We start from the raw sequence: 56994 nt of genomic DNA, 5'->3' as shown, positions 1-56994 counted from the left end.
AATATCATCGACCTGTGCCCGGTTGGCGCGCTGACCTCCAAACCCTACGCCTTTACCGCCCGCCCCTGGGAGCTGAGCAAGACCGAAACCATTGACGTGATGGACGGGCTTGGCGCGAATATCCGCGTGGATACCAAGGGCCGCGAAGTGATGCGCATTTTGCCGCGCAACCATGATGGCGTGAACGAGGAATGGATTTCCGACAAGACCCGCTTCATCTGGGACGGGTTGCGCCGCCAGCGGCTTGATAAACCCTATGTGCGGCGCAACGGCAAGCTGCAACCCGCAAGCTGGGCCGAGGCCTTTGGCGCGATTGCTGCGCAAAAGGGCAAAAAATGGGCTGGTTTGGTGGGCGATCTGGTTTCGACCGAGGCTGCATTCGCGCTGAAGCAACTGGTTGAAGGGCAGGGCGGCAAGGTGGAATGCCGCGTCGATGGCGCAATGCTGCCGGCGGGCGACCGGTCTGGCTATGTTGGCACGGCCACGATAGCCGATATCGACAATGCCGATATGATCCAGCTAGTCGGCACCGACCCGCGCAATGAAAGCCCCGTGCTGAATGCCCGCATCCGCAAGGCATGGGCGCGTGGTGCAAACATTGGCCTTGTCGGGCAAGCTGTTGATTTGACGTATGAATATGTGCATGTCGGCACGGATCGTGCGGCGCTGCAAGAGCTTGCCAACAAGAAAATCGGTGCCGCCAAAGACATGAACACCGTGGTGATCATCGGGCAGGGCGCGTTGATGGGCGATGATGCGGCAGGCGTTATGGCCGCCGCCAAAACGCTGGTCGAGAATACGCAATCCAAATTCATGGTGCTGCACACCGCCGCTGGCCGTGTGGGCGCGCTGGATGCAGGCTGCACGACCGAGGGCGGCATGAAGGCCGCGCTTGACGGGGCCGAGGTGGTTTTCAACATGGGCGCCGATGAGATCGACATCCCCGCCGGTGCCTTCGTCATCTATCAGGGCAGCCACGGCGATCGTGGCGCGCATCGTGCCGATGTCATTCTGCCCGGCGCCGCCTATACCGAGGAAAGCGGCATTTTCGTGAATACCGAAGGCCGCCCGCAGCTTGCGCAACGCGCCGGTTTCGCCCCCGGCGATGCCCGCGAAAACTGGGCCATTCTGCGCGCGCTTTCCGCCGAGCTTGGCGCAACCCAGCCCTGGGACAGCCAGACCGCGCTTCGTGCCGCGATGTTTGAAGCGCATCCGCATCTGGCCGCGCTTGATGCCGTGCCGCAGAATGCCTGGGCCGCGCCCAGCGCCGACAAACTTGGCAAGGGCGCGTTCACCAACCCGATTGCCGATTTCTACCAGACCAACCCGATCGCACGGGCCAGTCAGGTGATGGCCGAGCTGAGCCGGATGGCGGCAGCACGCACCCAAACCCTGGCGGCGGAGTAAGCATATGGAATTCATGACCGACGTTTTCGGCTTTTACTTTGGCACCTTTCTGGTGATCCTTGGCCAGTGCCTGCTGGTTCTGGTGCTGGTTCTGGTGGCGCTGGCCTTCATTCTATATGGCGAACGCAAGGTCTGGGCAGCGGTGCATCTGCGCAAGGGGCCGAATGTGGTTGGCGCCTTCGGGCTGCTGCAAAGTTTTGCCGACTTCATCAAATACATCGTGAAAGAGGTCGTGGTGCCCGCCGGGGCCGACAAGTTTGTCTATTTCCTTGCCCCGCTGATGACCTTCGTTCTGGCCTCGGTCAGCTGGGCGGTCATTCCGTTCAATGATGGCTGGGTGATTTCAAACATCAATGTCGGCATTCTCTATATCTTCGCCGTGTCCTCGCTTGAGGTTTATGGCGTGATCATGGGCGGCTGGGCGTCAAACTCCAAATATCCGTTCCTTGGCTCGCTGCGTTCCGCCGCACAGATGATCTCGTATGAAGTTTCCATCGGGCTGATCATTGTTGGCGTGCTGATTTCCACCGGCTCGCTGAACCTGACCGCAATCGTGAATGCACAGGCCGGCGATTATGGCTTGCTCAACTGGTATTGGCTGCCGCATTTCCCGATGGTCATTCTGTTCTTCATTTCGGCGCTGGCCGAAACCAACCGCCCGCCATTCGACCTGCCCGAAGCGGAATCCGAACTGGTGGCTGGCTATCAGGTCGAATATTCCTCGACCCCGTTCCTGCTTTACATGATCGGCGAGCTGATGGCCGTGGTGGTGATGACCGCGCTGATGACCGTGCTGTTCTTCGGCGGCTGGCTGTCGCCCATTCCGGGCCTGCCCGACGGGGTTTTGTGGATGGTCGGCAAAATGCTGCTGCTGATCTTCGTCTTCTCGATGGTCAAGGTCATCGTGCCGCGCTACCGCTATGACCAGCTTATGCGCATTGGCTGGAAAGTATTTTTGCCGCTGTCGCTGGGTTGGGTTGTCATCGTGGCATTCTTTGCGCAATACGGCGTGCCGGGCTATGCCCGCTGGGCAGTAGGGGGCTGATATGAGTGAGATCGACTGGAAACGCGCCACGAAATACTTTCTGCTTTCGGATTTCATTGCCGGGTTCAGGCTGGGAATGCGGTATTTCTTCACCCCCAAGGTGACGATCAACTACCCGCATGAGAAAAGCCCGCTCTCGCCGCGCTTTCGGGGCGAACACGCGCTGCGCCGCTATCCGAATGGCGAGGAACGCTGCATCGCCTGCAAGCTGTGCGAAGCGGTGTGCCCGGCGCAGGCCATTACCATCGATGCCGAACCGCGCGAGGATGGCAGCCGCCGCACCACGCGCTATGACATCGACATGACCAAATGCATCTTCTGCGGCTTCTGTCAGGAAGCCTGCCCGGTGGATGCGATTGTTGAAGGGCCGAATTTCGAATATTCGACCGAAACCCGCGAAGAACTGTTCTATACCAAAGAAAAACTGCTGGAAAACGGCGCCCGCTGGGAAGCGGAAATTGCCCGCAATCTGGAACTGGACGCACCCTACCGCTAGGGTGAACTGAAGAGGAACATATTATGGGCATTACTGCCTTGGCCTTTTATCTGTTCGCATTCATCGCCGTGGCCGCGGGCTTCATGGTGGTGATGTCGCGCAACCCGGTGCATTCGGTGCTGTGGCTGATCCTGACATTCTTCACCGCCGCCGGGCTGTTCGTGCTGATGGGGGCGGAATTTGTCGCCATGCTGCTGGTGATCGTCTATGTCGGCGCGGTGGCGGTGCTGTTCCTGTTCGTGGTGATGATGCTCGATGTCGACTTTGTCGAGCTGAAGGGCGGGGTGGCCAAATTCCTGCCGCTTGCACTGCTCATCGGGCTTATTTTGCTGGGCGAACTTGCGCTTGTTACCGGCCATTGGATTTTTGCCGAAAACATGCCGCAACTGCGCGCCGCCGTGGCCCCCATGCCCGAAGATGTGCATAACACCGCGGCACTCGGCATGTTGATCTATACGAAATACATTTTCCTGTTCCAAATCGCCGGGCTGATCCTGCTGGTGGCAATGATCGGGGCGATCGTGCTGACCATGCGCCACCGCACCGATGTCAAGCGTCAGGATGTGTTGAGCCAAATGTATCGCGATCCGGCCAAGGCCGTGATCATGAAAGACATCAAACCGGGGCAGGGCATATGATTGGCGTTGAACATTACATTACCGTGGCGGCCATTTTGTTCGTAACGGGCATTTTCGGGATTTTCGTCAACCGCAAGAACGTCATCGTTATCCTGATGTCGATCGAGCTGATGTTGCTGGCCGTCAATATCAACCTTGTTGCCTTTTCGGTGTATCAGGGCGATCTGGTCGGCCAGGTCTTTACGCTGTTCGTGCTGACTGTTGCCGCCGCGGAAGCGGCCATCGGTCTGGCCATTCTGGTGTGCTTCTTCCGTAACCGTGGATCAATTGACGTTGAAAAAGTCAACGTTCTGAAAGGTTAGGCAAGCGTGGTGAGCGTGAGTGCATTCAGCTTTGTTGGCATTTTGGGGCTGCTTCCGGTCGCCCTGTTGCCTGCACCGATTGTGGTATTGATTGGAACCTTCGGGTTCATGGGCCTCTGAGGCAGGAAAAAGACTATGGCAACTATCATCCTTTTCGCCCCGCTCATCGGTGCGCTGCTTGCCGGGTTTGGCCATCGCGCCATTGGCGACAAGGGCGCACAGATCGTGACCACGGCGCTGCTGTTTCTGGCGGCCCTGCTAAGCTGGGTGCTGTTCTTCGGCAATTACGAAGAGGTTGAGACCGTCAGCATCATGCGCTGGGTTTCCTCGGGTGAAATGCAGGTTGAATGGGCGATCCGCCTTGACAGGCTGACGGCGATCATGCTTGTCGTCATCACCACGGTTTCGGCGCTCGTTCACCTGTATTCAATGGGCTACATGGCCCATGACGAGCAATACAAGGACGGTGAAAGCTACCGCCCGCGCTTCTTTGCCTATCTGTCCTTCTTCACTTTTACCATGCTTGTGCTGGTCACGGCCGACAACCTGCTGCAAATGTTTTTCGGTTGGGAAGGTGTGGGCGTTGCCTCTTATCTGCTGATCGGGTTCTACTACCGCAAACCCAGTGCCAATGCCGCCGCAATGAAGGCATTCATCGTCAACCGCGTGGGCGATTTTGGCTTCCTGCTGGGCATTTTCGGCATTTTCTATGTGACAGGCAGCATCAACTTTGATGTGATCTTTGCCAAAGGGCCGGAAATGGCCGCGCAGAGCTTCAACTTCATCGGCTATGAGGTTTCGGTCATCGAAACGCTGACACTGCTGCTGTTTATCGGCGCAATGGGAAAATCGGCGCAGCTTTTGCTGCACACATGGCTGCCCGACGCAATGGAAGGCCCGACGCCGGTTTCAGCCCTTATCCATGCCGCAACGATGGTGACAGCCGGCGTGTTCCTTGTGAGCCGCATGTCGCCACTGTTCGACTATGCCTCGGGCACGCTGATGATCGTTACGGCGGTTGGCGCAACCACCGCGTTTTTTGCCGCGACCGTAGGCCTTGTGCAAAACGATATCAAACGGGTGATCGCCTATTCGACCTGTTCGCAGCTTGGCTATATGTTTGTCGCGGCGGGCGTTGGTGCCTATCCGGTGGCCATGTTCCATCTGTTCACACATGCGTTTTTCAAGGCAATGCTGTTTCTTGGTGCAGGCTCGGTGATCCATTCCATGCATCACGAGCAGGATATGCGCAATTACGGCGGGCTGCGCAAAAAGATCCCGCTGACCTTCTGGGCGATGATGATCGGCACGCTGGCCATTACCGGGGTTGGCATTCCGCTGAGCGGCATCGGCTTTGCGGGCTTCCTGTCAAAGGATGCGATCGTTGAAAGCGCCTTTGCATCTGGCAGCGGCTATGCCTTCTGGATGCTGGTCATCGCCGCCTTCATGACGAGCTTTTATTCCTGGCGCCTGATGTTCATGACCTTTTACGGCACCCCGCGCGGCGATGCGCATACGCATGACCACGCGCATGAAAGCCCGAATGTCATGATCATCCCGCTTGCGGTTCTGGCGCTTGGCTCGGTCTTTGCCGGGATGCTTTGGCTCGACCCGTTCTTCGGGGAGAGCATGACCGAATGGTTCGGCCCCTCGGTTGTGTCATCAAATGGTTTCGAGACGATCTACAAGGCCCATTATGCGCCGACCTGGGTCAAGGTTTCGCCGTTCATTGCCATGCTGCTTGGCTTTGCGCTGTCCTTTACCTTTTATATCTGGCGCACCGATCTGCCCGCACGGCTGGCCAATACATTCCAGCCCGCCTATCAGTTCCTGCTCAACAAATGGTATTTTGACGAGCTATATGAGGCGATCTTCGTGCGTCCGGCCAAATGGCTTGGCACGTTCTTGTGGAAAAAGGGCGACGGGGCTGTTGTTGATGGCACCATCAACGGGCTGACCATGCGGCTTGTGCCGCTGCTCACGCGGCTTGCGGGCCGGGCGCAGTCGGGCTTTCTGTTTACCTATGCCTTTGCAATGATCCTGGGCGTTGGGGCTATTATTACCTGGTTTGTGCTGACCGGAGGGGCGCAATAATGCAAGACTACCTGCTCTCACTGGTGACATTCGTGCCGATGTTCGGCGCGGCAAGCCTGCTTTTACTGCTGCGCGGCGATGATGCGATGGCGCAGCGCAATGCCAAGGTGGTGGCGCTGGTTGTCACCATCCTGTCATTCATCATATCGCTCTTTGCGCTGGCGGCGTTTGACCCCAGCAATACCGGCTTCCAGCTTGTCGAAGACCGCACCTGGCTGGCCGGGCTGCGCTATAAAATGGGTGTCGATGGCATATCCATTCTGTTCGTTCTGCTGACGACATTCCTGATGCCCATTGTCATTGGCGCAAGCTGGCATGTGACCCACCGCGTCAAGGAATACATGATTGCCTTCCTGCTGCTTGAAACGCTGATGATCGGCGTGTTCTGCGCGCTGGATACCGTGTTGTTCTATGTGTTCTTCGAGGCGGGGCTGATCCCGATGTTCATGATCATCGGCATCTGGGGCGGCAAAGACCGGATTTATGCCGCGTTCAAGTTCTTCCTTTATACGCTGCTTGGCTCGGTCCTCATGCTGGTTGCCATCATCGCCATGTGGATGGAGGCGGGCACCACCGATATTCCAACCCTTCTGGCCTATGAATTCAGCTCCGAAACAATTTCAGTGCTGGGCTGGCAAATTGTTGGCGGGGTGCAAACGCTGATGTTCCTGGCCTTCTTTGCCAGCTTCGCGGTGAAAATTCCCATGTGGCCGGTGCATACCTGGCTGCCCGATGCCCATGTGCAGGCGCCCACGGCGGGCTCGGTTGTGCTGGCGGCGATCTTGCTGAAGATGGGCGGCTATGGCTTCCTGCGCTTCAGCCTGCCCATGTTTCCGGTGGCAACCGAGTTGCTGCAAGGCTTCATTTTCGCGCTTTCGGCCATTGCAATCATCTACACATCCTTGGTGGCGATGATGCAGGAAGATATGAAAAAGCTCATCGCTTACTCATCGGTTGCGCATATGGGTTTCGTCACCATCGGGATATTCACGCTCAACCAGCAGGGCGTTGACGGCGCGCTGTTCCAGATGATCAGCCACGGCTTCATCTCTGGTGCGCTGTTTCTGACCGTAGGCGTGATCTATGACCGGATGCACACCCGCGACATAGATGCCTATGGCGGGCTGGTCGTGCGGATGCCGGTTTTTGCGCTCATCTTCATGCTGTTCACAATGGCCAATGTCGGCTTGCCGGGCACCTCGGGCTTTGTGGGCGAGTTTCTTACACTGGTCGGCCTGTTCCAGGTTTCAACTGTGGCGGCTGTCTTTGCCACAAGCGGTGTAATCCTGTCTGCGGCCTATGCGCTATGGCTTTACCGCCGCGTTGTGTTCGGCGATCTGGTCAAGGAAAGCCTGAAGGGCATTTCCGATATGACCAGCCGCGAAAAATGGCTGTTCGCGCCGCTTGTTGCCGGCACGCTGATTTTGGGCATCTATCCTGCACTTGTGCTGGATGTGATCGGCCCCAGCGTATCGGCGCTCATTGAACCATTTGGCACACCAGACAGCAGCGTGATGATGCTGGAAGGTGCCACCGTCACCACCACCGCCCCAACCACCACCTCCGCGCATTAACGGGTAGAGACGATGATAGAACAAAACCTGATCACCATCCTGCCCGAGTTGCTTTTGGCGGTTTTTGCGATGGCCGCGCTTATGCTGGGTGCCTGGCGCAAGGGCAGCGATGTGCTGGTCCTGTGGCTTTCTGCCGGCGCTTTGGCGCTGGTCGGCCTGTGGATCGGCTATGGCTATGAAGGCACGCGCCAGGCCTTTGACGGTGCCTTTGTCGATGACCGTTTCGCGCGGTTCGCCAAGGTCACGATCCTGCTGTCGGCCGCTATTATCTTGCTGATGTCGCAAGATTATCTGCGCCGCGCCAAGCTGATGAAGTTTGAATTTCCCGTGCTGGTCGTTATGGCGACAATCGGGATGATGATCATGGTTTCGGCGAGCGACCTGATCGCGCTTTACATGGGGTTGGAACTGCAATCGCTGGCGCTTTACGTGGTTGCCGCCTTTCGCCGCGATAACCTGAAATCGACCGAGGCGGGTCTGAAATATTTCGTGCTGGGCGCGCTCAGCTCCGGGCTGCTGCTTTACGGGGCGTCGCTGGTCTATGGCTTTACCGGCACCACAACCTTTGCCGGCATCGCTTCGGTTGTCGCCTCGCAAGAGCAAATGTCGCTTGGGTTGCTGTTTGGTCTGGTGTTCCTTGTGGTTGGCATGGCTTTCAAGGTTTCCGCCGTGCCGTTTCATATGTGGACACCCGATGTCTATGAAGGCTCGCCCACGCCGGTGACCGCCTTCTTCGCAACGGCCCCCAAAGTCGCCGCAGCGGCAATGTTTGCCCGTCTGTTGTTCAGCCCCTTTGGCGATGCCATTGCCGAATGGCAGCAAATTCTGATCTTCCTGTCGGTCGCCTCGATGTTTCTGGGTGCGATTGCCGCCATCGGCCAGCGGAATATCAAGCGGCTCATGGCCTATTCCTCCATTGGGCATATGGGCTTTGCGCTTATGGGTCTGGCTGCGGGCGGGGCCGAGGGGCTTTCGGCCACGCTGCTTTATCTGGCGATTTATGTCACAACCAATGTCGGGGTCTTTGCCTTCATTCTGAACATGCGCCGTGATGATCAGGCGATTACCGATATCTATGCGCTTGGCATGTATTCCAAAACTGATCCGGGCCGCGCGCTGGCGCTGGCCGTGCTGATGTTCAGCCTTGCGGGCCTGCCACCGCTGGTTGGCTTTTTCGCCAAATTCTATGTGCTGAGCGCGGCAATTAATGCGGGGCTGGTCTGGTTTGCCATTGCCGGTGTCATCGCCTCGGTCATCTCGGCCTTTTACTACCTTCGCATCATTTACATCCTGTATTTCGGCTCGGAGGTCGAGCCGCTGACAGGGCGCATTCCCATGATGCACTGGTTGTTCCTGTGGGGGTCGGCTGCGGCGATGGTGCTGGGGGTTATCAACCTGTTCGGGGTGGATAGCATGGCAATGGCGGCAGCACGGGCGCTGATGTAGCGCATGGCCATGTGGCCCGCGCAGCTGCAGCGGCATATCTTTGCCGAGCTGGACAGCACCAATGCCGAGGCGCGCCGCCATCTGGAACAGGGCGCGCAGGCCGATGCCTGGTTCATGGCGCATAGCCAAACGGCAGCACGGGGCAGGCGGGGCCGCCCCTGGCACGCGCCGGCCGGCAATTTCATGGCCAGCCTGCTGCTGAAGCTCGATATGCCCGCAGCCGCGGCAGCACAGCGCAGCTTCGTCGCCGCACTCGCCCTGCATGACACATTGGTCGCGCTTACCGGGCGGGGCGATATTTTTGCGCTGAAATGGCCGAATGATGTGCTGGCGCGCGGCCAGAAACTGGCGGGCATTTTGCTGGAAACTGCGGGCACAGGCGCGCGGGTTGATCATCTGATCATCGGCATTGGCGTGAACCTTGCCCATGCGCCCGGCCTTGATGCGGTGGAACCGGGTGCTATGACACCCGTTTCGCTGCAACAGGCCAGCGGCATTTCCGTTGCGCCCGAAGCCTTTCTGAACAGCCTTGCCCCGAATTTTGCCCAGCGCGAAGCGCAGTTGCGCGATGCGGGTTTTGCCGCCATCCGCCAGAGCTGGCTGGAGCGCGCAGCCAATCTTGGCGCGCCAATCACCGCCAGACTGGGTGACCGGGTTGAGACCGGGATCTTTGAAACGCTCGATGAAAACGGCGCCCTGCTCTTGCGCAGCGCCGCTGGAACACAGACAATTGCCGCGGCAGATATCTATTTCTAGCCGAAATTTGCGGAGTAACACCCATGCTTTTGGCCATTGACGTTGGCAATACAAACGCCGTTTTCGCCATTCATGACGGCACGCGCCTGCTTGGCCAATGGCGCTGCGTGTCGGATTATCGCCGCACGGCAGATGAATATTATGTCTGGCTCAAGCAGCTCATGGAATATGCGGGCATTGCGGGGGCCATCCGCCGCGTGATCATCTCCTCGACAGTGCCGCGTGTTGTCTTCAACCTCCGTGTGCTTTCAGACCGCTATTTCAACTGCCGCCCGATGGTTGTCGGCAAGCCCGATGTTGACCTTGGCGTGCCTGTGCGCGTGGATGCCGATACCCGCGTTGGCCCCGACAGGCTGGTCAATACCGTGGCCGGGTTCAACCGCTTTGGCCCGGAATTGGTGATTGTCGATTTCGGCACCGCGACCACCTTTGATGTGGTTGGCCATGACGGCGCCTATGAAGGCGGGATAATCGCCCCCGGCGTGAACCTGTCGCTGGAAGCCCTGCACCAGGCCGCCGCAGCCTTGCCGCATATCGATGTGACCAAGCCCGACAGGGTTGTTGGCACGAATACAGTTGCGTGTATGCAATCGGGCATATACTGGGGCTATATCGGGCTGGTCGAAGGCCTGTGTCGCCGCATAGCCGCCGAGCGCGGGCGCGACATGAAATTCATCGGAACTGGCGGGCTTTCACCGCTTTTTGCGCAAGGCTCGGACATTTTCGATGCCATTGACACCGATCTAACAATTCACGGACTGGTGCTGATCGCCAGCCGAAATCAAGAAAGCACTTACGTATGAGCAAGAAAAACCGGCTGATTTATTTGCCGCTGGGCGGGGCCGGTGAAATCGGCATGAACATGTATGTTTATGGCTACGGGCCAGCGGGCAAGGAAGAGTATATCCTTGTCGATGCGGGCGTGACCTTCCCCGATATGGATGGCACGCCGGGGGTCGATCTGATCATGGCCGATGCGAGCTGGATTATCGAGCGCGCCGACCGTCTGGTCGCGATTTTCATCACACATGCGCATGAAGACCATGTCGGCGCGCTTGGCCTGCTCTGGCCGCAGCTTCAGGCGCCGGTTTACAGCCGCAAGTTTACCGCCGCGATTGCCAGCAATAAAATGGAACGCGCGGGCGTTGATGCCGCCAATGTCAAAACCGTGGGTCCGCTGCCGCATATGGTTGAGGCCGGGCCGTTCAGGGTTGGCTTTCTGCCGCTGTCACATTCCATTCCCGAGGCCAGCGGCCTTGTGATTGACACACCGGCAGGCCGCATTGTGCATACCGGCGATTTCAAATGCGACCCAAGCCCGCTGGTGGGCGAGCCGTTCGACCCCGAAGCAATGCGCGAAGTGGCCAAACCCGGCGTGCTGGCGCTGGTTTGTGACAGCACGAACGTGTTCTCCCCCCATGCGGGCCGGTCGGAAACCAGCCTGCGTGAGCCGATCACAGAGCTGATGGCCACGGCCTCCGGCCTTGTTGTGGCCACGACCTTTGCCTCCAACGTTGCGCGGCTCAAAACGCTGGCCGAGGGGGCTAAGGCTGCGGGCCGTTCGGTTGTCGTGCTGGGCCGCGCTATGCGCACGATGATCCAGACCGGCGTTGAAACCGGCGTGCTGAAAGATTTTCCGGCCGTGGTCGATATCGATCTGGCCAATGACATGCCACGGGGCAAGGTCATGGTGCTGGCCACCGGCAGCCAGGGCGAGCGGCGCGCCGCATCTGCCCAGCTGGCGGGCGATGGTTATATGGGCCTGAGCCTGAAGCCGGATGATACCTTCCTGTTTTCCTCCAAAACCATTCCGGGCAATGAAACCGGCGTGGCGCGCATCTGGAATGCGCTTGCAGAAAAGGGCGTGAATGTTGTGGCTGACGATGACCGCTACCACGTTTCCGGCCATGCCAACCGCCCCGATCTGCTGGAAATGCAGGCGCTGATCAACCCGCAGATTGTTGTGCCGATGCATGGCGAATATCGACACTTGCGCAAACATGCCGAATTGTCGGATGAGAATGGCCGCAAGACCATCATCGCCCCCAATGGCAGCCTGGTCGATCTGAGCGCCGAGCATCCAAAAGTGGTCGAGCATATCGAAACCGGGCGCACCTATCTCGACGGCAGCTTGCTGATCAACGCGCTAGACGGGATTGTGCGCGAACGGATGCACATGGCGCTGCGCGGTCATGTGATTGTGAATGTCATGCTGGATGATAGCGGCGAGGTGCTGGATGCACCCTGGGCCGAAACACTGGGCGTGCCGGCCCCCAAGGGCGATTTCGAGGCGCTTTCAGCCGCGATTGAGGAAGGCGTTGCCGCCGAGCTTGCCCGCGCCAAGAACCGTGACCTTGACAAGGATAGCAAGGTTGAAGAGCTGGTGAAACGTGCGGTGAACAAGGTCTGCAAGGCCGAAGCCGGCAAAAAGCCGGTCTGCACCGTGCTGATCAACCGTATGGAATACGAATAGGGTCTAGGCGCGCGCCGTCCCGGGCTTGACCCGGGACCTCACCCTTGTGCCAGAGGTCCCGGGTCAAGCCCGGGACGGCGCAGCCCCTAACGCACCAGCCGCGAATATTTCGCACCGGCCAGCGAGGCGCCAACGATCAGACCGCGATTGCCAAAGACAACGGCAATGACCGGGCGGTTGGATGTGGTCGATGACAGGCCGATCGCGCCGCCTTCTTCTTCCACCACCACTTCGGCATCAACGCCAACCTGCCAGCCATCGGATGTGCGGAAATCACGCAGGGCTTCGGGGGTCATGAAAAACAGCACATGGCTGAATTGCTGCCCGCCGATCTGCCAGCCAAGCGACGCCGAGGCGACCGAGAAGTAATCGACCGTGGCATTGCCGATGCGCAGCGCGCCTTCGCCATAAGAGCCACCGATAAACAACCCGGCCTTGGTGACCGAGGGCATGACCAGCAGCGCAGCCGCATCTTGCGCCGCCTCGCGCGAGCCGGGAATGCTGGAATACATGCGTTGCAGCGCGTCATCGACATTGGCATCTATCTGCGCGGCGGAGCCGGTCACAGCACCATTGGCGCAACCGGCCAGCGTGGCGGCGCCGGCCACAACGAAACCACGGCGTGTTAACGTATTCATTTGCTCGCTCTCCATATATCTGGGCCGGTCTGTGCCGGATTGCCCTAAATCTAGCATGACTTTTGCATTTCAGCCAGAAAATGCGCAGCCTGTGGCGGCTTGCCGCCGATTCATGCCTGAAGCCACTTGGCGATACGCGGCGCAAAATAGGTCAGCACGCCGTCACAACCGGCGCGTTTGAAGGCCAGCAGCGATTCCACCATCGCACGGTCGCCATCCAGCCAGCCGTTTTGCGCGGCCGCCATGATCATCGCATATTCGCCCGATACCTGATAGGCGAAGGTCGGCACGCCGAACTGGCGCTTCACGCGGCTGCATATATCGAGATAGGGCATTCCCGGCTTGACCATCACCATGTCGGCCCCTTCGGCAATATCGCGGGCCACCTCGCGCAGGGCCTCATCGGAATTGGCCGGGTCCATCTGGTAGGTTTTCTTGTCACCCTTCAGCAGCGCGCCAGCCCCGACCGCATCGCGGAACGGGCCGTAAAAGGCGCTGGCATATTTGGCGGCATAAGACATGATCGCCACATCCTGCCGCCCCTCAGCCTCCAGCGCGCGGCGGATAGCACCGATACGGCCATCCATCATATCGGATGGGCCAAGAATGTCGGCGCCCGCCTCGGCCTGCACCAGCGCCTGTTTTACAAGACAATCGAGCGTTTCATCGTTCACGACCACGCCATTGCGCATAATCCCGTCATGCCCGTCGCTGTTATAGGGGTCGAGTGCGACATCGAGCATGATGCCCATATCCGGCACGGCGGACTTAATAGCAGCGGTGGCGCGGTTCACAAGGTTGTCGGGGTTCCAAGCCTCCTCGGCCCCCGGTGTTTTCAGCGCAACATCGGTGTAAGGAAACAGCGCCATGCAGCGGATGCCAAGCCCCGCCGCCTGCCGGGCCGCTGCCACCGCACGATCGAGCGACATGCGCGCCACGCCGGGCATGGCGGCAATCGGTTCTTCAACCCCGTCGCCAGCGCGCACAAAGATCGGCCAGATCAGATCGGCCACGTGCAGCCGGTTTTCGGCAACCATATCGCGCAGCCAGGGGGTGCGGCGCAGGCGGCGCGAACGGGCAAGCGGGTAGGGGGCGACGGTCGGGGTCATCACATTCTCCTCTTTCAGCCTGAATGCCATGCGAAAGCCGCCTCGCCAAGCGGTTTTGCAATTGAATAGCCGGCCAGAAACCTTAGATTTGGCCAGCCGGTAGGAGAGATGCGTGCCCAATTTTGAAATACTAGACCTCAACAGTTTCTGGAGCCTTTGGTATTGGATTCTGACGGTCGTTGCCTGGTCGATGAATTCGCATTTCACAATGGGCGTGCCGCATGATTGTGTGCAGCGCGCCGAACGGCTTGGCGGGGCCTGGGAAGAACATGTCGATGCGCTTGCCGTCGTCTATTCCACGCGCTTGCGCTATTTCATGGAGCGGGGTGGCGTGTTCATGGCCGGGTTTGTTGCCTTCATTCTGGCCGTGCTTGTCACGCTCGGCTTTGGCTTTGGCTCGGAAATTGCGCAGGCGCTGACCATGCTGGTCGCGCCGCTGATCTTTGCCAATGTCTTTACGGTGCGCCTGGCGTTGCGGGTAAGTCGTGACGGGCTGAAAGGTGCGCCGCTGCGGCTTGCGCTTTCGCGGCGGCGGCTTTGGAACCAGGTTATCGGGCTATGCGCGATACTGGCGCAAACCGGCGTGGCCACATGGTATTTTCTGAAAGTCATGAACGCCCCGCATTAGGCTTGCCAATGGCTTTCGCAGTTGCTAGGCGGCGCGCATGACCCAGCCGAACCTGCCCCTTGGCCGCACTCTTGTTGGCGGCGCCCCAGAAGGGTTTGACGCCCGCGTTATCGCGCGCGATCTGGCGCGCGCCAGGGCCCCGATGCTGGTCGTGCTGCGCGACGATGCGCGCCTTGCCGCCTTGCGCGAGGCGCTGGCCCTGCTGGCGGCCGATGTGCCGGTCTTCGATTTTCCGGCGTGGGATTGTCTGGCCTATGACCGGATTTCACCGAATGGTGAAATTGTCGCGCGCCGCATGGCCACGCTGGCGCTGCTGGCACAGGGGTTTGAGCGGCCCGCTTTGGTGCTGACCACGCTCAATGCCGCCATCCAGCGCGTGCCGGCCCGCAAGCATATTCTGGGCGCAAGTTTTGTGGCCGAGGTCGGGCGCAGCGTAAACCTTGAGGCGCTTAAAGCCTACCTTGTGCGCATGGGTTACACCAATGTTTCAACCGTTACCGAGCCGGGTGAATACGCGCAGCGCGGCGGGATCATCGACATTTTTCCGCCGGGTGCCGAAAACCCCGTGCGGCTGGATCTGTTTGGCGATGTGCTGGACGGGGCGCGCCGCTTTGATGCGCAAAGCCAGCGCACGGTTGAAAAGATCTCGGTCATCGAACTGGCGCCGGCCAGCGAAATCGCGCTGGATGAGGCGGCGATTGAGCGGTTCCGCACCAAATACCGTGCCAATTTCGGCGCGGCAGGCACCGATGATCCGCTTTACGAGGCGGTATCGGCAGGGCGCAAACATCAGGGGATGGAGCATTGGGCGGCGTTTTTTCATGACAAGATGGAAACGCTGTTTGATTATCTGCCCGCGGCACCCGTGGTTTTCGATCATGGGTTGGATGCCCTGCACGATGCGCGTTGGACCCAGATTGCAGACCAGTATGACACACGGCGCGAGGCGCTGAACAACCGCGCGCGCATGGGCAGCGTCTATAAGCCCGTGCCGCCCGAACAAACCTATCTGGACCCGGCCGCACTGGCCGCCGCATTGCAAAACCGCGCCGTGCGCCAGTTATCGCCCCTGCCGCAGCCACCGGGGCCGGGCTGTGTTGATGCGGGCGGGCGCGCGGGGCGCAGCTTTGCACCCGAACGCCAGCAGGAGAATGTATCGCTTTTCGGGGCGCTGGCCACGCATATTGCCGAGAAACGCAAGGCCGGGCATGTGGTGCTGGCCTGCTATTCGGCAGGTTCGCGCGACCGGTTCCAGCATATGCTGGATGATGCCGATATTGCCGACCACCAGTTGTTGGAGCATTGGGAGGACCGCCCCAAAGGCAGCCTTTCGCTGGTCATCTGGGCGCTGGAGGCGGGGTTTGAGGCCGACGGGCTGACGGTAATTGCCGAGCAGGATATTCTGGGTGACCGGCTTATCCGTGCGCCCAAACGCCGCAAGAAGGCCGAGAATTACCTGACCGAGGCGCAAAGCCTGACACCGGGTGATCTGATTGTGCATGTCGATCATGGCGTCGGGCGCTATCTGGGGCTGGAAACCATTACCGCCGCTGGCGCGCCGCATGACTGTATTGCGCTTGAATATGCCGAAGCGGCCAAGCTTTACCTGCCGGTTGAAAACATCGAGCTTCTTAGCCGTTTCGGCCATGAGGAAGGCCTGCTCGACCGGCTTGGCGGTGGCGCGTGGCAGGCCCGCAAGGCACGGCTGAAGGAACGCATCCGCGATATTGCCGAAAAGCTGATCCGGCTGGCCGCCGAGCGTGCCTTGCGCCAGGGCCGCGTGCTGACCCCGCCCGAGGGCATGTGGGACGAGTTCTGCGCCCGCTTCCCCTATCAGGAAACCGACGATCAGTTGGCCGCGATTGCGGATGTGCTGGCCGATCTGGAATCGGGCCAGCCGATGGACAGGCTCATTTGCGGCGATGTCGGCTTTGGCAAAACCGAGGTGGCGATGCGCGCCGCCTTTATTGCCGCAATGAATGGAATGCAGGTGGCGGTGATTGCGCCCACCACGCTGCTGGCCCGCCAGCATTTCAAAAGTTTTGCCGATCGTTTTCGCGGTCTGCCGATCAACCTGCGCCCCATGTCCCGCTTTGTCTCCAGCAAGGACATGGCCGATGCGCGCGAAGGTTTGGCGCGCGGCAAGGTCGATATCGTCATCGGCACCCATGCGGTGCTGGCCAAGGATGTGCGCTTCGCCAATCTGGGCCTGATCGTGATTGATGAGGAACAGAAGTTTGGCGTGACCCATAAAGAGCGGCTCAAACAGCTGCGTTCCGAGGTGCATGTGCTGACGCTTTCGGCCACGCCCATCCCGCGCACGTTGCAAATGGCGCTGTCCGGTGTGCGCGAGCTTAGCCTGATCGGCACGCCGCCCGTCGACCGGCTGGCCATCCGCACCTATGTTTCCGAGTTCGACCCGGTGACATTGCGCGAGGCCCTGCTGCGCGAGCATTATCGCGGCGGGCAAAGCTTTTATGTGGTGCCGCGCATCGCCGATCTGCCGGATATCGAGGAATTTTTGCGTGAGCAGATGCCCGAGCTTTCTTATGTTGTCGCCCACGGCCAAATGGCGGCGGGCGAGCTGGATGACCGGATGAACGCCTTTTACGATGGCAAATACGATGTGCTTCTGGCCACGACGATCATCGAATCCGGGCTTGATATTCCGGCCGCCAATACGCTGATCGTGCATCGTGCCGATATGTATGGGCTGGCGCAGCTTTACCAGATCCGGGGCCGTGTCGGGCGCTCCAAGCTGCGCGCCTATGCCTATTTCACCACGCAGCCCCGCGCCAAGCTGACCGTTCAGGCCGAAAAAAGGCTGCGCGTGCTGGGCAGTCTGGACAGTCTGGGCGCGGGGTTTTCGCTGGCCAGCCAGGATATGGACATTCGTGGCGCCGGCAATTTGCTGGGTGAAGAACAGTCGGGCCAGGTGCGCGAAGTGGGCTATGAGCTGTATCAGGACATGCTGCAAGAGGCGATTGCCAAGATGAAATCGGGCGGGCTGGAAGGCCTGGCCGAGATGGACGAGCAATGGTCGCCCACCATCAACCTTGGCGTGCCGGTGCTGATCCCCGACAGCTATGTCGCCGATCTTGATGTGAGGCTGGGGCTTTACCGGCGGCTTTCGGCTTTGGCCAGCAAGGTGGATTTGGAAGGCTTTGCCGCTGAAATGATCGACCGTTTCGGCCCGCTGCCGCGCGAGGTGAACATGCTGATGAACATCGTGCGCATCAAGGATGCGTGTCGGCGTGCGGGCATAGCCCGGCTCGATGGCGGCCCGAAAGGGGCCACCGTGCAGTTCCACCGCGACAAATATGCCAACCCTGCCGGGCTGGTCACTTTCATTCAGGGCGAAAAGGGCCAGGCGCGGGTGAAGGATAACAAGATCATCATCACCCGCGCATGGGTATCGGAAGCCGACCGCGTGCGCGGCGCCTATTCCATAGCGCGCGATCTGGCGAAGCTGGCGAAGGCCTAGTTGGGCGCGTCGGGCTTGCCGCGCACAAGCGCGTCAATTTCGGCAATGATATTCGCCCAGGTCTCGGCAGGCTGCGCGCCCTCAACGGCATATTTATTGGCGACGATGAAGCAGGGCACACCGCCCACGCCCATTTCGCGGGCCTGTTTGTCGCGCGCCTGAATATCATCGCGGTCGGCGTCGGATTGCAAAAGCGCCAGCGTTGGCGCGCGCGCCATCCCCGCCGCCTCGGCGATATCGGCCAGAACCTCATGGTCGGAAATATCCAGCCCTTGCACGAAATTGGCATCGAACAATGCGTCAACCACGGCATTTTGCACGCCTTCCACCCCGGCCCAATGGATAAGCCGGTGTGCATCCAGCGTGTTGGGCGTGCGGGCGATCTTTTCAAGGTTCATGACCAGCCCGCTTTCTTCGGCCGCTGTGGCCACGGGGGCATAGGCGCGCACGGCCCCTTCCTTGCCGCCAAACTTGCCTTCCAGATATTCGCGCCGGTCGCGGCCTTCGGGCGGCATATCGGGGTTTAGCTGAAACGGGTGCCAGTGGATTTCAAACACACCGGCGGGCGCGTTTTGCAGCGCAGCTTCCAGCCGCGCCTTGCCGATATAGCACCAGGGGCAGATCGGGTCGGAGATGATGTCAAGCCGTGTACTCATGCGGGGTGCCTTTGGGTTTGGATATGTTGGCGGCACAATAGTCAGGTTTGGCACAGGATGCCATGCCGGATGGGGCAAAACAGATAGCGCCCTGCCGGTCTGTGCGGGGCTGCGAATGTAAAATGCACCAGCGGCGTTGCATTCGCCGCGCGGCTTGCCCTAAATAGCGCCAGATTCAGCAGCGGGCGCGTATGAGCGATTTGAACCAACCTTCCATTCTGTCCGTGGCCCGTGCAAGCGGCGCCACCGAAACGGTTGAGCATCTCGACCTTGGTCTGCGCGTGCGCGAGCTGCGCAAGGCGCGCAACTGGACACTGGAGCAGGCCGCGCAACAGGCCGGGCTGGCGCGCTCGACCCTGTCCAAAATTGAGAACGGCCAGATGTCGCCCACATTCGATGCCGTGCGCAAGCTGGCTACCGGGCTGAATATTTCGATTCCGCAGCTTTTTACCGCGCCAAAGGATGCGCGCGTGCTGGGGCGGCGCTCGGTCACACGGGCCGGGCAGGGCAAGCGGCATATCACGGCCACTTACGAGCATGAAATTCTGGCCGGAGACATTACCCAAAAGGCCATGCTGCCCTACCGCGCCACGGTGCGGGCGCGCGCAATGGACGAGTTCGATGGCTGGGTGCGCCATGATGGCGAAGAATTCATGTATGTGCTGACGGGCGCGATTGTGTTTTATACCGAGTTTTACGAGCCGGTAGACATGCGCCGTGGCGACAGTTCCTATTACGATGCCACGATGGGCCATAACGTGATTTCAACCAGCGACGAAGATGCGGTGATTTTATGGGTGACGTCCTTGGGTTAATGGGCTTGGCTAGCTGAACATCGCCCGCAAATCGACGCTGCCACGTTTGTTCAGATCATCGCTATGCGCGCTTAGAAAGCCTTCAGCGGCGTCTTGGCCTGCGGCTTTAAGCTCGGCCAGCAATGTTGGCCCGGCATAGGCCTTGGTGGCGGCCGTCAGCCGGTTCATCAGCGCATCATCGGCGACCATATGCACGAATACATCCTTCATCTTGCCGGGGTCGATATGCCCGTCGGCGATAAGGGTTTTCACAAACTGAATGGCGCGCAACTCGCGCAACAGCGACGAATTGAAGCTGATTTCGTTGATGCGGTTCTGAATATCCTGGGCCGTGCGCGGCAGGCTGTCACGCTCCAGGGGGTTGATATTCACGATCACAATGTCATTGGGCAGCTTCGGGTCGAACAAAGGAAACAGCGCCGGGTTGCCAGTATAGCCGCCATCCCAATAGGCCTCCAGCCTGCCGGTTTTCGCATCGGGGATTTCGATGGCCTGAAACAGCGTGGGCAGGCAGGCCGAGGCGAGAATGACCTTGGCCGAGATATCGGCATTGGAAAAGACCCTGATCTTGCCGCTGCGCACATTGGTCGCCGCGATATGCAGCGCCGGACCTGCGCTGTGGCACACATCGTCATAGCGAAACCGCTCGGCGATGTCTTGCAGCGGATTGGCGTAGAAAACCCCATAGTCATAGGGGCTGAACACCCGGCCAATGGCTTCGGCCACGGCTTGCGGGGCGAAGGGGCCAAGCAGGCTGTTGAAACGCTCCAGCCCGGCCTGTTGCGGCGCCATCCATTGCAACAGGCGCGGGTCGTTCACCGCGCCGACCTGGGCCCATAACCAGGCAAGGTTTTCGCGCGCGGCTTCCGCCCCGCCAGCCACCAGCCCGGATTTGAGCGCCGCGCCGTTCAACGCGCCCGCCGATGTGCCGGAAATGCCGGCAATTTCCAGCCCGGGTTCTTGCAGGAACCTGTCAAGCACGCCCCATGTAAATGCGCCATGCGCCCCGCCACCCTGCAGGGCCAGGTTTATGCGGCGCATTTTGGCCATTACAGCGCGGTCCAGCCGCCATCAAGCGAGATGGTCGTGCCGGTAATCTGGTCTGCTGCCGGGCTGCACAGAAACACCGCCGTGCCGCCGATCTGCTCGATCGTGGCGAATTCCTTGGACGGCTGGCGCTCCAGCAAGACATCACGGATGACCTGCTCGCGGGTCATATTGTATTTCTTCATCGTGTCGGGAATCTGGGAATCGATCAGCGGGGTCAGCACATAGCCGGGGCAGATGGCGTTGCAGGTGATGTTCACCTCTGCCGTTTCCAGCCCGACGGTCTTGGTCAGCCCGACAACGCCATGCTTGGCCGATACATAGGCCGATTTGAACGGGCTCGCCGTTAGCCCATGCGCCGAGGCGATATTCACAATCCGCCCCCAGCCACGCTTGCGCATTCCGGGCAGGGCGGCGGCAATGGTGTGGAACGAGGATGTCAGATTGATCGCTATGATCGCATCCCATTTCGCGGCGGGAAATTCCTCGATCGCGGCGACATGTTGAATGCCGGCATTGTTGACCAGAATATCCACATCGCCCGCCTTGGCAATCAGCTGGCGGCAGTCATCGCCCTTGGACATGTCGGCCGCGATATAGCGCACCTTGACCCCGTGGCGCTTGGCCAGATCGGCGGCAAGCGCATGGTCTTCGTCGCGGTCGGTAAAGGAATTAAGCACGATATTCGCGCCCGCCGCCGCCAGAACCTCGGCCACGCCAAGGCCAATGCCTGAATTCGAGCCGGTGATCACGGCCAGTTTGTTGCTGAGTGATGTCATGATGATCCTCCTGTAACCCTAACTTGTGGAGCGGCGGCGGATATTGCAATGCAGCATTTTGCCCATGCGCCATATTTGGCGCAAAAAAAAACGCCCTCACGAAGAGGGCGTAAGTTATTGAGGCAGGTTTCATACAGGCAAGAAACCTATCGAGCAGTGCCCCAACTATACGACTCGTGCTGCGCGAGTCCAAGTAGTTTTTGAAAATAAACCTTGAGCGGGCTAAGGTTAGCGCATGGCGTGCATGTCGCATAAGAAAAGGAATGCAGAAAATGATGAGCAGGATGGGCGGTTTTATCGCGGCGGCAGCAGCGGTGCTGGCGCTTGGCACGGGGGTTGGCGGCGTGGCGCAGGCCGAGCCGAGCTATGCAATTTCCATGTATGGCACTCCCGCTTTGGGGCCGGATTATACGAATTTGCCCTATGCCAACCCCGATGCGCCCAAGGGCGGGCAGGTGATTTATAGCGAATATGGTGGGTTTGACGCGTTCAGCCCCTATATCGTGAAGGGGCGCGCCCCTTACGGCGTGCGCGCCCATGTCTACGAATCACTCATGGGGCGCAGTTATGACGAGCCGTTCACGCTTTACTGCCTGATCTGCGAAACCATCGATACGAATGACGAACGCAGCTTTGTCGAGTTTACCTTGCGCGAGGAAGCGGCGTTTTCCAATGGCGAGCAGATCACTGTCGAAGATGTGATCTGGTCGTTTGAAACACTCGGCACGCGGGGGGTTCCGTCTTATCTCAACACCTGGAACAAGGTCGAATCTGTCACCCAGACCGGCCCGCGCTCTGTCCGATTCGAGTTCAACACCGAAGATCGCGAGCTTGTTCTGATCATCGGACTGCGCCCGATTCTGCGCAAGGCCGACTGGCCCGAGGGGCGCGATTTCGAGGAAAGCGACCTTGTCGTGCCCATCGGCTCTGGCCCCTATGTGGTGGGCGATTTCGAGCCGGGCCGCTATATCAACTTTGACCGCAACCCCGATTATTGGGGGCGTGACCTGCCCTTCAACCGCGGGCGGCACAACCTTGACCGGATCCGCTATGAGTATTTCACCGATGCCAATGCGATGTTCCAAAGCTTTACCGCCGGGCTGACAAATGTGTTCCGCGATGGCGAGCCGCGCCGCTGGGAAGAGGGCTATACCTTTCCGGCCGCTGTGAATGGCGAGATCGTGCAATCGGTCATCCAGCATCAGCGGCCATCGGGCATGTCGGGCTTTGTGCTGAACACGCGGCGCGAAATATTCGCCGATTGGCGGGTGCGCGAGGCGTTGATTCTGGCCTTCAACTTCGAGTTCATCAACCAGACGGTGAACCAGTCGCGCTATCCGCGCATTGCCTCATACTTTTCCAACACGCGCTTTGGCATGGGGCAGGGGGCACCTTCGGATGCGGTCGTGGCCCTGCTGGAACCCTTTGCCGATAGCCTGACGCCCGATGCGCTGGAGCCCTACGCGCTGCCGGTGGCATCGGGTGGCGAGCGTAATCGCACAAATTCCCGTGCGGCGCTGGCGCTGTTTGAGGCGGCGGGCTGGACCGTGCAGGACGGCGTGTTGAAAAACCAGGCGGGTGAAGCCTTTACCTTCGAGTTTACCCTTTCCACCCCCGATGAAGAGCGGCTGGCCAGCCTTTACACGCAGCAACTGGCGGCCATCGGCATTTTCCCCACCACGCAGCTTGTGGACCGCGCGCAAATGACCGAACGGCGTGACAATTATGACTATGATGTCACCACCTATTCCTGGGGCATGTCGCTGTCACCGGGCAACGAGCAGCGGCTTTACTGGGGCAGCAACGGGGTGGAGCAGCCCGGCACGCGCAACTATGCGGGCGTCAATTCGCCCGCGGTCGATGCGATGGTGGAGGCCATGCTGACATCGCGCGATGATGCGGCCTTTACCGCCGCCGCCCAGGCGCTTGACCGTGCGCTGATGACCGGGCGCTATGTGGTGCCGTTCTGGTATAACCCCGAAAGCTGGCTGGCGCATGATGCACGGCTGCGCTACCCCGACTATATCCCGATCTATGGCGACTGGGTCGGCTTTTTGCCCGATGTCTGGTGGTGGGAGGACGCTGAGTAGCCGGTTTGGCGGCGTGGCCCGCAGGGCCACGCCAGCCAATTGCGGCTTGGTTTTTACAACGGCTGCGGGATTGACCCCGATCGCGCCCTTGCCCGGCCCTGTGCCAGTTTCGCGCATCGGTGGCGTTACAAGCCCGGCCGAAATGACCAGCTTGGCGGCTTCTTCAACCGTCATGTCCAGCAGCACAACATCGGCCTTTGGCACGAACAGCAAAAAGCCCGATGTCGGGTTCGGCGTGGTGGGCAGAAAGACCGAAAGAACCGTCTGGTCGCCAGTGCGAACATTCACTTCGCCCTTGGTTTCGGTCGACACAAAGGCAATGGCCCAAATGCCCTTGCGCGGATATTCCACCAGACAGGCATGTTGAAACGAGCTGTTCGTCTGGCTCAGCACCGTTTCGGCAATCTGCTTGATGGCGTTATAGATGGAGCGGACAACCGGCATCCTGTCGACCAGACTTTCGCCGAATTTCAGCAACTGGCGGCCAAACAGCCCCTTGGTCAGCGCGCCAACCAGCCCGGTGAACAGCAAGAAAACCACAACCCCGAAACCCGGAATGTCGGTGCCCAGATAGTAGGAGGGGTTATAGATTGCCGGCACCCAGGGCACGATCAGCCCATCGACCAGCGTAATGATCCACCAGATCAGATAGATGGTCAGCAAAATGGGGGCGACAATCACCAGCCCCGTCAGGAAATTGGTGCGAAAGCGTTGCAAAATGCTCGGCTTGACGGTTTTTTGCCTTTTGGAAGCCTTGACTTTGCGCGCCATCATTACCCTCGAATTTGCCCTAATCTAGGTAGCCGTTAACCCCACGTAAAGGTGGCTTAGCCGAAATGTTGCGCAATTTCAGCCGCCAGCCGGGCGTTGTTGCGCACAAGCGCAATGTTTGTGGCCAGCGAGGCGCCGTCGGTCGCCTCGAGTATTGCACCCAGCAGGAAGGGTGTGACCGCCTTGCCGCTGATACCCTCGGCCGTGGCCCTGGCCTGGGCGGCGGCAATGATCGGGGCAAGGGCGTCGCGGCTGATCTCGCTTTCAACCGGCACGGGGTTGGCCACGAGCTGGCCGCCGGGCAGGCCAAGGGCGGTGCGCATTTTCTGTGCGGCGGCAATTTGGGCTGGTTCATCCAGCCGCAGCGGGGCAGGGATGCCGCTTTTGCGCGACCAGAAGGCCGGAAACTCGTCTTGCCCATAGGCGATGACCGGCACGCCCTGTGTTTCAAGCACTTCAAGCGTTTTGGGAATGTCGAGAATGGCTTTTGCCCCCGCCGCCACAACGGTTACGGGGGTTTGGGCCAATTCCATCAGGTCGGCCGAAATGTCAAAGCTGCTTTCCGCCCCCTGATGCACGCCGCCAATGCCGCCCGTGGCAAAGACCTGAATGCCCGCCAGATGCGCGCAAATCATTGTGCAGGCCACGGTTGTTGCCCCGGCAATGCCGGTGGCCAAGGCCACGGCCAGATCGGCGCGCGACAGTTTGGCGACGTTCTTCATTTGGGCAAGCTCGGCAAGGCGCGCATCATCAAGGCCGATATGGATGGCACCGTTCAGAATGGCGATTGTGGCCGGAACGGCCCCGCCTTTGCGAATGTCATCCTCTACCAGCTTGGCGGTTTCATAGTTTTGCGGCCAGGGCATTCCGTGGGTGATGATGGTGGATTCCAGCGCCACAACAGGCGTGCCTGCCGCGCGTGCGGCGGTAACTTCGGCGGAAAAGACAAGGGGGAGCTTCATGTTGTGGCCTTTGTAATATGGGCAGCGGCGGCATCCAGCGCGGCTGTCAGTTGTGCGGTCATCGCCGCTTCGCTATCGGGGTCGGGGCTGGCAAGGCGGGCGGCAAAATGCGCGGCCAGCACAACATCGCCCGCCCCGGTGGTGGAAATGCTGTTCACCCTTGGCGGCGTGCGACTGATGCAATGGGCGGCATTGGCAAGGCTGGCGGGGGCGGCGCTGTTGGTCACAAGGGCAAAACGCGCGCCCATTTCAACCAGGGCGCAAGCGGCGCTGGCGCTATCGGCAAAGGCAGATTCGCAAATGATCTCGGCCTCGAACCTGTTCACATAAATCGCGGCATGGCCGTGTTTGATCGGCTCGCGCAGGCGGGCGGCCTTGCCGGGCGAGGCGGGCACAAGCGACAGCCGCGCCTGTGGCAGCAGGTCGTGCAGGCGGGCAAGCACGCTGTCGGGCAGGTTGCCATCGACCACCGCTTCGCCACTGAACGGCGCCAGCGCGCCGCTGATGGCGGGGGCAAGCACGGCGGTATCGGCCTGCTCCAGGCCCGCGCAATCGGCAATCGCGCCAAAAATGTCCCCACCGGGGGATTCGATGACCAGATAGCTGTCGGTCGGCGCGGCCGTGCGCAAGACATGGCGGCAATCAACGCCCTGGGCTTCAAGCAGCGCGACCAGCGTGTCGCCATCGGTATCCGCGCCAATCGTGGCCAGCAGCCCGGGCGGAACGCCATGCGCGGCCAGCGCCACGGCCACGTTCAGCGCCACGCCGCCGGGGCGGCGGATGATCGTGCCGGGAATATCATCGCCGATCTTCATGCTGCGGCTGGCCGCGGCAAGCACATCCCACAGGGCTGCGCCAATGCACAGAACCGGCGGCAAACTCATTCAGCAGCGCGCGGCAGGTTCAACTCGGCCGGCAAGGCGTCGCCATCGGGGGAATGGGCCAGCGCCATTGTTATTTCGTATAGTTTGCGGGTCATTTCCGGCATTTTCAGCCCCATGCCCTGAAAGGCGGTATGCGGAATCGGCTGGCCGACAATGGGGCGCATCGTGGTGCCGAAGCTGCGGGCGATTTCATGCATCAGCAGACCCTGGCGCGCCGTGTCGGAAAACTGCGCTGCCATCTGGAACCAGCGGCTGTTCTGCGTGCTGAAATACATGGGCAGCGCCTGTGCATGGCCGCGCAGAATGAGCCGCGCCATGAAGGGCGTCCACTCCATCTCCTCGGCATCGCCCCACCAGCTTTTGGCGCGGGCCACGGCCCCGGCGGGAAACAGGATGAGACAGCCACCGCCACGCACATGGGCAATGGCGTCTTTATGCATCTGGATATTTTTCTCAATCGCATCGGGCTCGTGGTTATAGGCCACGGGCATCATATGCGGGTTGATCTCTTCAAGCTTGGTCAGAAACGGGCGGGTCAGGATTTTGAAATCGGAGCGCACGCGCGCGATATTGTTGCACAGCACCATCCCGTCAACCAAACCATGCGGGTGGTTGGCGAACACCACCAGCGGGCCGGTTTTGGGAATGCGGGCAAGGGCGGCGTCGGATACTTCGTTATCCACCCGCATCCGGGTCAGCGCCTGTTTCCAGAAATTGCCGGGCAAGGCAGGCTCGGTGGCATGTTTATGCGCCAGGCGCAGCACCTTGATGCGCCCCGTCAGGTTCTCGATCAGCCGAATGGTGCCCGATTGCAACCCGCGCGGCAGCGACTGGTTGAACGAAATATATTTCGGGTCAATATGGGCACCGGTTTTCATCAGGCATGGCCTTTAATAGCTGCGCGTGCAAGTCCTGCGCTTTTCTTGCGGGATACAGGCATATTTGCACATTGTCACCGGATAATGTGGGGATTCTGCGCGCAATGCGCGAGTTTGTTCCAATTGTCACAAAGCCCCTCTTGCGTATTTCCGCCGAAGGGGGTAATCTGCGCTCACTAAATCCACAGGCAGAGACGGGTTTGGGGACAGACATCCCCCCAGATCCACCGGTTGGGGCTTCCCTGATTCTCTGCCAAGGCGAAACCGGAAAGGAAACGACAATGGCTCTACCCGAGTTCACATTGCGCCAGCTCTTGGAAGCAGGCGTTCACTTTGGCCACCAGACACATCGCTGGAACCCGCTGATGGGCCCGTATATCTACGGCGACCGTAACGGCATCCACATCATGGACCTGACACAGACCGTGCCGCTGCTCGATGCAGCCCTGCAGGCTGTTGCTGCTACCGTTGCCAAGGGCGGGCGCATTCTGTTCGTTGGCACCAAGCGTCAGGCTTCAAAGGCGATTGCAGAAGCCGCCGAGCGTTCGGCACAGTATTACATGAACCACCGCTGGCTGGGCGGCACGCTGACCAACTGGAAAACCGTGTCCAACTCGATCGCGCGGCTCAAGCATATCGACGAGGCGCTTGAAGGCGGGGCCGCCGGCCTGACCAAGAAAGAGCGTTTGAACATGGAACGCGAGCAGGCCAAATTGCAGGCATCGCTTGGCGGTATCCGCTCGATGGGTGGCGTGCCTGATCTGATCTTCGTGATCGACACCAACAAAGAAGCGCTGGCCATTACCGAAGCCAGAAAACTCGGCATTCCGGTGATTGCGGTGCTTGACACCAACTCCGATCCGCGCGGCATCGACTTCCCGATCCCCGGCAATGACGATGCCGGCCGCGCCATCGCGCTTTACACCGACCTGATCGCGCGTGCCGCGCTTGACGGTATGGCCCAGCAGATGGGCGCACGTGGTGTTGACGTTGGCGCAATGGAAGAAGCCCCGAGCGAAGAGGCGATTGCCGCCGAAGGCGCTGCTGAATAATCCGGCCCAACCCGGCTGATGCGGGGGGCGGCGTGCCCCCCGTTGTTGTTTCAAACCCAGAATTCTTAAAGGAGAGCGACAATGTCGATCACCGCAAGCATGGTAAAAGAACTGCGCGATTCCACCGGCGTAGGCATGATGGACGCGAAAAAAGCCCTTGTTGAAAACAATGGCGATATGGAAGCCTCGGTTGACTGGCTGCGCACCAAAGGCCTGGCCAAGGCCGCCAAAAAGGCTGGCCGCGTGGCTGCGGAAGGTCTGGTCGGCGCTATGGTGTCGGGCAATTCCGGCGTTGTTGTCGAGGTGAACTCGGAAACCGACTTTGTCGCCCAGAACGCCGAGTTTCAGGCGCTGGTTGGTGACATCACCAATGTCGCCATTACCGTTGAGGATTTCGACGCGCTGCTGGCTGCCCCGCTGAAAGGCAAAACCGTTGCCGAGGTTGTAACCGACAAGATCGTGACGATTGGCGAGAATATGAGCGTGCGCCGCATGGCCCGGCTGAGCGGCGACTCCGTGGCGATGTATGTGCATAACGCGGTCGCCGATGGCAAAGGCAAAATCGGCGTGCTGGTTGCACTGAAAGGCACCGACAACGGAATTGGCAAGCAGATTGCCATGCATATCGCCGCCACCAACCCCGCCTCGCTTTCCGAGGCTGATTTGTCGGCTGAACTGGTTGAGCGCGAGAAAACCGTGTTGACCGAGCAGGCCCGCGAATCCGGCAAGCCCGAAGCGATCATCGAAAACATGATCAAGGGCCGTATGCAGAAATTCTTCCAGGAAGTGACCCTGCTGAACCAGGCTTTCGTGATCAACCCCGACCTGACGGTTGGCGCGGCCGCCAAGGAAGCTGGCGTTGAAATCACCGGTTTCGTGCGCATGGGCGTTGGCGAAGGTATTGAAAAAGAAGAAGAGGATTTTGCAGCCGAGGTTGCAAAAACCCGCGGCGCATAAGCTGCAATCTTCTGCTAAGCTCAAGCCCGGTTGTGCAAGCAACCGGGCTTTTTGCACGCCAAAGGGGGGATTATGAACGAAAACTACCGCAAAATGCTGGCCGGTGAGCCGCATAACGGTGGCGATGCCTATCTGCTCGACCTTCAGGCGCAGGCATCAACGCGCAAGGCCGCGCTCGACGCGATTTCATCGCATGACATTGAAGGGCGCATCGGCGCGATGCAGGCCTTGCTTGGCAAAATGGACGGGCCGTGCATGATCCGCCCGCCATTCACGGTGGAATACGGCATCCATTTGCATTTCGGTGCCTTTGTGTTCATCAATGCCGGCGCGACATTTCTGGATAGCAACATCATTGCCATCGGTTCGCAAACGATGGTTGGCCCCAATGCGCAGTTCATCACGGCAACGCATCCCATCCGCCCCGAAGACCGTTTCGGCCCGCCGGTAGGCGACCGCCCGATACCGTTTTCGGTGGTGAATATCTCAAAGCCCATTACCATTGGCGAAAAATGCTGGATCGGGGCAGGGGCCATCATCATGCCCGGCGTAACGATTGGCGATGGCACGGTGGTGGGCGCCGGTGCGGTTGTGACCAAATCACTGCCCGCCCGCGTTGTGGCCGTGGGCAGCCCGGCGCGCATCATCAAATCGGTCGATGACGCCTAGGCTTTGGCGGCCCTTCGCCACCTCATTTGGTGATTGCGCCATTTGGCATTGAACCGAAGGCAATTTTACACCATTTTACGCGCCAAACCCAAACAGGAGATTCCATGACCCCGGACGCCACAACGCCGCCGCTCAACTATAAACGGGTCATGCTCAAAATCTCGGGCGAGGCACTGATGGGCCCGGGGCAATACGGGCTGCACCCGCCCACAGTGGAGCGCATCGCCGCCGAGATCAAATCGGTCGTCGATCTGGGTGTTGAAGTGTGTGTGGTGATCGGCGGGGGCAATATTTTCCGCGGGCTGCAAGGCTCGGCCCAGGGGATGGAGCGCACGACCGCCGACTATATGGGCATGTTGGCCACGGTCATGAACGCGCTGGCCATGCAATCGGCGCTGGAGGCGATGGACACCTTCACCCGCGTCATCTCCGCCATTCCGATGGACCAGATCTGCGAACCTTACATCCGCCGCCGCGCCGTGCGCCATCTTGAAAAGGGCCGCGTTGTGATATTTGCGGCAGGCACCGGCAACCCCTATTTCACCACCGACACCGCCGCCACGCTGCGCGCCACCGAAATGGGCTGCGAGGCGATTTTCAAGGGCACCTCGGTTGACGGGATCTATGACAGCGACCCCAAGAAAAACCCAGATGCCAAGCGGTTTGAGCGGATTACCTATGACGATGTGCTGCAAAAGCACCTCAAGGTCATGGATGCCTCGGCCATTGCATTGGCGCGCGACAATAAACTGCCAATCGTGGTATTCAGTCTGGCAGATTCGGGTGGCTTTGTGTCTATCCTGCAAGGCAAGGGCCGCTTTACCGTGGTCGAGCAAAAATAAAGAGGCGCGTATGTCGGACGAGTTGGATATTGATATTGATGACATCAACAAGCGGATGGATGGTGCCATAACCGCGTTAAAGCACGACTTTGCCTCGTTGCGCACCGGCCGCGCCAGTGCCAGTATGCTGGATGCGGTGATGGTCGAAGCCTATGGCAGCCCGACGCCCATCAACCAGGTGGCCACGATCAACGTGCCCGAGCCGCGCATGGTCACGGTCAATGTCTGGGACAAGGCAATGGTGAACGCCGTGGACAAGGCCATTCGCAATGCCGGCATCGGCATCAACCCTGTGATGGATGGTGCAACCCTGCGCCTGCCCATCCCCGAATTGAACGAAGAGCGCCGCCGCGAATTGGCCAAACTGGCCGGCACCTATGCCGAAAACGCCCGCATTGCCGTGCGCAACGTGCGCCGCGACGGTATGGACAAGTTGAAAAAGGCCAAGGCCGATGGCATGTCGGAAGATGACCAGAAGCTGTGGGCCGATGAAATTCAGGACGCGACCGACAGGCATATCAGCATGGTCGACAAGGTGCTTGAGGGCAAGCAGGCGGAAATCATGCAGGTATAGCCTGCATCAGGAGCAGATATGGCGAATTCACGCGCTAAACGGAATGTGACGCAAGCGCGCCATGTTGCCATGATCATGGATGGGAATGGCCGCTGGGCAACCGCGCGCGGCCTGCCGCGGCTGTTCGGGCACAAACGCGGCGTTGAAACCGTGCGCGATACGGTCAAGGCCTGCCCCGACCTAGGGGTGACGCATCTTACGCTTTATGCGTTTTCCACCGAGAACTGGAAGCGTTCGGCGGACGAGGTTTCCGGCCTGATGCGCCTTTTGCGCCGTTACATCCAGAAAGAAGTGGCAAGCCTTGTGGAACACGGCGTTCGCCTGCGCTTCATCGGGCGGCGCGACCGGTTTACCAAAAGCCTGCGCGCGCTGATGGATATGGCCGAAAACCGCACCGCGCGCGGCACAAAGCTGAACCTGACGATTGCGGTCGATTACGGTGGCCGTGACGAGATGATACGTGCCGTGCAGACCATCGCCCGCCGCGTGGCCAGCGGAGAGCTTAGCCCCGAGCAGGTGGATGAAGACCTGATCACCGCGCATCTGGATACCGCCGATCTGCCCGAGCCCGATCTGGTTATCCGCACATCCGGTGAATGCCGCACCTCGAATTTCCTGCTTTGGCAGGCGGCCTATTCGGAATATGATTTTCTCAACATCAATTGGCCCGACTTTGACCGGGCTGCATTTCAGGCGTCGATAGACGGGTTCATGACCCGTGATCGCCGCTTCGGGGCGGTCAGCAAATGAGCGATGACGACCAGCTGGAAGATATCGACACGATCGAGGTTGCGCCCGAAACGGCGGATGACCCGTTCGCCTTCAAGCCCGGCGATGCGCCCAGGCCGGGCGGTTTTGCCGATTTGCGGATGCGCATCATCTCTGGCCTGGCCCTGGCGGTTATGGCGCTGGTCTTCTTTTACCTTGGTGGCATCTGGACATCGGGGATGCTTGCCGTTGGTGGCGCGCTGATAATGTGGGAATATCGCGGGCTGATCACCGGCCAATACGGGGTGAACAACATTTCATTGCTGGTCATGGCGGCGGGCGCGATTGGCTCGGCCCTTGTCGGGCAGATATTCGGCCTTGTCTGGGCGATGATTCCGCTTGGTCTGGCCGTGGTCGCCATTGTCGCGGCGCGCAAGAAATCCTGGCTGTGGCTGGCGCTTGGCGTGGTGTATTTCGGCCTTCCGGTGGCGGCGCTGGCGCATTATCGCGGCGACACCACGGCCGGGTTGCTGCTGGTTTACTGGCTGATCCTGCTGGTCGTGGCCACCGATATTGGCGGCTATTTCGTGGGCCGCACCGTGGGCGGGCCCAAGCTATGGCCAGCCATCAGCCCCGGCAAGACATGGTCGGGCACGCTGGGCGGCTGGGGGCTGGCGGCCATTGTGGGGCTAGGTTTCGGGCTGTTCGCCCCCGGTTGGGCGCTGTGGCCCACGGTCACAACCAGCCTGCTGCTGGCCCTTGCCGCGCAAATCGGCGACCTTGGCGAAAGCTGGCTCAAGCGGCGCAAGGGCGTCAAGGACAGCTCTGCGCTCATTCCCGGCCACGGCGGCATTCTCGACCGGCTCGATGGGCTGGTCGCCGCCGTCAACATCTATGTGTTGACGCTGGTCTTTTAGGCAATGCGCCGGATCAGCATATTCGGGGCGACCGGCTCGGTCGGCGTCAACACCGTTGATCTGATCAATCGTGGCGGCGGACGTGCGGCTTTTGATGTCGTGGCGCTGTCGGGCGGGGCGAATATTGCCCTGCTGGCCGAACAGGCGCGCAACCTTGGTGCGCGCATCGCCGTTACCGCCTATCCGCAACATCTGGACGAGCTGCGCCGCGCGCTTGAAGGCAGCGGCGTTGAAGCCGCCGCCGGGCCGGATGCCCTGACCGAGGCTGCCAGCCGCCCCACCGATTGGGCCATGTCGGCGATTGTCGGCGTGGCGGGCCTGCGCCCCACGCTGGAACTGGCGGCAAGCACGCGGGTGCTGGCGCTGGCCAACAAGGAATCGCTTGTCTGTGCCGGGGCTTTGCTGCGCGCGCGCTGTGCTGCCCATAAAACCCGTCTGCTTCCGGTAGATAGCGAGCATTCCGCGCTGTGGCAGGCCATGAATGGCGAAGATGCCGCCAAGGTGCGCCGCTTGATCCTGACAGCCACCGGCGGCCCGTTCCGCACATGGAGCCTGGCGCAAATGGCGAATGCCACCCCCGCACAGGCCGTGGCCCACCCAACATGGGATATGGGCCAGCGCATTTCGGTGGATAGTGCCAGCATGTTCAACAAGGCGCTGGAGGTGATCGAGGCGGCCAATCTTTATGACATGCCCGCCGCGGCGATCGAGGTGATCGTGCATCCGCAAGCCATTGTGCATTCGATGGTCGAGTTTTGCGACGGGGCCATTCTTGCGCATTTGGGCACGCCCGACATGCGCGCCCCCATCGGCTATGCGCTGAACTGGCCCGACCGTGCGCCATTGCCCGTGCCCCCGCTCAACCTTGAAACCCTGCGCCAGCTTGATTTCGAACCGCCCGACCCTCTGCGCTTTCCCGCCTTGCGGCTGGCGCGACAGGTTCTTGCGGCCGGGGGCGGGCACGGTGCCGCCTTCAACGCCGCCAAGGAAGCGGCGCTCGATGCGTTTCTGGCCGGCCAGATCGGGTTTCTGGACATGGCGCGTCTGGTTGAAGATGTGCTAGATCAACCCTACGTGAGAGCGGTAATTACGCAAATACCTCGCGATCTAAATACTGTATTAACAATTGATACCGTTGCGCGTAATGCTGCAGAAGACTGGATTGCCAAGAATAAGGGGCTTGTAAGTGATTGATTTCGCGCAAAATATTATTGATGTCGCGCTCACCTTGGGCAGTTTTATTGTCATTATCAGCATTGTGGTTTTCGTGCATGAAATGGGCCATTACCTTGTGGGCCGCTGGTGTGGCATCCATGCCGAGGTGTTCTCGCTTGGCTTTGGCAAGATCATCTGGTCGCGCACCGATAAACGCGGGATGCGCTGGCAATTGGCAGCCGTGCCGCTGGGCGGCTATGTCAGGTTTCTGGGCGATGCCGATGCCGCCAGCGCCACGCAGGACAAGGCGGCAACGCTTGGCCCCGATGCCGCGCGCAGCTTTCCCGCCGCCTCGACATGGCGGCGCGCGCTCACCATTGCAGCTGGCCCCGCTGCAAATATGGTGCTTGCCGTGGCCATTTATACCGGCGTGATCATGGTGCAGGGCGTGGCGGTGGACGAGCCGCGCGTGGGCGAGGTTCTGGCCATGCCCTACGAGACCGGCCTACAGGTTGACGATGTGTTCACGTCTGTTGAAGGCACGCCCGTTTCCAGTTTTGCCGAGGTGTTTGATGTGGTCAGCGACCAGGAGCTGACCGGCATGATCAACGTGACCGTGCTGCGCGATGGCCGCGCGCGCGAGCTTGAAATCCCGCCGCTTGTGCCTGCTATGGTGGCTTTCGTGCATCCTGAAAGCCCGGCAAAAGAGGCGGGGCTGGAACCCGGCGATGTGGTGCTGGCCGTGAACGGCACGCCGGTGAACAGCTTTACGGCAATGAAGGATCTGATCGTTGCCAGCGGCTCCACGCCCATCACACTCAACATCTGGCGCAATGGCGCGGATGTGACGACCACGCTTACCGCCCGCCCGGTGGAACAGTTGCGCGCCGATGGCACCGTCACCAATGACGTTGTGATCGGTATCAGCATGGTCGGGTCGTATTTTGATGTGGCCAGCCGCACACCCGGAATTTTCGAGGCGTTGGGGATAGGCGCAACGACCGTCAAGAACCAGATCAGCTTCACCATTACCGCCATTCGCGCCATAATCCGCGGCGCACTCAGCCCCAAAAACCTGTCCGGCCCGGTGGGTATTGCCCAGGCCACGGGCGATGTTGCACGGCAGGGCCTGCCCTCGCTCATCCAGTGGACAGCGGCGCTTTCGGCGGGCATTGGATTTGTAAACCTGCTGCCCATTCCCATTCTGGACGGTGGCCATCTTGTCCTGCTGGCCGTTGAAGCGGTGCGCCGCCGCAAACCCAGCGAGCGCGCGCAGCAGATTGTCATGTCGATCGGGCTTTTCTTCGTGCTGTTCATGTTCATCTTTGTTACCTATAACGACATCATGCGACTCCTTTAGGGTTGCGTTCAACGACCGGTAATAGCCGGCGTGACATAACAAGGCGGATGCGAGATGATGAAATTGGGATTCAAAGGCCGGTTTTTAACCAGTTGTTTTACATTGACTTTATCGGCATTTGCGGTGACTGCGCCGCTCGTGACCCTGCCGCAAACTGCAATCGCCCAATCCCAGATCAGCTTTTCATCTGTCGTTGTAACGGGGAATCAGGCGATTCCCGCTGACACGGTTATTGCGCTTTCCGGCCTTGTGCCGGGCGTCGCTGTCAGCCCGGCAGCTATAAACGAGGCGCTTCGCCGCCTTTATGCCGCCGGCCTGTTCGAATTTGCCGATATCCGCCCGGCTGCGGGGCGCATGGTCATCGAGGTGCGCGAAAACCCTGTCATTGGCATTGTGAATTTCGAGGGCAATTCCACGATAAGCGATTCCGAGCTTGCCGCGATAACCGAATCTGCCGCGCGCGGCCCGATGAACCGCGCCACGGTCGAGGCCGATGCCCGCCGAATTGCGCAATATTACACCGAAAAAAGCCGCTTTGATGCCGAGGTGCGCCCGGTCATCATTCAGCGCGAGGATGGCCGCGTAAACCTTGTATTCGAGGTGAGCGAGGGGCGCGTTGCCTCGGTTGACGGGGTGAATTTTACCGGCAACAGCCGCTTTACCGATGCCCGCCTGCGCCGTGCTGTGCGTTCGGGCGAGGGGGGTGCGCTGGCCAATATCCGCACGCGTGATAATTTCGCAATGGCCAATTCTTCGGCCGACGCGGCTGCATTGGTCAATTTCTACCGCGAGCGTGGCTATATCGATGCGCGGGTCGAGGCAAGCGTGGGCGAATTCGCGCTGAACCGCGATGGCGTGTTCCTGACCTATTCGGTTTACGAAGGCGCAAGCTATGATTTTGGCGCCGCCAGGGTCTCAACCCAGATCGACGGCGTTGATGCCAGCGCCTATAACCGGTTCATTCGCACGCGCGAAGGCCAGCGTTATCGTGCATCGCGGGTGCAGCAAACCGTCGAGGCGATCGAAGAAGAAGCCTCCCGTCAGGGCCGGCCCTTTCTGCGCGCCGTGCCGCGTTTCACGCGTAACGAGGCAGATGGCACGGTCGATGTAACCTTCGAGCTGGTCAATGGCGAGCGGGTCTATGTCGAGCGGATTGATATTCGCGGCAACAGCCAGACGATTGACCGCGTGATCCGCCGCGAATTCGCGCTGGTCGAAGGCGATGCGATGAATCCGCGCAAAATCCGCGAAGCGGAGGCGGCCTTGCAGGCGCTGCGCTATTTCTCCAATGTTTCGGTGCGTGTGCGCGAAGGTTCATCCCCCGATCAGGCGGTGGTCGAGGTTGATGTGCAAGACGCTTCGACCGGTTCGTTCACCTTTGGTGCCGGCTATTCCACCGATGTCGGCTTCAGTGGCAAGGTTTCGATCACCGAGCGCAACCTGCTTGGGCGTGGCCAGCAATTCGCACTCGAACTTGAATATGGCGAGCGGACGAGCATTGCCTCGATCAGTTTTACCGAACCGCGCGTGAATGACCGCGACTTTTCGCTTGGGGGCGATCTGTATTTCCGCGAGATCGACCGCACGGAATCGTCCTTCCAGACAACCGAATTCGGGTTCCGTCCGCAGGTGGGTTTCCCGCTTGGGCCGGATACGCGCATCAGCCTGAATTATGAAATTGTCAGCGAAGAAATCCGCGATACGGTGCCGGGCACCACCTCGCCGGTGATCATTGCCGATGAGGGCACACAGGTGCGCTCGGCCATCGGGTTTGCACTGACGCATGACACCCGCAACGATACGTTTGACCCGTCGACCGGCTATATCTTGCGCCTGACCGGCCAATATGCCGGGCTTGGCGGCGATGCCGATTATTTCAAGGTTACGGCGCGTGCCAAGGGCTATCTTGGCTTGTTTGACGATTCGGTAATCCTGTCGGCCGATATCGAGGGGGGCGCGCTGTTTGCAGGCAGTTCTGCCAATACCCGCGTGACCGACCGCTTTTTCCTTGGCGGCACCAGCTTCCGCGGCTTTGATGTTGGCGGGATCGGCCCGCGCGACGATGATGGCGGTTCGGTGAATGACGCGCTTGGCGGCAATTTCTATGCCATTGCCCGGCTCGATGCGAAATTCCCGATCGGCGTGCCCCGCGATCTTGGGTTCATGGGCGGCGCCTTTGTCGACCTAGGCTCTGTCTGGGGTCTGGATGGCGCGCCGGTTGGCGCATCGGGTGCGATTGATGACGCCGCCTATCTGCGTGCCACCGCCGGGCTTGCGCTTTACTGGCAAACCCCGCTTGGGCCGTTGCAGTTCAGCTGGGCCTATCCCTTGCTCGAACAGCCGGGTGATATCACGCAGGTCTTCTCGGTTTCCGTCAGCACAAGCTTTTAAGCCACAGCGGAAGGGTTCCATTGCGCTGGATTCTGGCCATATGTTTCGCGCTTGGGCTGGCTTTGCCGGTTCAGGCGCAGACCGACCCGACAGCCCCGCCCCCCGGCGCGATTCTTTTTGTCAACCAGGAACGTTTGCTGGTCGACTCGACCCTTGGCCGCGCCATACTTTCGCTGGAATCCGAAGAACGCGCCGTGCTGACGGCTGAGGGCGAGAGGATTGCCGCCGAGCTTTCCGCCGAAGAAACCGCGCTGACCGAATTGCGCAAAACCGCCACGCCGGAAGATTTTCGCGTGCGCGCCGAGGCTTTCAACCAGCGGGTAGAGCGTGTGCGTGCCGAACAGCTTGATAAGGACCGTGCCCAGACCCAGCGCAACGAAGACCGGCGCCGCGCCTTTTATGCCACAGCCGCGCAGATACTGGGCGATATCATGGTGCAAAGCCGCGCTTCAGCGATAATGGACCGCCGTTCCGTGCTGCTATACAACACCAGCCTAGATATAACCGACCTGGCCGTATCGCGGCTTGACGCGGCCTATGCCGCAGACCCGGCGCTTTTGCCAACCGACCCATAAGTCCAAAGGAGAACATATGACAGACGCAGACACCAGCGAGTTGCCGGGCGCTGACATCATGGAAATCCGGCGCCTGCTGCCGCATCGCTATCCGTTCCTGTTCATCGACAGGGTGCGCGATATGAAGATGGGTGAATCCGCCGTGGGCATCAAGAATGTTTCGGTGAACGAGCCGCATTTTCAGGGGCATTTCCCGTCCAAACCCATCATGCCGGGCGTCACGATTGTCGAGGCGATGGCCCAGACTTCCTGCGTTCTGGTCATCAAGACCCTCGGGCTGGAAGACACCGATGTGCTGGTCTATTTCATGACAATGGATAAAACCCGCTTTCGCAAGCTGGTCATGCCCGGCGATGTGCTGGAGCTGCATGTATCGGTCATCCGCAGCCGCGGCAAAATCTGGAAATTCTGGGGCGAGGCGAAGGTCGATGGCAAGATCGTGGCCGAAAGCGAGTATTCCGCCATGATCGTCATGCCGGACGAGCAATAGCCGATGGCATTGATCGACCCGACGGCCAGTATCCATGCTTCGGCCATTGTGGCGCCGGGGGCCGAAATTGGCCCGGGCTGCCAGATCGGCCCGTTTTGCGTTATCGGCGCACAGGTGCGGCTGGCAGCCAATGTCGTGCTGAAAAGCCATGTGGCACTGGCGGGCGATACAAGCCTTGGCGAAGGCACACGGGTCTGGCCCTTTGCCTCGGTCGGGCACCAGCCCCAAGACCTGAAATATGCGGGCGAAGCCACAAAGCTGGTGATTGGCGCGCGCAACATGATCCGCGAAAGCGTGTCGATCAACCCCGGCACGGCGGGCGGCGGCGGGCTTACGCAGATTGGCGATGATTGCCTGTTCATGCTTGGCACCCATGTTGGCCATGACTGCAAGGTTGGCAACCGCGTTGTCATGGCGAACCATGCTTCGCTGGCCGGGCATGTCGAAATTGGCGATCATGCCATTCTGGGCGGGCTTGCGGGCATTGTGCAGTTTTCACGCATCGGGCAGGGCGCGATTGTGGGCGCGGGCTGTGTCGTTTCGGGCGATGTCATTCCTTACGGCGCAACGATCGGCGCGCGCGCGCAGCTTGGCGGGCTGAACCTGACCGGGCTGAAACGCCGCGGGCTGGACAAGGCCGAAATTCACCGGATGCGCGCCGCCTATCGTGCGCTGTTCAGCGGCGATGGCACCTTGCGCGACCGCGCAGCACTTGTGGCGCAGAACTTTGCCGATATGCCGCTTGTGCAGGAAATCACCAGCTTCCTTCTGGCCGAATCTGGCCGTTCTTTCATTTTGCCCAATGACTAGCGGCGCAAACCTTCCCGCCGTGCTTGACCCTTTGGCCATTATTGCAGGCGAAGGTGTCTTGCCCCGCCTGGTGGCCGAGGAATGTCGCCGTATCGGGCGGCCCTGCACGATTGTGGTGTTCGAGGGCATCGCGCTGGACTGGGCAAAGGATTATCCGGTCATTCCGGCGATCTTTGAAAAGCCGGGGCGGCTGTTTCGCGCGCTCAAACGCGCAAACTGCGCCGAGGTGACAATGGCCGGCGGCATGACCCGCCCGAAACTCAGCCCGTTGCGTTTTGACATCAAGGGTTTGCGCCTGGCACCGCGCATTCTCGCCGGGCTGAAAAAGGGCGATAACGATACTTTGGCAATGGTCACGAGCATTTTCGAGGCGGAGGGGTTCAAAATTACCGGCGCACATGACCTGCTTGAAGGGCTGCTCATTCCGGCGGGCATTCCCACACGCGCGCAACCCAGCGTGGATGACCGCGCCGATGCCGCGCGCGCCGAAGAAATTGTCACCGCGCTCGGTCGGCTCGATGTGGGGCAGGGCGCGATCGTCGCCCAGGGCCTGTGCCTGGCAACCGAAAGCAGCCCCGGCACCGACCGGATGCTTGAATTCGTCGCCGAAACCGGCGCGCGCTACCGGCCAGACCCGGACGGTGCGCGCGGTGTGCTGCTAAAGGCCCCGAAACAGGGGCAGGATTGGCGTGTGGACCTGCCCGCCATCGGCCCGCGCACAATGGAAATGGCCGCCAAGGCCGGGCTGGCCGGGGTGGTCATCCAATCCGGTGGCGTGCTGGTGCTGGGGCTGGAAGATACGGTCGCCAAGGCCGATGAACTGGGCCTGTTCCTATGGGCGCGCGACCCGTCATGAGACAGGCGCCGCTGATCTACCTGATCGCCGGCGAAGCCTCGGGCGACAGGCTGGGTGCGGCACTGATGGACGGGCTGTTGCAGCTTGACCCCGATACGCGCTTTGCCGGCATTGGTGGGCCGCTGATGGCGGCGCGCGGGCTGGATTCGCTGTTCGCGATGGACGAGCTTTCGATCATGGGGCTGGTCGAGGTGTTGCCGCGTCTGCGCAGCCTGTTTGCACGCCGCGACGAGGTGGCCGCCGATATCATTGCCCGCCAGCCCGCCGCCCTTGTCACCATCGACAGCCCCGGCTTTACGCTGCGCGTGGCGGCGGCGGCGCGCAAGGGCAGTGCGGCGCCCTTCATCCATTATGTGGCGCCCTCTGTCTGGGCCTGGAAGCCCGGGCGGGCCGAAAAAATGGCGCGCAGCATCAACCATGTTCTGGCGCTTCTGCCCTTCGAGCCACCCTATATGCAAGCGGCGGGGATGAGCTGTGACTTTGTCGGCCATCCGATTGCGGCTGAGCCAAGGGCCACAGCGGGTGAGATTGCCGCGCTGCGTGCGCAACTGGGCATTGCCCCCGATGCCCGCATTCTAACCCTGCTCCCCGGTAGCCGCGGCAGTGAAGTGGCGCGGCTTGCGCCGGTTTTTGCGGCAACCGTTAAAATTCTGGCCGAAAAGCACTCCGGCTTGGTGCCACTGGTGCCCGCCGCGCGCCCCAGTCTTGTTCCCCCGCTTCAGGCGGCATTCGCGGGCACAAATACCATTATCTTGCCACCATTGGCCGATTTTGATGCCTTTGAGGCGCAGAAACGCACGGTTTTTGCCGCCTCCAGCGCCGCACTCGCCGCCTCGGGCACTGTCTCGCTGGAATTGGCAGCGGCCAATGTGCCAATGGTCATCGGCTATCAGATGAATGCGCTCACCGGCTGGCTGATGCGGCAAATGGCGCTGGTCGATACGGTGACATTGGTGAACCTGCTGTCAGACAGCCGCGCCGTGCCAGAGTTCCTGTTTTCGGCCTGCAAGCCGGAAAACCTTGTGCCCGCGCTGGATGCGCTGCTTGAAAACCCCGCAGCCGCCGCGGCGCAGCGCGCGGCTGGTGCGGTTGCGATGCGTGAAATCGGGGCCGGAGGTGAGGCACCGGGCCTGCGCGCCGCCCGTTCCGTGATGGCGCAGATCAGGCCGTAAAAGCCGCAACCGTTGCGCCAGCAACATCGCGCAAGGCCTTGGGATTGATTGCAAAATTGTGGTTCGGCGTGCCTGCGGCAGCCCAAACCACATCATATTGCAGCAGGTCTTCATCCAGAAATTTGCGCACGGGGTGGAGATGGCCAAAGGGCGAAACGCCACCAATGGCAAAGCCTGTCCAGGCGCGGATGCTGGCGGCATCGGCGCGTTCCAGTGCGCAGCCCGCAAGCGCGGCGGCCTTTGCCGGATTCACCCGGTTATCGCCCGATGTCAGAAACAGCACATGCTCATCCCGCCCCGCCACGCGAAACAGGATGGATTTTACGATTTGCCCGACCGTGCAGCCAAGCCCGTTGGCCGCGTCTTGCGCGGTCAGCGTGCCATCGGGCTTATGCACAATCTCGCATTGCAGGCCGAGTGTTTCCATCTCGGCCAGCACGCGCTTCAGGCTTTTGCTCATGCGCGGTTTTCGATATCCACGTAATCGCGCGAAGTCTCGCCGGTGTAAAGCTGGCGGGGGCGGCCGATTTTCTGCGTCGGATCCTCCATCATCTCTTTCCACTGTGCAATCCAGCCCACGGTGCGGGCAAGCGCGAAGATCGGCGTGAACATCGAGGTCGGGAATCCCATCGCATCCAGAATGATGCCGGAGTAGAAATCGACATTCGGATAGAGCTTTTTCTCAACAAAATACGGGTCTTCCAGCGCAATACGCTCCAATTCCTTGGCGACTTGCAGCGTGGGGTTGTTTTCAATCCCCAGCAGGCCAAGCACCTCGTCGGCGCTTTCCTTCATGACCTTGGCGCGCGGGTCGAAGTTTTTGTAAACCCGGTGGCCAAAGCCCATCAGGCGGAACGGGTCATCCTTGTCCTTTGCGCGGGCGATATATTCGGGGATACGGTCAACCGTGCCAATTTCGCGCAGCATTTCAAGACAGGCCTGATTGGCACCGCCATGCGCCGGGCCCCATAGGCAGGCGATACCAGCCGCAATACAGGCAAAGGGGTTGGCGCCAGACGAGCCGGCAAGCCGCACGGTCGAGGTCGAGGCGTTCTGCTCATGATCGGCATGAAGCGTGAAAATCCGGTCCATTGCGCGGCTGAGAATGGGGTTCACCACATAATCTTCGGCCGGAACGGCAAAGCACATTTGCAGGAAATTCGAGGCATAATCGAGGTCGTTGCGCGGGTAGATGAACGGCTGACCAACCGAATATTTATAGGCCCAGGCCACGATTGTCGGCATTTTGGCGATCATGCGGATGGTGGCCACCTCGCGCTGCCACGGGTCGGAAATATCAATCGAATCGTGGTAGAAGGACGACATCGCCCCCTGCACGCCGCAGATAATCGCCATCGGATGCGCATCACGGCGGAACCCGCGGTAGAAAAAGTGCATCTGCTCGTGCAGCATTGTGTGGTTGGTCACGCGTGAGACGAAGTCATCGAGCTTGGCTGTGTCCGGCAATTCGCCGTAAAGCAGAATGTAGCACACTTCCAGAAAGTGGCTTTTCTCGGCAAGTTGGTCGATAGGGTAGCCGCGATAAAGCAGCTCGCCCTTGTCACCGTCGATATAGGTGATGGCGCTTTCGCAAGCAGCCGTCGAGGTGAAGCCGGGATCATAGGTAAAAACATCGCCCAAAGCGTAAAGCTTGCGGATATCAATGACATCCGGGCCTGCCGTGGGGCTTTGCATTGGCAAATCGAGGGTTTTGTCCCCGAATGAGAGTTTCGCTGTTTTGAAAGCGTCTGTTGGCATATTCAACCTCATTCATCGGGCATTTGCCCTGCTTGATTGGCGCTGCTGCGCAAGAATCTGTCAGCCTGTGGGGGCGACATCCAAAATTCTGGCGATCGTCTCGTCGCGGCCTAGCGTGACCATCATGTCAAACACGCTTGGAGACACGCCACGCCCGCATAATGCGGCACGAAGCGGTTGGGCGACCTTGCCCAGCTTTTGCCCTTCATCTTCGGCAAAAGCGCGGATTTCGATCTCCAGATTATCTGCGCTCCAGCTAACATGCTGCAAGCGCGAAGTCAATCTGTTCAGCATACCACGGGATACTGTATCAAGCAGTTCTTGCGCTCGCTGATCCATGTCCAGCGGTCGTTCTTTCAAGAAATATCGCGCCATTTCAAGGACTTCCGGCAATGTTTTCGCGCGCTCTTTCAGCTGGTCCATCGTCTCGAAAAGCTGTGTTTCCTGTTTTTCACTCAGCGGCGGCAGGTTTTGCGATGCAACAAAAGCCAGCACCTCGCGCGCCAGATCGGTATTGTCGCTGCTGCGAATATGCTGGCCCGACAGGTTTTCGAGCTTTTTGAAATCGAACCGCGCGGGGGATTTGCCCAAAGAATCAAGGTTGAACCATTCAATGGCCTGCGCGGTGCTGAAAAACTCGTCATCGCCATGCGACCAACCAAGGCGGATGAGGTAATTCCGCATCGCGGCGGGCAAATAGCCCATATCGCGATACTCCTCGACCCCGAGCGCGCCGTGGCGCTTGGACAGTTTCTTGCCGTCTTCGCCGTGAATAAGCGGCACATGTGCAAACTCCGGCACATCCCAGCCGGCCGCCTGATAGATCAGGCTTTGGCGGGCGGCGTTTGTCAGGTGGTCATCGCCGCGAATGACATGGGTCACGCCCATATCATGGTCATCCACCACAACGGCGTGCATATAGGTCGGCACACCGTCGGAGCGCAGCAAGATCAGATCGTCGAGCGTTTCGTTTTTCCAGGTAATGCTGCCCTGCACATGGTCATTGACCACGGTTTCACCGGTTTTGGGGGCTTTCAGGCGCACGACAAAGGGCAAGTCAGGGTGGTCTGCCGGGTCGGCATCGCGCCAGGGGGAATGGAAGAGCGGCGGCTGCTTGGCCGCGCGCGCCGCTTCGCGAGCAGCCTCGATTTCCCCCTGCGTGGCAAAGCATTTATAGGCCGTGCCGCGCGCCAGCATATCGCGCGCAACTTCGGCATGGCGCGCGATGCGGGCGAACTGGCTGACCGCATCGCCATCCCAATCAAGCCCCAGCCAGCGGAGGCCGGCATAAATCGCCTCGGTCGCCTCGGGGGTAGAGCGCGCGCGGTCGGTATCTTCAATCCGCAGCAGGAATGTGCCGCCATGATGGCGGGCAAACAGCCAGTTGAACAGCGCCGTGCGCGCCCCGCCAATATGCAGATAGCCCGTTGGCGATGGCGCAAAACGGGTGATGACGGGTTTGGTGGCGGACATGGCGTTAACCTCTTGGAAACCGTGAAAAGTTATCGTTAACGCTTCTATTGTATGGCGTAAGCAAGAACAAGGCAGGTGCCGATGCGCTGGGTGCTGGGCGAGTTACAGGCGCAATCGCCCAACCTGTTTTTATGGGCACCGGTGCTGTTTGGCGGCGGCATTGCGCTGTATTTCGGGCTGAACGGCCCCCCAACCGGCGTTTTTCTGGTGCTTTGGGGTGTCGGGTTCATTGCGGCCTGCCTGTTTGCGTTGCAGCGGCGCAGCACCGTGCTGCGCCAGCTTGGTTTAGGGCTGATTTGGTTTATTTTGGGTTACCTCAATGCCAGTTTGCGGGCCGCACTGGTGGCCGCGCCCGTGCTGGGGTGGAATTATTATGGCCCGGTTGAGGGGCGTATCATCGGGCTTGATCGTTCTGCCAGCAACGCCCCGCGCATGGTGCTGGACCAAATCACACTGCCCGGCGCGCGTGATACGGCGGTGCCGGCGCGCATTCGCCTGAGTGCCGTGGGCGAGATTGCGCCCGATATTCTGCGCCCCGGCGCGCGCATCACCACAACAGCATTTTTGTCGCCGCCCGAACCCCCGGTAGAGCCGGGCGGGTTTGATTTTCGCCGCTTTGCCTGGTTCAACCAGCTTGGGGCGATTGGCTATTCGCGCAACCCGGTGCTGGCCGCCTGGCCGGGCGCTGCGCAGAACGGGCTGTCGGTTTGGCTTTTGTCGCAGCGCATGGCGTTGGCCGATTGGGTGCGCGCGGGCATTCCGGGGGTTGATGGCGCCTTTGCAGCGGCGATTGTCAGCGGCGATCGCAGCGCGATTGACCCGGCGGTGCTGAACGATCTGCGCGCGTCGAACCTAGCGCATCTGCTGGCCATTTCCGGGCTGCATATGGGCCTGCTTTCGGGGTTTGTCTTCATGCTGTTGCGGCGCGGCATGGCGCTTGTGCCGGGGCTGGCGCTGGCCCATAGCATCAAGAAATACGCCGCTTTTGGCGCGTTGCTGGCGGCGGCGGGCTACCTGCTGCTGTCGGGCGCCAATGTGGCCACGCAGCGCGCTTTCATCATGGCGGCGGTGGTTCTGGTGGCGGTCATGCTCGACCGGCCCGCGCTGACCTTGCGTTCGGTTGCGCTGGCAGCACTCATCGTGCTGATCATTGCGCCCGAAAGCCTGATGGAGGCGGGGTTTCAGATGTCGTTTTCGGCGACAACCGGGCTGATTGCCGCCTATTCTGCCTTGCGTGGGCGCTGGGTTTTCGCCCCCGGTGCCGCGCGCTGGCAGCGCATTCTGGGCTGGAGCCTTGGCGTTGTGCTGACATCCGCGGTGGGTGGTGCGGCAACGGCTCCGTTTTCGGCCTTTAATTTCAACACGATATCGCAATTCGGCTTGCTGGCCAATGTGCTGGCCGTGCCGATGATGGGGCTTGTTGTCATGCCAGCAGCCGTTGTGGCTTTGCTGCTGTCACCCTTTGGCCTGTCGGGCGCGGCGCTGGCCGTCATGGGCTGGGGCATTGCGTGGATATTGGGGGTTGCAAGCTATGTTGCCGCACTTCCCGGCGCGGTCATTCCGGTGGTTGCAGCCCCCTGGCAGGTGCTGGGCCTGATAAGCCTTGGCGGGCTGATCCTGTGTTTGCTGCGCGGCTGGCTTCGTTTGGCGGGGCTGGTTCCGGCCGCGCTCGCGCTGCTCGTCTGGTCATCAGCGACACGGCCGGCTTTGCTGATAGATGGCGACGGTCGGCTCATGGGTGTTATGGGGGCAACGGGGCGCGCGCTGAACAAGGACCGCGCCTATAGCTATGCGGCCCAAAGCTGGCTGCAAAATGACGGCGACAGCGCGGCGCAAGATGCTGCTTTTGCGCGTGACGGTTTACAGGTTTACACGGGTGGCAGCGCGGCGGTGCTGGACAACGGTTGGGAGATCATTCTGCATTGGGGCCGCGACATACCACAGCAGCCCTGCACCGCAAAGCGCCTGTTTGTGTTTTCCGGGCAGCCGCAACCGCGTATGGGGCCATGTCTTTGGGTTTCGCCCGACGATTTTGCACGGATGGGTGCGCTGGCAATCACGCCAACCGGCGAGGGGCTGGAAATTGTTACCACACTGAGCGATGCGCAGACCCATTACTGGCAGCGCTAATAGTTGCGGATAAGCCCGACAAGCCGGCCCTGAATGCGCACCTGATCATCGCGGTAGACGCGGGTTTCATATTCGGGGTTGGCGGCTTCCAGCGCGATGGCACTGCCACGGCGGCGCAGGCGTTTGAGCGTGGCTTCCTGCCCTTCGACAAGGGCAACGACAATATCGCCATTATCAGCCGTGGCCTGTTCGCGGATCACCACGATATCGCCATTGTTGATGCCAGCCCCGATCATCGAATCGCCCTTCACCTCCAGCGCGAAATGGTTGCCGCTGGCCGAGAGCATGGCGCCCGGCACAGCCACGGAATGCGAAACCTGCTGGATCGCCTCGATCGGCGTGCCCGCGGCAATGCGGCCCATCACCGGCAATTCCATCGCATCGGCCTGCACATGGCGGGCATCGGGCGGCGGGGCGGCGCGACTGCCCTCGATCACCGAGGGGCGAAAGCCAGCGGGCTCCATCGAATCCGGCAGGCGCATAATTTCAATCGCGCGGGCCTTGTTGGGCAGGCGGCGCAGAAACCCACGCTCTTCCAATGCCGTGATCAGCCTGTGGATGCCGGATTTCGAGCGCAGGTCGAGCGCGTCTTTCATTTCATCGAAACTGGGCGAGACACCGTCTTTTTGCACGCGTTTATGGATAAACTGCAAAAGATCGAGTTGTTTCTTCGTTAACATGGCCAGCCCCTTGTTGAACCTGACTTGTTCTACAAGTGTTCTTGTTTTGTGTCAACCATTTGCCGCGAGATTTAGCGTTTCAAGCCTGTCGCCCACCGCCAAGGCCGGGCCGTTGGCCGGCTGAATGGCCAGAATATCGCTTTCAGCCAGCACCGAAAGCAGCGCCGAATCCTGCCGCTTCTGGATGTGCAGGGCGCCATCAATCAGCCGGGCGCGCATGAAATGGCTGCGCGGGCCGTTGGCGGGCAGGGGGGCGGCCAGCGGATAGCGCGGCCCCGGCCCGGCCTGTGGCAGGCCAAGCATGGCGCGCAGCAGGGGCAGCAGGAACACATAGCCGCATACCATAGATGAAACCGGGTTGCCCGGAAGGCCCAGCATGGGAATGCCGTTCAGCCGCCCGGCCATAAGCGGCTTTCCCGGGCGCATGGCGATCTTGTAAAAGTCGAGCGCAAGCCCCGCCTCTTGCCCGACACTGGCCACAAGATCGTGGTCGCCCACCGAGGCGCCGCCGAGCGTGACCACAAGATCGGCCCCTGCGCACAGCGCAAGGCAGACGCGCAGCCCTTCGGGTGTATCAGGCGCAATCGGCAGCAGCCGCGCGCGCCCGCCAGCGCCCTCGATCAGCGCCTTCAGGCCAAGATTGTTGGAGGAAATGATTTGCGCATCGCTTGGTTCATCGCCCACATTCACCAGCTCGCGGCCCGTTGGCAGCAGCGCCACAACCGGTTTGCGCGCCACGGGCAGGCGCGCATGGTTCATGGCGGCAAGCAGGGCAATGTCTTGCGGGTTCAGGCGGCGGGGGGCTGCAAATTCCCATCCTTTGGCAAAATCAGCCCCGGCGGGGCGGATATGGTCGGCGCTGTCGCGCCCGGGGCCAAGGGTGATCGTGTTGCCCGAACGCTGCACATCTTCCTGGATGATCACGCAATCTGCCCCGCCTGGCAGCGGCGCGCCGGTGAAAATGCGCAAGGCTTCGCCAGCGCCAATCTGCCCCTGCCAGGCTGAGCCTGCCGCGGCTTCGCCCACAACCGTGAGCGTGGCGCCATCGGCAAGGTCGGCCTTGCGCGCCGCATAGCCATCCATCGCCGAGGCGGCAAAGGGCGGCTGGTTGCGGCTTGCGGTGAGCGGTTGCAGTAAAACGCGGCCCGCGGCTTCGGCCAAGGGGATGGTTTCAACCACGGGCTTAGGGGCGAGGTTCAGAATGCGCGCGCGCGCCTCATCGACCGAGATCATCAGCGCGCCTCGAACCTGCCGGATTTTCCGCCCTCTTTAAGAACGAGGCGTATATCGTTGATCTGCATGTGTTTATCGGCGGCCTTCAGCATGTCATAAACCGTAAGTGCCGCCACGGAAACGGCGGTCAGCGCCTCCATCTCAACACCCGTTTGGCCACTGGTCTTGACGCGCGCCTCGATCTGCACGCAGGTCTCTGCCGCGTCAGCCACCAGATCGAGCGACACTTTGCTCAGCGCAAGCGGATGGCAAAGCGGAATCAGTTCGGCTGTTTTCTTGGCCGCCATGATGCCGGCCAGCCGTGCAATGCCCAAAACATCGCCCTTGGCCGCAGTGCCCGCAATGACCAGCGCCAGTGTTTCGGCGGTCATATCCACCCGGCCACGGGCCACGGCCAGCCGCGCGGTGGCGGGTTTTTCCGAAACATCGACCATATGCGCCGCACCGCTGGCATCGAAATGGGTGAGCTTCGGCATTATGCGGCCTCGGGCGACCAGGGGGCAGAGAGCAGCGCACGGGTCGCGCCTTCCACATTTTCCTGCCGCATCAGGCTTTCGCCAATCAGGTAGCAGCGCACGCCATAGCGCGCCATCGCAGCAAGGTCGTGGCGGGTTTCCAGCCCGGATTCCGACACGAGCAGCGCCTCGGCCGGGGCGTGGGCGGCAAGGCTGCGGGTGACATCGAGGCTGGTTTCAAACGTGTGCAGGTTGCGGTTGTTGATGCCGACAAGCTTGGATTTCAGCAAATGCGCGCGGTCAATCTCGTTGCGGTCATGCACCTCGACCAGCACATCCATGCCCCAGGCAAGGGCGGCATCTTCCAACTCGGCGGCCTGTGCATCGCTCAGCACCGACAGGATCAGCAATATACAATCGGCCCCAAGCGCGCGGGCTTCGGCCACCTGATAGGTGTCGAACATGAAATCCTTGCGCAAAACCGGCAGGGTTGTGGCGGCGCGTGCTTGCTTCAGATAGTCATCAGACCCCTGAAAGCTGGGCGCATCGGTCAGCACCGACAGGCAGGTCGCGCCACCCTCGCTATAGGCTTCGGCCAGTTTGGCGGGGTCGAAATCCGCGCGGATCAAACCTTTTGAAGGGCTGGCCTTCTTGATTTCGGCAATCAGCCCGTAGCCGCCGGAGGTCGAGGCAAGGCGCAGCGCCTCGTGAAAACCGCGCACGGGGGCGGCATCCTGGGCGGCACGCTCAACCTCGCCCTGTGGGATTTTGGCTTTGCACGCGGCGATATGCTCCAGCTTGTAGGATTTGATTGTGTCGAGAATTGTCGTCATGTCATGCCCTTTGCAGCCCTATACCCGTTCTAACGCTTGGCCGGCAGAATGAAAAGCACGGTGCCATCAGCCCTGGTTGGTGATGCGCGCCAGCGTGGCCACGGCATTGCGCGCCGCGCCACTGTCGATGCTGTTGCGCGCCAGTGCAACACCATCGGCCAGGCTGCTCACTTTATCGGCCACCAGCAGGGCCGCCGCTGCATTCAGCAAAACCGCATCGCGATAGGCACCCGCAGCGCCATCAAGCAGCGCGCGCAGGGCCTGGGCATTGGCGGCAGGCGCGCCGCCCAAAATTGCCTCGAACGGGTGGGTTTTCAGGCCAGCATCATCGGGCGAAATGGTGAATTCGCGCACCGCACCAGCTTCCAGCGCCGCCACCGCGCTTGGCCCGGCAATCGAAAGCTCGTCGGTGCCATCGGCGCCATGCACAAGCCAGGCCTTGTCCGAACCAAGCTGGCGCAGGGTTTCGGCCATTGTCACCAGCAGTTTTGGCGAAAATGCCCCGGTAAGCTGGCGCTTGACGCCAGCCGGGTTGGTCAGCGGCCCAAGGATGTTGAAAATCGTGCGCGTGCCAAGCTCGCGCCGGGCGGGCATGACATGTTTCATGGCCGGGTGGTGGTTTGGCGCCATCATAAAGCCGATGCCTGCTTCGCGAATGCCACGCTCAACCACGGCGGGGCCGACCATGATGTTGATGCCAAGCTCGCTCAGCGCATCGGCGGCACCGGATTTGGAGCTGAGATTGCGGTTGCCGTGCTTGGCCACCGGCACGCCCGCCCCCGCCACCACAAAGGCCGTGGCGGTGGAAATGTTCAGCGTGCCTTTGCCATCGCCGCCCGTGCCGACAATATCCATTGCCCCATCGGGGGCCGAAACTTTCAGGCAGCGCGCGCGCATGGCGGCAGCGGCGGCGGCATATTCTTCAACCGTTTCGCCGCGCACGCGCAGCACCATCAGAAAGCCGCCAATTTGCGAAGGTGTGGCCCGGCCTTCCATGATCTCGCCAAAGGCGGCTTCGGCATCGGCGCTGCTCAGCGGCGCGTCGATCGCCTTGGCGATACAGGCCTGTAGTTTTTCGCTCATGCTGACTCCAGTGCCATATCCAGAAAGTTTTTAAGCAGCGCGTGTCCGTGTTCCGAAGCGATTGATTCCGGATGGAACTGCACGCCGTGAATGGGCAGGCTGCGGTGTTGCAGCCCCATGATCGTGCCATCTTCCACCTCGGCGGTAATTTCCAGACACTCCGGCAGGCTTTCGCGTTCAACCACCAGAGAATGGTAGCGCGTGGCTTCAAACGGGCTGGGCAGGCCCGCGAACAGCCCCTTGCCGCCATGCTTGATTGTGCCCATTTTGCCGTGCATCAGCGCATTAGCGCGCACGACCTTGCCGCCAAATGCCTGCCCAATGGCCTGGTGGCCAAGGCAGACCCCGATCAGCGGCGTGCGGGTTTCGGCGGCGGCTGCGGTCAGCGCAAGGCAAATGCCAGCCTGCGCCGGGTCACACGGGCCGGGGGAGAGCATGATGGCCGAGGGTTGCAGCGCCATCGCCTCTTGCACATTCAGCGCGTCGTTGCGGCGCACCTCGACCTTCGCGCCCAATTCCGAAAGGTAGTGGACCAGATTCCATGTGAAGCTGTCATAATTATCAATCAGCAGCAGCATTTAGCCCTCATTAATCGTCGATATTAGGCTGGCACCAGCGGGGAATACCTTATAAACGTGTAAAGCGTCTGGGGGGCATTGAAAAGCCGCACAGGCGGCATCGCAACTAATTATTCAGCATGGGGTGGCGGGTGCAAGGAATTATCGGATTTTTGACGGGGCTCGTAAAAGGGCTAGTGTTGTGTGCGATTGTTTTTGTAGGCTTGACCATCATCTTCAAACCGGCTGACCCTGCGGGCAGCCCTGCGGCGGCGGCGAATGCGCCCGCCGCGCAACCTGCAACCGTGCCTGCGCAACCCGCAGCACCACAGGTTGCGGCAACCCCGCAAGCCGCGCCCGTGGCACCTGCAACACCGGCGCCTGCAACCGCGCAGCGCCAGCTTGCGGCGTTTGAGCGTAATGCCATGCCCTTCAACCTGCCAAGCGGCTCGCGCGGGCTGGCGGTTGTGCTGGTCGCGCCTGTCGGCTTTGATCTGGCCCCGCTGGCCGGATTGCCGCTGACCGTGGCGATTGACCCGGTCACACAGGGCCAGAATATTGGCGCCTATCGCGCCTATGGCTTTGAGGTTCTCACCCTTTTGCGCCGCGACATCCGCGATTCGGTGCCCGCGATCAGCCAGGCGATTGCCACGATGAATGGCAGCGTTGGCGTGTTCGATGAGGCAACGGGCAGCAACCCGGCGGCCAATATCACCCTGCTGTCACTGCTGGGCGAATACGGGCTGGCCTATGTCGGGCAAACCGGGTTTGGCGGCATTTTGGGGCAGGTGGGCGAGGCCGGCCTGCCGGCAATGGCGATCAACAGTTCGGTCACACCCGCCATGTCCAGCAGCGATGCCCGGCTGGCGCTGGATACGGCCACGCGCAATGCGCTCGAAACCGGCAATCAGGTGGTTGTCGTGCAGATGGACAATCTTACACTGGATGTCTTGCTGTCATGGGCCAATGCACCCAAGCCGCGCGGCCTTGTGCTGGCGCCGGTTTCGGCCGTCATGCGCAAACCCTGACCTATTGGCTGGAATAGGGTTTGACAAACAGCGCCGCATCCTCGGCGGCCATGCGCAAGGCTTTGGATTTGTTGACGGTTTCTTCAAACTCGGCTTCGGGGTCGCTATCGGCGACCACGCCGCCACCGGCCTGGATATACAGAACCTCGTCCTTGATAACCGCCGTGCGCAGCGCGATGCAGATATCCATACTGCCCGCGGCTGAAAAATAACCGACACCACCGCCATAGACGCCGCGTTTCTCATGCTCCAGCTCGTCGATAATCTCCATCGCGCGCACCTTCGGCGCACCAGAGACCGTGCCGGCGGGCAGGCCGGCCAGCAGGGCTGACAACGCATCTTCGCCCGCACGCAGCCTGCCTTCGACATTGGAGACGATATGCATCACATGCGAATAGCGTTCGATGATGAATTTTTCGGTTGGGGTGACGGTGCCGAATTCGGCGACGCGGCCCACATCATTGCGCCCGAGATCGAGCAGCATCAGATGCTCGGCGCGTTCCTTGGGGTCGGCCAGCAAATCAGCCTCCAGCGCCCGGTCCTCGGCCTCGTCGATGCCGCGTTTGCGGGTGCCGGCAATCGGGCGGATTGTGACCTTGCCATCAACCACGCGCACCAGAATTTCGGGGCTTGCGCCAATCACCTGAAAGCCGCCAAAGTTGAAATAGAACATATAGGGCGAGGGATTTGTGCGCCGCAGCGCGCGGTAAAGCGCAAAGGGCGGCAGCGGGAAGGGCTGCGCCCAGCGTTGCGAGGGCACGACCTGAAAAATATCGCCTGCCGCGATATAGTCTTTGGCCTTGGCAACCATTGCAAGATAATCGTCATGGCTGGTGTTTGACACCGGCGTGCCCGGCTGCATATGCGCCAGATCGAAGCTTTCGGTCGGCACGGGGCGGTCCAGGTCGCGCAGCGCGTCGCTGACCCGTTCAGCCGCCTGGGCATAGGCGGCACGGGCCGACTGGCCGCTGGAAACCCAGGCCGGCGAAACAACGCAGATTTCGCCCTTCACCCCATCGACCACCACCACAACGCTGGGGCGCTGCAAAATGGAATCGGGCAGGTTCAGCGGGTCGGGGTTGATATTGGGCAGGTGTTCGACCAGCCGGATCATGTCATAGCCCAGAAAGCCGAACAGCCCTGCGGCCATCGGCGGCAGGCCTTCGGGCAGGTCGAGCTTGCATTCATCGATCAGCGCGCGCAACGACGCAAGGGGCGGCTGATGATCGGCCACGAATGCCGCATCGTCATAGCGCGCATTGCGGTTGATATCGGCGGCACCGTCGCGGCACCGCCAGATCAGGTCGGGCTTCATGCCCAGAATGGAATAGCGCCCGCGCACCTCGCCGCCGGTGACCGATTCCAGCAAAAAGGAATCGCGCCGCGCCTGGGTAAGTTTCAGCAAAAGCGAAACCGGCGTGTCGAGATCGGCGATAAGCCGGGTCCAGACCAGCTGGTTTTTCCCGGCCTCATAGCCGCGCGCGAAGCTTTCGAAACCGGGCAGGATTGCCATTATTGAAAGCCGTTCAACACCGCCTCGATCAGCCTGTTATTCACGCTGACCTGGGTTGTATCGCGCACCGCATTGGCAAAGTAGAAGAACAGATCGCTGCTGAGCCCGGCCTCGTCGGCTGTGCTGCGCTGCGCCACATAATCTGTAAAGCTGTCTGCTTCGGCGGGGGTAATGCTGTTGACGCGAAGAACGATGTAGCTGTCCTCGCCATTGGCTACGGCTGCGGTTTCACCCTCGGCCAAATCAAAGGCCGCATTGGCGGCGCTTGCGGGCACGGCATCGGTTGATGTGCCACGCGACAGGCCTGGGGCATTGGAAACGGTCAGGCCAAGCGCATCCATAACCGGCAGGAAGGCGGCCCCTGCATTGATCTGGCTGGCCAGAGAATTTGCGCGTTCGGCAAGTGCAGCCCGATGCGCATTGGCTGTCCAGGCGGCGGCAACCTCTGCGCGCACATCGGCCAGCGGCTGCACCTGTGGCGGGGTGATCCGGTCGACCCGCAGCACGAACAGGCTGCCATCTTCGGTTTCCAGCAGGTCACGCTCCTGGCCCTCGGCGGCGGCAAGTGCTTCGGTGCGGAAGGCTTCATCGGCTGCCAGCCCCTCGCTCATGTCGCTTGTGAATTCAAGCGTTTCAAGCGCCATGCCGGTTTCATTGGCCAGTTCTTCCACGGTGGCACCTGCTGCGACAAGCTCTTCGGCCTGCCCATAAACAGCGGCCAGACGCTCGCGTATGAAAGGCTCGGCCAGTTGTGCGCGAATCTCGTCGGCAACATCGGCCAGCGGTGTGGTCGTGGCCGCGATGATTGCGTTGATACGGAACAGGGCCGGGCCAAGATCGGTGTCAACCGGGCCGACGATGCCCGGTGCCTCGGTGCCAAACACCGCGTCGCGTGCCGCAGAATTCAGGCTGATGGCTTGCACGATACCCAGCGAAAAAAGGCTCGGGTCCAGCCCGCGCTCGGCGATCAGATCGTCAAAACTTACTTCGCCGGCATTGATCCGGTCCAGCGCAGCCGCGGCTTCTGTGGTGTCGGCAAAGGTCAGCCGGTCTAGCGCGCGGCGCTCGGGCTGGCTGTATTGCGCGGCGCGCGCGTCATATTCGGCAGCCACATCCGCATCGGTGATGCCCGCCTCGGCGGCAACGCTGGCGGCGCGCAGCACGGCAATTGTCAGGCTGCGCCGCTCGGGCAGGGTGTAGTCTGCGGCATTCTGCTCTAGCCATGCGGCCAGATCGGCCTCGCTGGGGGCGGCGGGCGCGGCTATGCTGTCGAGGTTGATCTGCACCCAGTCCACGTTAAAGGATTCGTTCAGAAACTGGCCGATGACCCTTGCGCTCGTGCCATCGGACACGGCCCCGCCGCTAACCGCCGGGTTTAGCAAATTGCGCGAAAGTTCAGCGCGGATCAGCGCCTCGTAGTCGCGCACGGCGTAATTGGCGTTCTGCAAAGCATAGCTATAGGCGTCGGGGTCGAACTGGCCGCTGCTATCGGCAAAGGCCGGGGTCGACATGATCGAGGCGCGCAGCATGTCATCATCGGCCAATACAGCGCGTTGCGCAGCCTCGTTCTCCAAAGCGCGCGAGGTGATAAGCTGGCCCAGGGTCGAACTGTCAAGCCCGAACAGGCGGGCCTGCTCCATCGTGACCGGCTGGCCAACCTGCTGGGAAAAGCGGTTCACGGTCTGGCTGAGCGCGCGGCTGAATTCCTGCTGGGTGACTTTGCGATCCCCCACAGTGGCCACGTCATTGCTGGAGCCACCCGACAGAACATCGCTGATGCCAAACCCGGCCATGCCCACGATGAGCGCACCGATAAGCGCATAGACCAGAACGTTGGTTTTGCGCGAACGCATCATAGTAGCCATTATAAACCCTCAGCCATTGGTAGTTTGCGTGGTTGTAAGGATTGGCTGGAAAAGAGGCAAGTGCCTTAGGGGCCAAAGGCGGCCAGACGGGCAAACAAAACCGCGAGTTCCTGTGTATTTGCATTGGCAAAGGCAATGCGAAGCTGGCGTTTGGCGGCCTGCTTGCCCTTTGGGGCAAACATTGTGCCGGGCAGCACCAGCAGGCTGGCTTCGGCCACAAGGCGCTGTGCAAGCGTCGGGCTGTCTAACTCCATATCGTAGCGGACATAGGCGAAATAGGCGCCGCAGCACTGCAGGTGCCAGCCGGGTAGCGCGGCAAAACCCGCTTCGACCACCGCACGGCGGCGCAGGGTTTCGGCGCGTTCCTCGGCAATGAAGCCTTGCAGGTTCTGCAAACCGTAAAGCGCCGCGCGCTGGCCAAGCTGGTTGGGGCAAATCGCAACCGTGTCGAGAAATTTTTCAGCCTCGGCAAGGCGGGCGGGGCTGGCGACAAGCGCGCCAACCCGGTGGCCCGTCAGCCGGAAGACCTTGGAGAAGGAGTAAAGATGCACCAGCACATCGCGCCAGGTCTCATCGGCAAACAGGGTGTGGACGGGGTGTTGTCGGGAATGAAAATCGCGGTAGGTTTCATCGACCACCAGCGCCAGACCATGCGCGCGCGCCAAGGCCACAAAACCCGCAAGCAGTGCCGGTGGATATTCAGCCCCCGTCGGGTTATTGGGCGAAACCAGCACAATGGCGCGGGTTTTCGGGGTTATCGCCGCCTCGGCCTCGGCCAGATCGGGCAGCATTCCGGCACCGCAGGGCAGGGGGATTGTGGTAATCCCCTGCATATCCAGCCACATTTTATGGTTGAAATACCAAGGGGTTGGCAGGATTACCGCCT

The 56994-nt window shown here is 60.8% G+C and carries 52 protein-coding genes and 1 pseudogene (2 of these 53 cut by a window edge); 32 read left to right on the top strand and 21 right to left on the bottom strand.

Going from position 1 to position 56994, the window contains the following annotated elements; genetic code table 11:
• The 11 genes from nuoG to LGT41_RS13165 form a co-directional block, all read left to right on the top strand.
• Positions 1 to 1407 carry the 3' portion of an NADH-quinone oxidoreductase subunit NuoG gene (gene nuoG / locus LGT41_RS13215; protein WP_274127375.1) on the top strand. It extends 606 nt beyond the left edge of the window, so only the last 1407 of its 2013 coding nucleotides appear in the window; the start codon falls outside the window, past its left edge; it ends in the stop codon at positions 1405 to 1407.
• Positions 1408 to 1420: 13 nt separating this feature from the next.
• Positions 1421 to 2452 carry an NADH-quinone oxidoreductase subunit NuoH gene (nuoH, locus tag LGT41_RS13210; protein ID WP_274129729.1) on the top strand — a complete coding sequence of 344 codons (1032 nt, stop codon included), beginning with the start codon at positions 1421 to 1423 and terminating at the stop codon, positions 2450 to 2452.
• A 1-nt stretch (position 2453) separates the two neighbouring features.
• Positions 2454 to 2948 (top strand): NADH-quinone oxidoreductase subunit NuoI, encoded by a 495-nt coding sequence (gene nuoI, locus LGT41_RS13205; RefSeq protein WP_274127374.1) that lies wholly within the window; start codon positions 2454 to 2456, stop codon positions 2946 to 2948.
• Positions 2949 to 2971: 23 nt separating this feature from the next.
• Positions 2972 to 3586 (top strand): NADH-quinone oxidoreductase subunit J, encoded by a 615-nt coding sequence (locus LGT41_RS13200; RefSeq protein ID WP_274127373.1) that lies wholly within the window; start codon positions 2972 to 2974, stop codon positions 3584 to 3586.
• The gene (nuoK, locus tag LGT41_RS13195; protein ID WP_274127372.1) at positions 3583 to 3888 is read left to right on the top strand and encodes an NADH-quinone oxidoreductase subunit NuoK; all 306 of its coding nucleotides are present in this window, start codon (positions 3583 to 3585) and stop codon (positions 3886 to 3888) included. The genes LGT41_RS13200 and nuoK overlap by 4 nt, the downstream gene beginning before the upstream one ends.
• Positions 3889 to 4023: 135 nt before the next feature.
• On the top strand, positions 4024 to 5982 hold the full coding sequence (gene nuoL, locus LGT41_RS13190) for an NADH-quinone oxidoreductase subunit L (protein ID WP_274127371.1): 1959 nt from the start codon (positions 4024 to 4026) through the stop codon (positions 5980 to 5982).
• Positions 5982 to 7556, top strand: coding sequence for an NADH-quinone oxidoreductase subunit M (locus LGT41_RS13185; RefSeq protein WP_274127370.1), 1575 nt, complete (start codon positions 5982 to 5984; stop codon positions 7554 to 7556). The genes nuoL and LGT41_RS13185 overlap by 1 nt, the downstream gene beginning before the upstream one ends.
• Positions 7557 to 7568: 12 nt before the next feature.
• Positions 7569 to 9002, top strand: a complete 1434-nt coding sequence (gene nuoN, locus LGT41_RS13180; RefSeq protein ID WP_274127368.1) for an NADH-quinone oxidoreductase subunit NuoN — start codon at positions 7569 to 7571, stop codon at positions 9000 to 9002.
• 3 nt (positions 9003 to 9005) lie between these two features.
• A complete protein-coding gene (locus tag LGT41_RS13175; protein ID WP_274127366.1) occupies positions 9006 to 9758 on the top strand; it encodes a biotin--[acetyl-CoA-carboxylase] ligase in 753 nt (250 codons plus the stop codon).
• 23 nt (positions 9759 to 9781) lie between these two features.
• Positions 9782 to 10561 (top strand): type III pantothenate kinase, encoded by a 780-nt coding sequence (locus LGT41_RS13170; protein ID WP_274127365.1) that lies wholly within the window; start codon positions 9782 to 9784, stop codon positions 10559 to 10561.
• Positions 10558 to 12231 carry a ribonuclease J gene (locus LGT41_RS13165; RefSeq protein ID WP_274127363.1) on the top strand — a complete coding sequence of 558 codons (1674 nt, stop codon included), beginning with the start codon at positions 10558 to 10560 and terminating at the stop codon, positions 12229 to 12231. The genes LGT41_RS13170 and LGT41_RS13165 overlap by 4 nt, the downstream gene beginning before the upstream one ends.
• An 86-nt stretch (positions 12232 to 12317) precedes the next feature.
• On the opposite strand, the gene LGT41_RS13160 is transcribed toward LGT41_RS13165, so the two are convergent.
• Both LGT41_RS13160 and hemB read right to left on the bottom strand, forming a co-directional pair.
• Positions 12318 to 12869: a lipid-binding SYLF domain-containing protein gene (locus tag LGT41_RS13160; RefSeq protein WP_274127361.1), complete on the bottom strand. Its 552-nt coding sequence runs from the start codon at positions 12867 to 12869 to the stop codon at positions 12318 to 12320.
• A gap of 110 nt (positions 12870 to 12979) precedes the next feature.
• Entirely contained in the window at positions 12980 to 13978 is a 999-nt protein-coding gene (hemB, locus tag LGT41_RS13155) for a porphobilinogen synthase (RefSeq protein ID WP_274129728.1), read from the bottom strand.
• A gap of 112 nt (positions 13979 to 14090) precedes the next feature.
• Here hemB and LGT41_RS13150 point away from each other — a divergent pair, with 112 nt between their 5' ends.
• Both LGT41_RS13150 and mfd read left to right on the top strand, forming a co-directional pair.
• A complete protein-coding gene (locus LGT41_RS13150; RefSeq protein ID WP_274127360.1) occupies positions 14091 to 14606 on the top strand; it encodes a component of SufBCD complex in 516 nt (171 codons plus the stop codon).
• Between the two features lie 37 nt (positions 14607 to 14643).
• Positions 14644 to 18090 carry a transcription-repair coupling factor gene (gene mfd, locus LGT41_RS13145; RefSeq protein WP_274127359.1) on the top strand — a complete coding sequence of 1149 codons (3447 nt, stop codon included), beginning with the start codon at positions 14644 to 14646 and terminating at the stop codon, positions 18088 to 18090.
• Here the strand turns inward: mfd and LGT41_RS13140 are convergent.
• Entirely contained in the window at positions 18087 to 18746 is a 660-nt protein-coding gene (locus tag LGT41_RS13140) for a DsbA family oxidoreductase (protein ID WP_274127358.1), read from the bottom strand. The genes mfd and LGT41_RS13140 overlap by 4 nt on opposite strands.
• Before the next feature lie 191 nt (positions 18747 to 18937).
• Here LGT41_RS13140 and LGT41_RS13135 point away from each other — a divergent pair, with 191 nt between their 5' ends.
• Positions 18938 to 19561, top strand: a complete 624-nt coding sequence (locus LGT41_RS13135; protein WP_274127357.1) for a helix-turn-helix domain-containing protein — start codon at positions 18938 to 18940, stop codon at positions 19559 to 19561.
• A gap of 9 nt (positions 19562 to 19570) precedes the next feature.
• On the opposite strand, the gene LGT41_RS13130 is transcribed toward LGT41_RS13135, so the two are convergent.
• Positions 19571 to 20611 (bottom strand): patatin-like phospholipase family protein, encoded by a 1041-nt coding sequence (locus tag LGT41_RS13130; protein WP_274127356.1) that lies wholly within the window; start codon positions 20609 to 20611, stop codon positions 19571 to 19573.
• The gene (locus LGT41_RS13125) at positions 20611 to 21387 is read right to left on the bottom strand and encodes a 3-hydroxybutyrate dehydrogenase (RefSeq protein WP_274127355.1); all 777 of its coding nucleotides are present in this window, start codon (positions 21385 to 21387) and stop codon (positions 20611 to 20613) included. Before LGT41_RS13125 ends, LGT41_RS13130 begins: the two co-directional genes overlap by 1 nt.
• A gap of 272 nt (positions 21388 to 21659) precedes the next feature.
• Between LGT41_RS13125 and LGT41_RS13120 the strand changes: the two genes are divergently transcribed.
• Positions 21660 to 23477 carry an extracellular solute-binding protein gene (locus tag LGT41_RS13120; RefSeq protein WP_274127354.1) on the top strand — a complete coding sequence of 606 codons (1818 nt, stop codon included), beginning with the start codon at positions 21660 to 21662 and terminating at the stop codon, positions 23475 to 23477.
• Positions 23478 to 23708: 231 nt separating this feature from the next.
• On the opposite strand, the pseudogene LGT41_RS13115 reads toward LGT41_RS13120, so the two are convergent.
• From LGT41_RS13115 to LGT41_RS13100, 4 genes and pseudogenes are all read right to left on the bottom strand, one after another.
• Positions 23709 to 24248: pseudogene (locus tag LGT41_RS13115) on the bottom strand (DUF502 domain-containing protein); the annotation flags it as partial.
• 56 nt (positions 24249 to 24304) lie between these two features.
• On the bottom strand, positions 24305 to 25210 hold the full coding sequence (locus LGT41_RS13110) for a pseudouridine-5'-phosphate glycosidase (RefSeq protein WP_274127353.1): 906 nt from the start codon (positions 25208 to 25210) through the stop codon (positions 24305 to 24307).
• Positions 25207 to 26094 (bottom strand): PfkB family carbohydrate kinase, encoded by an 888-nt coding sequence (locus tag LGT41_RS13105; RefSeq protein WP_274127351.1) that lies wholly within the window; start codon positions 26092 to 26094, stop codon positions 25207 to 25209. Before LGT41_RS13105 ends, LGT41_RS13110 begins: the two co-directional genes overlap by 4 nt.
• Positions 26091 to 26972, bottom strand: coding sequence for a lysophospholipid acyltransferase family protein (locus LGT41_RS13100; protein ID WP_274127349.1), 882 nt, complete (start codon positions 26970 to 26972; stop codon positions 26091 to 26093). Before LGT41_RS13100 ends, LGT41_RS13105 begins: the two co-directional genes overlap by 4 nt.
• Before the next feature lie 281 nt (positions 26973 to 27253).
• On the opposite strand from LGT41_RS13100, the gene rpsB reads away from it, so the two are divergent.
• The 15 genes from rpsB to lpxB all read left to right on the top strand — a co-directional run bounded on the left by rpsB (position 27254) and on the right by lpxB (position 41500).
• Positions 27254 to 28024, top strand: coding sequence for a 30S ribosomal protein S2 (gene rpsB / locus LGT41_RS13095; protein WP_274127348.1), 771 nt, complete (start codon positions 27254 to 27256; stop codon positions 28022 to 28024).
• Positions 28025 to 28105: 81 nt separating this feature from the next.
• Positions 28106 to 28981, top strand: a complete 876-nt coding sequence (gene tsf, locus LGT41_RS13090; protein WP_274127347.1) for a translation elongation factor Ts — start codon at positions 28106 to 28108, stop codon at positions 28979 to 28981.
• A gap of 72 nt (positions 28982 to 29053) precedes the next feature.
• Positions 29054 to 29650: a sugar O-acetyltransferase gene (locus LGT41_RS13085; protein WP_274127346.1), complete on the top strand. Its 597-nt coding sequence runs from the start codon at positions 29054 to 29056 to the stop codon at positions 29648 to 29650.
• 104 nt (positions 29651 to 29754) lie between these two features.
• Complete coding sequence (gene pyrH, locus LGT41_RS13080) at positions 29755 to 30492, top strand: UMP kinase (protein WP_274127345.1); 738 nt, start codon at positions 29755 to 29757, stop codon at positions 30490 to 30492.
• A 10-nt stretch (positions 30493 to 30502) separates the two neighbouring features.
• Positions 30503 to 31066: a ribosome recycling factor gene (gene frr, locus LGT41_RS13075; RefSeq protein ID WP_274127344.1), complete on the top strand. Its 564-nt coding sequence runs from the start codon at positions 30503 to 30505 to the stop codon at positions 31064 to 31066.
• 18 nt (positions 31067 to 31084) lie between these two features.
• The gene (gene uppS / locus LGT41_RS13070; protein ID WP_274127342.1) at positions 31085 to 31816 is read left to right on the top strand and encodes a polyprenyl diphosphate synthase; all 732 of its coding nucleotides are present in this window, start codon (positions 31085 to 31087) and stop codon (positions 31814 to 31816) included.
• Positions 31813 to 32691 (top strand): phosphatidate cytidylyltransferase, encoded by an 879-nt coding sequence (locus LGT41_RS13065; RefSeq protein WP_274127340.1) that lies wholly within the window; start codon positions 31813 to 31815, stop codon positions 32689 to 32691. The genes uppS and LGT41_RS13065 overlap by 4 nt, the downstream gene beginning before the upstream one ends.
• A 3-nt stretch (positions 32692 to 32694) precedes the next feature.
• A complete protein-coding gene (dxr, locus tag LGT41_RS13060) occupies positions 32695 to 33885 on the top strand; it encodes a 1-deoxy-D-xylulose-5-phosphate reductoisomerase (protein WP_274127338.1) in 1191 nt (396 codons plus the stop codon).
• Positions 33878 to 35206, top strand: a complete 1329-nt coding sequence (gene rseP / locus LGT41_RS13055; RefSeq protein ID WP_274127336.1) for an RIP metalloprotease RseP — start codon at positions 33878 to 33880, stop codon at positions 35204 to 35206. Before dxr ends, rseP begins: the two co-directional genes overlap by 8 nt.
• Positions 35207 to 35329: 123 nt before the next feature.
• Positions 35330 to 37597: an outer membrane protein assembly factor BamA gene (bamA, locus tag LGT41_RS13050; RefSeq protein ID WP_274127334.1), complete on the top strand. Its 2268-nt coding sequence runs from the start codon at positions 35330 to 35332 to the stop codon at positions 37595 to 37597.
• Between the two features lie 20 nt (positions 37598 to 37617).
• Positions 37618 to 38172 carry an OmpH/Skp family outer membrane protein gene (locus LGT41_RS13045; RefSeq protein ID WP_274127333.1) on the top strand — a complete coding sequence of 185 codons (555 nt, stop codon included), beginning with the start codon at positions 37618 to 37620 and terminating at the stop codon, positions 38170 to 38172.
• A gap of 16 nt (positions 38173 to 38188) precedes the next feature.
• A complete protein-coding gene (fabZ, locus tag LGT41_RS13040; protein WP_274127332.1) occupies positions 38189 to 38662 on the top strand; it encodes a 3-hydroxyacyl-ACP dehydratase FabZ in 474 nt (157 codons plus the stop codon).
• A 3-nt stretch (positions 38663 to 38665) separates the two neighbouring features.
• Positions 38666 to 39472, top strand: a complete 807-nt coding sequence (gene lpxA, locus LGT41_RS13035) for an acyl-ACP--UDP-N-acetylglucosamine O-acyltransferase (RefSeq protein WP_274127331.1) — start codon at positions 38666 to 38668, stop codon at positions 39470 to 39472.
• Positions 39465 to 40328: an LpxI family protein gene (locus tag LGT41_RS13030; RefSeq protein ID WP_274127330.1), complete on the top strand. Its 864-nt coding sequence runs from the start codon at positions 39465 to 39467 to the stop codon at positions 40326 to 40328. Before lpxA ends, LGT41_RS13030 begins: the two co-directional genes overlap by 8 nt.
• Positions 40325 to 41500, top strand: coding sequence for a lipid-A-disaccharide synthase (gene lpxB, locus LGT41_RS13025; RefSeq protein ID WP_274127329.1), 1176 nt, complete (start codon positions 40325 to 40327; stop codon positions 41498 to 41500). The genes LGT41_RS13030 and lpxB overlap by 4 nt, the downstream gene beginning before the upstream one ends.
• Here the strand turns inward: lpxB and LGT41_RS13020 are convergent.
• The 3 genes from LGT41_RS13020 to gltX are packed head-to-tail and all read right to left on the bottom strand — an operon-like array spanning position 41490 to position 44731.
• Positions 41490 to 41960, bottom strand: a complete 471-nt coding sequence (locus tag LGT41_RS13020; RefSeq protein ID WP_274127327.1) for a YbaK/EbsC family protein — start codon at positions 41958 to 41960, stop codon at positions 41490 to 41492. The genes lpxB and LGT41_RS13020 overlap by 11 nt on opposite strands.
• Positions 41957 to 43258 carry a citrate synthase gene (locus LGT41_RS13015; RefSeq protein WP_274127326.1) on the bottom strand — a complete coding sequence of 434 codons (1302 nt, stop codon included), beginning with the start codon at positions 43256 to 43258 and terminating at the stop codon, positions 41957 to 41959. The genes LGT41_RS13020 and LGT41_RS13015 overlap by 4 nt, the downstream gene beginning before the upstream one ends.
• Before the next feature lie 60 nt (positions 43259 to 43318).
• On the bottom strand, positions 43319 to 44731 hold the full coding sequence (gene gltX, locus LGT41_RS13010) for a glutamate--tRNA ligase (protein WP_274127325.1): 1413 nt from the start codon (positions 44729 to 44731) through the stop codon (positions 43319 to 43321).
• 81 nt (positions 44732 to 44812) lie between these two features.
• Between gltX and LGT41_RS13005 the strand changes: the two genes are divergently transcribed.
• Positions 44813 to 46861, top strand: a complete 2049-nt coding sequence (locus LGT41_RS13005) for a ComEC/Rec2 family competence protein (protein ID WP_274127324.1) — start codon at positions 44813 to 44815, stop codon at positions 46859 to 46861.
• Here the strand turns inward: LGT41_RS13005 and lexA are convergent.
• From lexA to LGT41_RS12975, 6 genes are all read right to left on the bottom strand, one after another.
• Positions 46858 to 47541 (bottom strand): transcriptional repressor LexA, encoded by a 684-nt coding sequence (gene lexA / locus LGT41_RS13000; protein WP_274127323.1) that lies wholly within the window; start codon positions 47539 to 47541, stop codon positions 46858 to 46860. The two genes, LGT41_RS13005 and lexA, sit on opposite strands and share 4 nt — an antisense overlap.
• A 51-nt stretch (positions 47542 to 47592) precedes the next feature.
• Positions 47593 to 48774, bottom strand: a complete 1182-nt coding sequence (locus tag LGT41_RS12995; RefSeq protein ID WP_274127322.1) for a molybdopterin molybdotransferase MoeA — start codon at positions 48772 to 48774, stop codon at positions 47593 to 47595.
• Entirely contained in the window at positions 48774 to 49250 is a 477-nt protein-coding gene (moaC, locus tag LGT41_RS12990; RefSeq protein WP_274127321.1) for a cyclic pyranopterin monophosphate synthase MoaC, read from the bottom strand. Before moaC ends, LGT41_RS12995 begins: the two co-directional genes overlap by 1 nt.
• Positions 49250 to 50062 carry an indole-3-glycerol phosphate synthase TrpC gene (trpC, locus tag LGT41_RS12985; RefSeq protein ID WP_274127320.1) on the bottom strand — a complete coding sequence of 271 codons (813 nt, stop codon included), beginning with the start codon at positions 50060 to 50062 and terminating at the stop codon, positions 49250 to 49252. Before trpC ends, moaC begins: the two co-directional genes overlap by 1 nt.
• Positions 50063 to 50128: 66 nt before the next feature.
• Positions 50129 to 51145 carry an anthranilate phosphoribosyltransferase gene (gene trpD / locus LGT41_RS12980; RefSeq protein ID WP_274127319.1) on the bottom strand — a complete coding sequence of 339 codons (1017 nt, stop codon included), beginning with the start codon at positions 51143 to 51145 and terminating at the stop codon, positions 50129 to 50131.
• Positions 51142 to 51723, bottom strand: coding sequence for an anthranilate synthase component II (locus LGT41_RS12975; RefSeq protein WP_274127318.1), 582 nt, complete (start codon positions 51721 to 51723; stop codon positions 51142 to 51144). Before LGT41_RS12975 ends, trpD begins: the two co-directional genes overlap by 4 nt.
• Positions 51724 to 51926: 203 nt before the next feature.
• Between LGT41_RS12975 and LGT41_RS12970 the strand changes: the two genes are divergently transcribed.
• The gene (locus tag LGT41_RS12970) at positions 51927 to 52730 is read left to right on the top strand and encodes a polysaccharide deacetylase family protein (protein WP_274127317.1); all 804 of its coding nucleotides are present in this window, start codon (positions 51927 to 51929) and stop codon (positions 52728 to 52730) included.
• Position 52731: 1 nt separating this feature from the next.
• Here LGT41_RS12970 and trpE read toward each other — a convergent pair whose 3' ends face one another.
• The 3 genes from trpE to LGT41_RS12955 form a co-directional block, all read right to left on the bottom strand.
• Positions 52732 to 54243 carry an anthranilate synthase component I gene (trpE, locus tag LGT41_RS12965; RefSeq protein WP_274127316.1) on the bottom strand — a complete coding sequence of 504 codons (1512 nt, stop codon included), beginning with the start codon at positions 54241 to 54243 and terminating at the stop codon, positions 52732 to 52734.
• Complete coding sequence (locus LGT41_RS12960; protein ID WP_274127315.1) at positions 54243 to 56108, bottom strand: peptidyl-prolyl cis-trans isomerase; 1866 nt, start codon at positions 56106 to 56108, stop codon at positions 54243 to 54245. Before LGT41_RS12960 ends, trpE begins: the two co-directional genes overlap by 1 nt.
• 65 nt (positions 56109 to 56173) lie before the next feature.
• Positions 56174 to 56994: the 3' portion of an aminotransferase gene (locus LGT41_RS12955; RefSeq protein ID WP_274127314.1), read on the bottom strand. Its footprint extends 355 nt past the window's final position; the window shows 821 of its 1176 coding nt (coding positions 356–1176); its start codon lies beyond the right edge, outside the window — the gene reads right to left on this strand; its stop codon occupies positions 56174 to 56176.

Origin of the sequence: Abyssibius alkaniclasticus, from assembly GCF_020447305.1 — a bacterium.
Lineage (GTDB): Bacteria > Pseudomonadota > Alphaproteobacteria > Rhodobacterales > Rhodobacteraceae > Abyssibius > Abyssibius alkaniclasticus.
The sequence above is the reverse complement of the archived record's forward strand: the minus strand, read 5'-3'. Positions and strand labels throughout refer to the sequence as shown.

Excerpts from the sequence above, each read along its gene's own strand:
- LGT41_RS13065 (WP_274127340.1), top strand. The coding sequence starts at position 31,813 with ATGAGCGATGACGACCAGCTGGAAGATATCGACACGATCGAGGTTGCG.
- LGT41_RS13200 (WP_274127373.1), top strand. The coding sequence starts at position 2,972 with ATGGGCATTACTGCCTTGGCCTTTTATCTGTTCGCATTCATCGCCGTG.
- trpE (WP_274127316.1), bottom strand. The coding sequence starts at position 54,243 with ATGGCAATCCTGCCCGGTTTCGAAAGCTTCGCGCGCGGCTATGAGGCC.
- nuoH (WP_274129729.1), top strand. The coding sequence starts at position 1,421 with ATGACCGACGTTTTCGGCTTTTACTTTGGCACCTTTCTGGTGATCCTT.
- LGT41_RS12960 (WP_274127315.1), bottom strand. The coding sequence starts at position 56,108 with ATGGCTACTATGATGCGTTCGCGCAAAACCAACGTTCTGGTCTATGCG.
- uppS (WP_274127342.1), top strand. The coding sequence starts at position 31,085 with ATGGCGAATTCACGCGCTAAACGGAATGTGACGCAAGCGCGCCATGTT.
- LGT41_RS13005 (WP_274127324.1), top strand. The coding sequence starts at position 44,813 with ATGCGCTGGGTGCTGGGCGAGTTACAGGCGCAATCGCCCAACCTGTTT.
- LGT41_RS13105 (WP_274127351.1), bottom strand. The coding sequence starts at position 26,094 with ATGAGTTTGCCGCCGGTTCTGTGCATTGGCGCAGCCCTGTGGGATGTG.
- lpxB (WP_274127329.1), top strand. The coding sequence starts at position 40,325 with ATGAGACAGGCGCCGCTGATCTACCTGATCGCCGGCGAAGCCTCGGGC.
- LGT41_RS13120 (WP_274127354.1), top strand. The coding sequence starts at position 21,660 with ATGATGAGCAGGATGGGCGGTTTTATCGCGGCGGCAGCAGCGGTGCTG.
- LGT41_RS13170 (WP_274127365.1), top strand. The coding sequence starts at position 9,782 with ATGCTTTTGGCCATTGACGTTGGCAATACAAACGCCGTTTTCGCCATT.
- LGT41_RS13110 (WP_274127353.1), bottom strand. The coding sequence starts at position 25,210 with ATGAAGCTCCCCCTTGTCTTTTCCGCCGAAGTTACCGCCGCACGCGCG.
- pyrH (WP_274127345.1), top strand. The coding sequence starts at position 29,755 with ATGACCCCGGACGCCACAACGCCGCCGCTCAACTATAAACGGGTCATG.
- LGT41_RS13140 (WP_274127358.1), bottom strand. The coding sequence starts at position 18,746 with ATGAGTACACGGCTTGACATCATCTCCGACCCGATCTGCCCCTGGTGC.
- moaC (WP_274127321.1), bottom strand. The coding sequence starts at position 49,250 with ATGCCGAAGCTCACCCATTTCGATGCCAGCGGTGCGGCGCATATGGTC.
- trpD (WP_274127319.1), bottom strand. The coding sequence starts at position 51,145 with ATGAGCGAAAAACTACAGGCCTGTATCGCCAAGGCGATCGACGCGCCG.
- LGT41_RS13085 (WP_274127346.1), top strand. The coding sequence starts at position 29,054 with ATGAACGAAAACTACCGCAAAATGCTGGCCGGTGAGCCGCATAACGGT.
- lpxA (WP_274127331.1), top strand. The coding sequence starts at position 38,666 with ATGGCATTGATCGACCCGACGGCCAGTATCCATGCTTCGGCCATTGTG.
- gltX (WP_274127325.1), bottom strand. The coding sequence starts at position 44,731 with ATGTCCGCCACCAAACCCGTCATCACCCGTTTTGCGCCATCGCCAACG.
- dxr (WP_274127338.1), top strand. The coding sequence starts at position 32,695 with ATGCGCCGGATCAGCATATTCGGGGCGACCGGCTCGGTCGGCGTCAAC.
- LGT41_RS12975 (WP_274127318.1), bottom strand. The coding sequence starts at position 51,723 with ATGCTGCTGCTGATTGATAATTATGACAGCTTCACATGGAATCTGGTC.
- nuoL (WP_274127371.1), top strand. The coding sequence starts at position 4,024 with ATGGCAACTATCATCCTTTTCGCCCCGCTCATCGGTGCGCTGCTTGCC.
- LGT41_RS13130 (WP_274127356.1), bottom strand. The coding sequence starts at position 20,611 with ATGGCCAAAATGCGCCGCATAAACCTGGCCCTGCAGGGTGGCGGGGCG.
- nuoK (WP_274127372.1), top strand. The coding sequence starts at position 3,583 with ATGATTGGCGTTGAACATTACATTACCGTGGCGGCCATTTTGTTCGTA.
- LGT41_RS13125 (WP_274127355.1), bottom strand. The coding sequence starts at position 21,387 with ATGACATCACTCAGCAACAAACTGGCCGTGATCACCGGCTCGAATTCA.
- LGT41_RS13160 (WP_274127361.1), bottom strand. The coding sequence starts at position 12,869 with ATGAATACGTTAACACGCCGTGGTTTCGTTGTGGCCGGCGCCGCCACG.
- nuoI (WP_274127374.1), top strand. The coding sequence starts at position 2,454 with ATGAGTGAGATCGACTGGAAACGCGCCACGAAATACTTTCTGCTTTCG.
- nuoN (WP_274127368.1), top strand. The coding sequence starts at position 7,569 with ATGATAGAACAAAACCTGATCACCATCCTGCCCGAGTTGCTTTTGGCG.
- tsf (WP_274127347.1), top strand. The coding sequence starts at position 28,106 with ATGTCGATCACCGCAAGCATGGTAAAAGAACTGCGCGATTCCACCGGC.
- LGT41_RS13175 (WP_274127366.1), top strand. The coding sequence starts at position 9,006 with ATGGCCATGTGGCCCGCGCAGCTGCAGCGGCATATCTTTGCCGAGCTG.
- LGT41_RS13165 (WP_274127363.1), top strand. The coding sequence starts at position 10,558 with ATGAGCAAGAAAAACCGGCTGATTTATTTGCCGCTGGGCGGGGCCGGT.
- lexA (WP_274127323.1), bottom strand. The coding sequence starts at position 47,541 with ATGTTAACGAAGAAACAACTCGATCTTTTGCAGTTTATCCATAAACGC.
- frr (WP_274127344.1), top strand. The coding sequence starts at position 30,503 with ATGTCGGACGAGTTGGATATTGATATTGATGACATCAACAAGCGGATG.
- LGT41_RS13030 (WP_274127330.1), top strand. The coding sequence starts at position 39,465 with ATGACTAGCGGCGCAAACCTTCCCGCCGTGCTTGACCCTTTGGCCATT.
- trpC (WP_274127320.1), bottom strand. The coding sequence starts at position 50,062 with ATGACGACAATTCTCGACACAATCAAATCCTACAAGCTGGAGCATATC.
- LGT41_RS12995 (WP_274127322.1), bottom strand. The coding sequence starts at position 48,774 with ATGATCTCGGTCGATGAGGCGCGCGCGCGCATTCTGAACCTCGCCCCT.
- LGT41_RS13020 (WP_274127327.1), bottom strand. The coding sequence starts at position 41,960 with ATGAGCAAAAGCCTGAAGCGCGTGCTGGCCGAGATGGAAACACTCGGC.
- LGT41_RS13015 (WP_274127326.1), bottom strand. The coding sequence starts at position 43,258 with ATGCCAACAGACGCTTTCAAAACAGCGAAACTCTCATTCGGGGACAAA.
- mfd (WP_274127359.1), top strand. The coding sequence starts at position 14,644 with ATGACCCAGCCGAACCTGCCCCTTGGCCGCACTCTTGTTGGCGGCGCC.
- rpsB (WP_274127348.1), top strand. The coding sequence starts at position 27,254 with ATGGCTCTACCCGAGTTCACATTGCGCCAGCTCTTGGAAGCAGGCGTT.
- LGT41_RS13100 (WP_274127349.1), bottom strand. The coding sequence starts at position 26,972 with ATGAAAACCGGTGCCCATATTGACCCGAAATATATTTCGTTCAACCAG.
- LGT41_RS13185 (WP_274127370.1), top strand. The coding sequence starts at position 5,982 with ATGCAAGACTACCTGCTCTCACTGGTGACATTCGTGCCGATGTTCGGC.
- LGT41_RS13135 (WP_274127357.1), top strand. The coding sequence starts at position 18,938 with ATGAGCGATTTGAACCAACCTTCCATTCTGTCCGTGGCCCGTGCAAGC.
- fabZ (WP_274127332.1), top strand. The coding sequence starts at position 38,189 with ATGACAGACGCAGACACCAGCGAGTTGCCGGGCGCTGACATCATGGAA.
- hemB (WP_274129728.1), bottom strand. The coding sequence starts at position 13,978 with ATGACCCCGACCGTCGCCCCCTACCCGCTTGCCCGTTCGCGCCGCCTG.